The sequence below is a fragment of the Acidovorax sp. FHTAMBA genome (assembly GCF_038958875.1).
Taxonomy (GTDB): domain Bacteria; phylum Pseudomonadota; class Gammaproteobacteria; order Burkholderiales; family Burkholderiaceae_C; genus Acidovorax.
Window position 1 is genome coordinate 4,680,808 of the sequence record NZ_CP152407.1, and the last position, 55,560, is coordinate 4,736,367.

The 55,560-nt window shown below is 66.4% G+C and carries 55 protein-coding genes (2 of these 55 cut by a window edge); 28 read left to right on the plus strand and 27 right to left on the minus strand.

Translation table 11 applies throughout. The features are described from left to right. The 6 genes in view from trpC to trpE are tightly spaced (at most 25 nt apart) and all read right to left on the minus strand, a layout consistent with a single transcriptional unit that may run on beyond the window. A protein-coding gene (gene trpC, locus AAFF19_RS21895) for an indole-3-glycerol phosphate synthase TrpC (RefSeq protein ID WP_342720991.1) crosses the window boundary here: on the minus strand, window positions 1-272 show its 5' portion. Its footprint begins 529 nt before the window's first position; the window shows 272 of its 801 coding nt (coding positions 1-272); it begins with the start codon at window positions 270-272; the stop codon falls past the left edge of the window. A 25-nt stretch (window positions 273-297) separates the two neighbouring features. Next, a complete protein-coding gene (gene trpD, locus AAFF19_RS21900; protein ID WP_182120352.1) occupies window positions 298-1,338 on the minus strand; it encodes an anthranilate phosphoribosyltransferase in 1,041 nt (346 codons plus the stop codon). A gap of 23 nt (window positions 1,339-1,361) precedes the next feature. Next, window positions 1,362-2,033: a LysE family translocator gene (locus tag AAFF19_RS21905; RefSeq protein WP_182120351.1), complete on the minus strand. Its 672-nt coding sequence runs from the start codon at window positions 2,031-2,033 to the stop codon at window positions 1,362-1,364. Further along, window positions 2,030-2,620 (minus strand): aminodeoxychorismate/anthranilate synthase component II, encoded by a 591-nt coding sequence (locus AAFF19_RS21910; RefSeq protein ID WP_008906557.1) that lies wholly within the window; start codon window positions 2,618-2,620, stop codon window positions 2,030-2,032. The genes AAFF19_RS21905 and AAFF19_RS21910 overlap by 4 nt, the downstream gene beginning before the upstream one ends. Then, the gene (locus tag AAFF19_RS21915) at window positions 2,617-2,952 is read right to left on the minus strand and encodes a chorismate mutase (protein ID WP_182120350.1); all 336 of its coding nucleotides are present in this window, start codon (window positions 2,950-2,952) and stop codon (window positions 2,617-2,619) included. Before AAFF19_RS21915 ends, AAFF19_RS21910 begins: the two co-directional genes overlap by 4 nt. Next, window positions 2,949-4,448, minus strand: a complete 1,500-nt coding sequence (gene trpE / locus AAFF19_RS21920; RefSeq protein ID WP_182120349.1) for an anthranilate synthase component I — start codon at window positions 4,446-4,448, stop codon at window positions 2,949-2,951. Before trpE ends, AAFF19_RS21915 begins: the two co-directional genes overlap by 4 nt. Before the next feature lie 363 nt (window positions 4,449-4,811). Here trpE and AAFF19_RS21925 point away from each other — a divergent pair, with 363 nt between their 5' ends. Together AAFF19_RS21925 and AAFF19_RS21930 are read left to right on the plus strand one after the other, a co-directional pair. After that, the gene (locus AAFF19_RS21925; RefSeq protein ID WP_008906560.1) at window positions 4,812-5,402 is read left to right on the plus strand and encodes a chalcone isomerase family protein; all 591 of its coding nucleotides are present in this window, start codon (window positions 4,812-4,814) and stop codon (window positions 5,400-5,402) included. 226 nt (window positions 5,403-5,628) lie between these two features. Continuing rightward, on the plus strand, window positions 5,629-7,281 hold the full coding sequence (locus tag AAFF19_RS21930; RefSeq protein WP_182120348.1) for a methyl-accepting chemotaxis protein: 1,653 nt from the start codon (window positions 5,629-5,631) through the stop codon (window positions 7,279-7,281). A gap of 167 nt (window positions 7,282-7,448) precedes the next feature. On the opposite strand, the gene gph is transcribed toward AAFF19_RS21930, so the two are convergent. The 3 genes from gph to AAFF19_RS21945 are packed head-to-tail and all read right to left on the minus strand — an operon-like array spanning window position 7,449 to window position 11,068. After that, complete coding sequence (gph, locus tag AAFF19_RS21935) at window positions 7,449-8,153, minus strand: phosphoglycolate phosphatase (protein WP_182120347.1); 705 nt, start codon at window positions 8,151-8,153, stop codon at window positions 7,449-7,451. A 48-nt stretch (window positions 8,154-8,201) separates the two neighbouring features. Further along, window positions 8,202-9,722, minus strand: a complete 1,521-nt coding sequence (locus tag AAFF19_RS21940; RefSeq protein WP_342720992.1) for a hypothetical protein — start codon at window positions 9,720-9,722, stop codon at window positions 8,202-8,204. A gap of 2 nt (window positions 9,723-9,724) precedes the next feature. Next, window positions 9,725-11,068 carry an SPFH domain-containing protein gene (locus AAFF19_RS21945; RefSeq protein WP_342720994.1) on the minus strand — a complete coding sequence of 448 codons (1,344 nt, stop codon included), beginning with the start codon at window positions 11,066-11,068 and terminating at the stop codon, window positions 9,725-9,727. Window positions 11,069-11,301: 233 nt separating this feature from the next. Here AAFF19_RS21945 and AAFF19_RS21950 point away from each other — a divergent pair, with 233 nt between their 5' ends. The 3 genes from AAFF19_RS21950 to AAFF19_RS21960 all read left to right on the plus strand — a co-directional run bounded on the left by AAFF19_RS21950 (window position 11,302) and on the right by AAFF19_RS21960 (window position 14,751). Beyond that, the gene (locus AAFF19_RS21950) at window positions 11,302-12,000 is read left to right on the plus strand and encodes a response regulator (RefSeq protein WP_342720995.1); all 699 of its coding nucleotides are present in this window, start codon (window positions 11,302-11,304) and stop codon (window positions 11,998-12,000) included. After that, window positions 11,997-14,129 (plus strand): HAMP domain-containing sensor histidine kinase, encoded by a 2,133-nt coding sequence (locus AAFF19_RS21955; protein WP_342720996.1) that lies wholly within the window; start codon window positions 11,997-11,999, stop codon window positions 14,127-14,129. Before AAFF19_RS21950 ends, AAFF19_RS21955 begins: the two co-directional genes overlap by 4 nt. A gap of 232 nt (window positions 14,130-14,361) precedes the next feature. After that, on the plus strand, window positions 14,362-14,751 hold the full coding sequence (locus tag AAFF19_RS21960) for a hypothetical protein (protein ID WP_182120343.1): 390 nt from the start codon (window positions 14,362-14,364) through the stop codon (window positions 14,749-14,751). Between the two features lie 103 nt (window positions 14,752-14,854). Here the strand turns inward: AAFF19_RS21960 and rpe are convergent, their stop codons facing one another. Beyond that, complete coding sequence (gene rpe / locus AAFF19_RS21965) at window positions 14,855-15,535, minus strand: ribulose-phosphate 3-epimerase (RefSeq protein WP_342720997.1); 681 nt, start codon at window positions 15,533-15,535, stop codon at window positions 14,855-14,857. Between the two features lie 88 nt (window positions 15,536-15,623). Here rpe and apaG point away from each other — a divergent pair, with 88 nt between their 5' ends. From apaG to AAFF19_RS22000, 7 genes are all read left to right on the plus strand, one after another. Further along, on the plus strand, window positions 15,624-16,031 hold the full coding sequence (gene apaG, locus AAFF19_RS21970) for a Co2+/Mg2+ efflux protein ApaG (RefSeq protein ID WP_008906573.1): 408 nt from the start codon (window positions 15,624-15,626) through the stop codon (window positions 16,029-16,031). Continuing rightward, window positions 16,028-18,025 (plus strand): site-specific recombinase, encoded by a 1,998-nt coding sequence (locus tag AAFF19_RS21975; RefSeq protein WP_182120341.1) that lies wholly within the window; start codon window positions 16,028-16,030, stop codon window positions 18,023-18,025. The genes apaG and AAFF19_RS21975 overlap by 4 nt, the downstream gene beginning before the upstream one ends. A 173-nt stretch (window positions 18,026-18,198) precedes the next feature. Further along, the gene (locus AAFF19_RS21980; RefSeq protein ID WP_182120340.1) at window positions 18,199-19,458 is read left to right on the plus strand and encodes a cation:proton antiporter; all 1,260 of its coding nucleotides are present in this window, start codon (window positions 18,199-18,201) and stop codon (window positions 19,456-19,458) included. Then, window positions 19,448-20,569 (plus strand): YbdK family carboxylate-amine ligase, encoded by a 1,122-nt coding sequence (locus AAFF19_RS21985; protein ID WP_008906576.1) that lies wholly within the window; start codon window positions 19,448-19,450, stop codon window positions 20,567-20,569. Before AAFF19_RS21980 ends, AAFF19_RS21985 begins: the two co-directional genes overlap by 11 nt. A gap of 156 nt (window positions 20,570-20,725) precedes the next feature. Next, window positions 20,726-21,700 (plus strand): thiamine-phosphate kinase, encoded by a 975-nt coding sequence (gene thiL, locus AAFF19_RS21990; RefSeq protein ID WP_182120339.1) that lies wholly within the window; start codon window positions 20,726-20,728, stop codon window positions 21,698-21,700. A 134-nt stretch (window positions 21,701-21,834) separates the two neighbouring features. Further along, window positions 21,835-22,038, plus strand: coding sequence for a DUF2892 domain-containing protein (locus AAFF19_RS21995; RefSeq protein ID WP_182120338.1), 204 nt, complete (start codon window positions 21,835-21,837; stop codon window positions 22,036-22,038). Continuing rightward, window positions 22,035-22,598 (plus strand): RNA polymerase sigma factor, encoded by a 564-nt coding sequence (locus AAFF19_RS22000; RefSeq protein WP_182120337.1) that lies wholly within the window; start codon window positions 22,035-22,037, stop codon window positions 22,596-22,598. The genes AAFF19_RS21995 and AAFF19_RS22000 overlap by 4 nt, the downstream gene beginning before the upstream one ends. 156 nt (window positions 22,599-22,754) lie before the next feature. On the opposite strand, the gene AAFF19_RS22005 is transcribed toward AAFF19_RS22000, so the two are convergent. Together AAFF19_RS22005 and AAFF19_RS22010 are read right to left on the minus strand one after the other, a co-directional pair. Then, window positions 22,755-23,225 carry a hypothetical protein gene (locus AAFF19_RS22005; RefSeq protein ID WP_342720998.1) on the minus strand — a complete coding sequence of 157 codons (471 nt, stop codon included), beginning with the start codon at window positions 23,223-23,225 and terminating at the stop codon, window positions 22,755-22,757. 17 nt (window positions 23,226-23,242) lie between these two features. Next, window positions 23,243-23,941, minus strand: a complete 699-nt coding sequence (locus tag AAFF19_RS22010) for a hypothetical protein (RefSeq protein ID WP_008906581.1) — start codon at window positions 23,939-23,941, stop codon at window positions 23,243-23,245. Between the two features lie 225 nt (window positions 23,942-24,166). On the opposite strand from AAFF19_RS22010, the gene AAFF19_RS22015 reads away from it, so the two are divergent. The 8 genes from AAFF19_RS22015 to AAFF19_RS22050 all read left to right on the plus strand — a co-directional run bounded on the left by AAFF19_RS22015 (window position 24,167) and on the right by AAFF19_RS22050 (window position 31,658). Next, window positions 24,167-25,819, plus strand: coding sequence for a DUF4139 domain-containing protein (locus AAFF19_RS22015; RefSeq protein ID WP_342720999.1), 1,653 nt, complete (start codon window positions 24,167-24,169; stop codon window positions 25,817-25,819). Window positions 25,820-25,908: 89 nt separating this feature from the next. Further along, a complete protein-coding gene (locus AAFF19_RS22020) occupies window positions 25,909-26,385 on the plus strand; it encodes a universal stress protein (RefSeq protein ID WP_342721000.1) in 477 nt (158 codons plus the stop codon). A gap of 25 nt (window positions 26,386-26,410) precedes the next feature. Further along, window positions 26,411-26,941 carry a phosphatidylglycerophosphatase A gene (locus AAFF19_RS22025; protein WP_192810337.1) on the plus strand — a complete coding sequence of 177 codons (531 nt, stop codon included), beginning with the start codon at window positions 26,411-26,413 and terminating at the stop codon, window positions 26,939-26,941. Further along, window positions 26,941-27,468 carry a CinA family protein gene (locus tag AAFF19_RS22030; protein ID WP_342721001.1) on the plus strand — a complete coding sequence of 176 codons (528 nt, stop codon included), beginning with the start codon at window positions 26,941-26,943 and terminating at the stop codon, window positions 27,466-27,468. The genes AAFF19_RS22025 and AAFF19_RS22030 overlap by 1 nt, the downstream gene beginning before the upstream one ends. A 57-nt stretch (window positions 27,469-27,525) precedes the next feature. Continuing rightward, a complete protein-coding gene (locus AAFF19_RS22035) occupies window positions 27,526-28,014 on the plus strand; it encodes a nuclear transport factor 2 family protein (RefSeq protein WP_342721002.1) in 489 nt (162 codons plus the stop codon). Window positions 28,015-28,156: 142 nt separating this feature from the next. Next, window positions 28,157-29,176 (plus strand): alpha/beta hydrolase, encoded by a 1,020-nt coding sequence (locus tag AAFF19_RS22040; protein WP_199227828.1) that lies wholly within the window; start codon window positions 28,157-28,159, stop codon window positions 29,174-29,176. A 7-nt stretch (window positions 29,177-29,183) separates the two neighbouring features. Next, complete coding sequence (locus tag AAFF19_RS22045; protein WP_291472926.1) at window positions 29,184-30,218, plus strand: helix-turn-helix domain-containing protein; 1,035 nt, start codon at window positions 29,184-29,186, stop codon at window positions 30,216-30,218. Between the two features lie 201 nt (window positions 30,219-30,419). After that, window positions 30,420-31,658 (plus strand): serine hydrolase domain-containing protein, encoded by a 1,239-nt coding sequence (locus AAFF19_RS22050; RefSeq protein ID WP_342721003.1) that lies wholly within the window; start codon window positions 30,420-30,422, stop codon window positions 31,656-31,658. A 468-nt stretch (window positions 31,659-32,126) separates the two neighbouring features. On the opposite strand, the gene AAFF19_RS22055 is transcribed toward AAFF19_RS22050, so the two are convergent. The 3 genes from AAFF19_RS22055 to AAFF19_RS22065 all read right to left on the minus strand — a co-directional run bounded on the left by AAFF19_RS22055 (window position 32,127) and on the right by AAFF19_RS22065 (window position 35,495). Beyond that, a complete protein-coding gene (locus tag AAFF19_RS22055) occupies window positions 32,127-33,323 on the minus strand; it encodes an IS91 family transposase (RefSeq protein ID WP_008903193.1) in 1,197 nt (398 codons plus the stop codon). Between the two features lie 10 nt (window positions 33,324-33,333). Continuing rightward, window positions 33,334-34,209, minus strand: a complete 876-nt coding sequence (locus tag AAFF19_RS22060) for a site-specific integrase (RefSeq protein ID WP_008903194.1) — start codon at window positions 34,207-34,209, stop codon at window positions 33,334-33,336. Between the two features lie 428 nt (window positions 34,210-34,637). Then, complete coding sequence (locus tag AAFF19_RS22065) at window positions 34,638-35,495, minus strand: UPF0149 family protein (RefSeq protein WP_342721004.1); 858 nt, start codon at window positions 35,493-35,495, stop codon at window positions 34,638-34,640. A 222-nt stretch (window positions 35,496-35,717) separates the two neighbouring features. On the opposite strand from AAFF19_RS22065, the gene AAFF19_RS22070 reads away from it, so the two are divergent. The 6 genes from AAFF19_RS22070 to AAFF19_RS22095 all read left to right on the plus strand — a co-directional run bounded on the left by AAFF19_RS22070 (window position 35,718) and on the right by AAFF19_RS22095 (window position 40,486). Continuing rightward, window positions 35,718-37,460, plus strand: a complete 1,743-nt coding sequence (locus tag AAFF19_RS22070) for an FMN-binding glutamate synthase family protein (RefSeq protein ID WP_342721006.1) — start codon at window positions 35,718-35,720, stop codon at window positions 37,458-37,460. After that, the gene (locus tag AAFF19_RS22075) at window positions 37,457-38,269 is read left to right on the plus strand and encodes a hypothetical protein (RefSeq protein ID WP_342721007.1); all 813 of its coding nucleotides are present in this window, start codon (window positions 37,457-37,459) and stop codon (window positions 38,267-38,269) included. Before AAFF19_RS22070 ends, AAFF19_RS22075 begins: the two co-directional genes overlap by 4 nt. Window positions 38,270-38,481: 212 nt before the next feature. Then, window positions 38,482-38,913, plus strand: a complete 432-nt coding sequence (locus AAFF19_RS22080; protein WP_342721008.1) for a hypothetical protein — start codon at window positions 38,482-38,484, stop codon at window positions 38,911-38,913. Beyond that, entirely contained in the window at window positions 38,831-39,067 is a 237-nt protein-coding gene (locus tag AAFF19_RS22085; protein WP_342721010.1) for a hypothetical protein, read from the plus strand. The genes AAFF19_RS22080 and AAFF19_RS22085 overlap by 83 nt, the downstream gene beginning before the upstream one ends. 21 nt (window positions 39,068-39,088) lie before the next feature. After that, window positions 39,089-39,967 (plus strand): ATP-binding cassette domain-containing protein, encoded by an 879-nt coding sequence (locus AAFF19_RS22090; protein WP_342721011.1) that lies wholly within the window; start codon window positions 39,089-39,091, stop codon window positions 39,965-39,967. A 90-nt stretch (window positions 39,968-40,057) separates the two neighbouring features. After that, the gene (locus AAFF19_RS22095; RefSeq protein ID WP_182120327.1) at window positions 40,058-40,486 is read left to right on the plus strand and encodes a GNAT family N-acetyltransferase; all 429 of its coding nucleotides are present in this window, start codon (window positions 40,058-40,060) and stop codon (window positions 40,484-40,486) included. Between the two features lie 66 nt (window positions 40,487-40,552). On the opposite strand, the gene AAFF19_RS22100 is transcribed toward AAFF19_RS22095, so the two are convergent. The 10 genes from AAFF19_RS22100 to argS form a co-directional block, all read right to left on the minus strand. Beyond that, window positions 40,553-40,783 (minus strand): hypothetical protein, encoded by a 231-nt coding sequence (locus AAFF19_RS22100; protein WP_182120326.1) that lies wholly within the window; start codon window positions 40,781-40,783, stop codon window positions 40,553-40,555. A gap of 307 nt (window positions 40,784-41,090) precedes the next feature. Then, on the minus strand, window positions 41,091-41,576 hold the full coding sequence (locus tag AAFF19_RS22105) for a putative toxin-antitoxin system toxin component, PIN family (protein WP_182120325.1): 486 nt from the start codon (window positions 41,574-41,576) through the stop codon (window positions 41,091-41,093). Continuing rightward, window positions 41,566-42,861 (minus strand): THUMP domain-containing protein, encoded by a 1,296-nt coding sequence (locus tag AAFF19_RS22110; protein WP_182120324.1) that lies wholly within the window; start codon window positions 42,859-42,861, stop codon window positions 41,566-41,568. The genes AAFF19_RS22105 and AAFF19_RS22110 overlap by 11 nt, the downstream gene beginning before the upstream one ends. Before the next feature lie 24 nt (window positions 42,862-42,885). Next, window positions 42,886-43,317: a thioesterase family protein gene (locus AAFF19_RS22115; protein ID WP_182120323.1), complete on the minus strand. Its 432-nt coding sequence runs from the start codon at window positions 43,315-43,317 to the stop codon at window positions 42,886-42,888. Between the two features lie 66 nt (window positions 43,318-43,383). Next, window positions 43,384-44,982, minus strand: coding sequence for an RNA polymerase factor sigma-54 (locus AAFF19_RS22120; RefSeq protein WP_182120322.1), 1,599 nt, complete (start codon window positions 44,980-44,982; stop codon window positions 43,384-43,386). Window positions 44,983-45,070: 88 nt separating this feature from the next. Continuing rightward, complete coding sequence (gene lptB / locus AAFF19_RS22125) at window positions 45,071-45,868, minus strand: LPS export ABC transporter ATP-binding protein (RefSeq protein WP_246331008.1); 798 nt, start codon at window positions 45,866-45,868, stop codon at window positions 45,071-45,073. Window positions 45,869-45,879: 11 nt separating this feature from the next. Next, window positions 45,880-46,527, minus strand: coding sequence for a lipopolysaccharide transport periplasmic protein LptA (lptA, locus tag AAFF19_RS22130; protein WP_008906598.1), 648 nt, complete (start codon window positions 46,525-46,527; stop codon window positions 45,880-45,882). 109 nt (window positions 46,528-46,636) lie between these two features. Further along, a complete protein-coding gene (locus tag AAFF19_RS22135) occupies window positions 46,637-47,293 on the minus strand; it encodes a thiol:disulfide interchange protein DsbA/DsbL (RefSeq protein ID WP_182120321.1) in 657 nt (218 codons plus the stop codon). 68 nt (window positions 47,294-47,361) lie between these two features. After that, window positions 47,362-48,003: an SPOR domain-containing protein gene (locus tag AAFF19_RS22140; RefSeq protein ID WP_182120320.1), complete on the minus strand. Its 642-nt coding sequence runs from the start codon at window positions 48,001-48,003 to the stop codon at window positions 47,362-47,364. Between the two features lie 13 nt (window positions 48,004-48,016). Beyond that, on the minus strand, window positions 48,017-49,726 hold the full coding sequence (argS, locus tag AAFF19_RS22145; RefSeq protein WP_008906601.1) for an arginine--tRNA ligase: 1,710 nt from the start codon (window positions 49,724-49,726) through the stop codon (window positions 48,017-48,019). A gap of 133 nt (window positions 49,727-49,859) precedes the next feature. Here argS and AAFF19_RS22150 point away from each other — a divergent pair, with 133 nt between their 5' ends. Beyond that, window positions 49,860-50,150, plus strand: a complete 291-nt coding sequence (locus AAFF19_RS22150; RefSeq protein ID WP_008906602.1) for a PsiF family protein — start codon at window positions 49,860-49,862, stop codon at window positions 50,148-50,150. An 82-nt stretch (window positions 50,151-50,232) separates the two neighbouring features. Here AAFF19_RS22150 and AAFF19_RS22155 read toward each other — a convergent pair whose 3' ends face one another. Continuing rightward, the gene (locus tag AAFF19_RS22155; protein ID WP_008906603.1) at window positions 50,233-50,679 is read right to left on the minus strand and encodes a DUF2214 family protein; all 447 of its coding nucleotides are present in this window, start codon (window positions 50,677-50,679) and stop codon (window positions 50,233-50,235) included. A gap of 363 nt (window positions 50,680-51,042) precedes the next feature. Between AAFF19_RS22155 and AAFF19_RS22160 the strand changes: the two genes are divergently transcribed. Further along, window positions 51,043-53,694, plus strand: a complete 2,652-nt coding sequence (locus AAFF19_RS22160) for an FG-GAP repeat protein (protein WP_220459083.1) — start codon at window positions 51,043-51,045, stop codon at window positions 53,692-53,694. A 160-nt stretch (window positions 53,695-53,854) separates the two neighbouring features. Here AAFF19_RS22160 and AAFF19_RS22165 read toward each other — a convergent pair whose 3' ends face one another. Then, a protein-coding gene (locus AAFF19_RS22165) for an ATP-binding protein (RefSeq protein WP_342721012.1) crosses the window boundary here: on the minus strand, window positions 53,855-55,560 show its 3' portion. It continues 241 nt past the right edge of the window; only the last 1,706 of its 1,947 coding nucleotides appear in the window; the start codon falls outside the window, past its right edge; it ends in the stop codon at window positions 53,855-53,857.

The window sequence follows — 55,560 nt, forward strand, 5'->3', positions numbered from 1 at the left end:
CTGACCTTGCCATCGCCTTCCATGTAGCTCTGGGCAATGTCGGCGGGCTCGAAGTTGGCACGCAGCACGCCCTTGCTGGGGCTGGCCTTCTTGATCTCGGCAATCACCGCCGCCTGGCCCTTGGCGATCTTGGCGCGCAGCGCGCCTTCAAAGTCGCGCGTGAGCACACGGCTCTCGGCGTCGGCGCGCATGGCTTCAAAGGACAGGCGCTTTTTGGCGGCGGCCACTTCTTCGTGCTTGACGGCCACGATCTTGTTCAGGATGTCGCTCATGGGAAAACCTTGGTGGTGGGTGTTGTCACGCGGCAGCGCCGGCCAGTTCATGGGTGCGCGTGACCATCTGCTCCAGCTTGGCCAGCGCGGCGCCCGATGCGATGGCGGCACGCGCCTTGGCCAGCCCTGCGGGCACTGATTCGGCCACATTGGCCGCGTACAGCGCCACGCCCGCATTCAGACAGACGATGTCTTGCGCTGCGCCGGGCTCGCCCTTGAGCACGCCGATCAGCATCTCGCGCGACTGCTCGGGCGTTTCGACCTTGAGCGCACGGTTGCTGGCCATGGGCAGGCCGAAGTCCTCGGGGTGGATTTCGTACTCGGTGATCTGGCCGTTTTTCAACTCACCCACCAAAGTGGCAGCGCCCAGGCTCACTTCGTCCATGCCGTCGCGGCCGTAGACCACCATGGCATGCTCCGCGCCCAGGCGCTGCAGCGCGCGCACCTGGATGCCGACGAGGTCGGGGTGGAACACGCCCATCAGGATGTTGGGTGCCCCGGCCGGGTTGGTGAGCGGGCCCAGGATGTTGAAGATGGTGCGCACGCCCAGCTCCTTGCGCACCGGGGCCACGTTCTTCATGGCCGGGTGGTGGTTGGGCGCAAACATGAAGCCGATGCCGACTTCTGCGATGCACTGGGCGATCTGCTCGGGCTTGAGGTTGATGTGGATGCCCAGGGCTTCCATCACATCGGCGCTGCCGCTTTTGCTGGACACGCCCCGGCCGCCATGTTTGCTGACCTTGGCGCCCGCTGCGGCGGCCACGAACATCGAGCAGGTGGAGATGTTGAAGGTGTTGGCGCCGTCGCCGCCCGTGCCCACGATGTCGACCAGGTGCTTGCTATCCGGCACGTGGACCTTGGTGGAAAACTCGCGCATGACCTGGGCTGCAGCGGTGATCTCGCCGATGGTTTCCTTCTTCACGCGCAAGCCGGTGATGATGGCTGCGGTCATGAGGGGCGAGAGATCGCCGCTCATGATCATGCGCATCAGGTGCAGCATTTCGTCGTGAAAGATTTCGCGGTGCTCGATGGTGCGCTGCAGCGCTTCCTGGGGGGTGATGGACATGACGGTGTCTCCTGGGTTGGCGGTCAGGCCGCCGGTGGATCGGTAAAGGCCAGTTTGAGTCCGAAGCCGATGAACATGGCACCCGCCGCGCGGTCCAGCCAGTGCATGCCGCGCTGCAGGGCCGTGGCGCGGCGGGCCATCCACGACGCTGCCAGCGCCCAGCCCGTGTTGACGGGGATGGCGTTGACGTTGAACAGCACGCCCAGCAGCACAAAGGCCAACGCCTTGTTGTCCGCGCCCGGCGCAATGAACTGCGGCACAAAGGCCAGGAAGAAGATGGCGACCTTGGGGTTGAGCACGTTGGTCCAGAAGCCGCCGAGGAACACCTTGCGAAGCGGCGTGTGCGGCGCAGGGGCCGCCTGCGCAGCCGCCAGCGCTGCACTGTTGCCCCCATCGGCTCCGGGCTTTGCCAGCAGCATGCGCACACCCATCCACATGAGATACGCCGCACCGATCCACTTGAGCACGGTGAACGCTGTGGCCGAGGTGGCCAGCAGCGCGCCCACACCCACCGCCGCGGCAAAGATGTGCACAAAACACCCCGCCGTGATGCCCAGCCCCGCCACGATGCCCGCGCGCGTCCCGGACTTGAGTGCGTTGGTGACGATGTAGAGCACATCGGGCCCGGGCGTGAGGTTCAGCAGCCAGCCTGCGGCGATGAAGATCACCAACTGGTGGAGATCGATGAAGTTCACGCGCGCTGCTCCAGAAAGTTCTGGAGCATGGCGTGGCCGTGTTCGGTGAGGATGCTCTCGGGGTGGAACTGCACGCCTTCGATGGGCAGCGTCTTGTGGCGCACGCCCATGATTTCGCCGTCGTCGGTCCAAGCGGTCACTTCGAGCACGTCGGGGCAGGTGGCGCGCTCGATGGCCAGCGAGTGGTAACGGTTCACCGTGAACTTCTCGGGCAGACCCGCAAACACGCCCTTTTGTGTGGTGGTGATGACGCTGGTCTTGCCGTGCATCAGCTCCTGCGCACGGATGATGTTGCCGCCGAACGCTGCGCCAATGGCCTGGTGGCCCAGGCACACGCCCAGGATGGGCAGCTTGCCCGCAAAGTGCTCAATCGCTGCCACGGAGATACCGGCCTCCGCAGGTGAGCAAGGGCCGGGCGAGATGACCAGGCGGTCGAGCTGACCAGCGTTCAGGCGCGCCTCGATCTCGGCCACGGTGATCTCGTCGTTGCGGAACACCTCGACCTCGGCGCCCAGTTCACCAAAGTACTGAACGATGTTGTAGGTGAAGCTGTCGTAGTTGTCGACCATCAAGAGTTTTGTTGTCATGCGGCGCTCCCGGCAGTGGCGGGCTCGCGCAGGCGGGCGAACTCGCGGTGTTCATAGGCAATGCAGGCTTCCATGAGGCTGCGGTAGATGGCTTCGATCACGTCGGCATCGCCACCTTCGGCCTGGGCGCGTTCGCGCACGCGGGCCACGATGGCCTCAATGCGCGCTTCATCGCGCACCTGTTCCACGCCTTGCTTGATGCGCGCGGCCTGGGTCATGTAGCCCACGCGCTCGACCAGCAGGGGCACCAGCACGTCGTCCAGCGCATCCACCTCGCGGCGTACGTCCTGCATCGTGGCGCAGTGTTTGGTTCGGGAAATGGCGCGGGTCATTCCAGTCCCTCCTCGACCAGTTCGGCGGCGCGCAGCAGCGCGCGGGCCTTGTGCTCGGTTTCCTTCCATTCCAGCTCGGGCACCGAATCGGCCACCACGCCCGCAGCGGCCTGCACATAGAGCGTGCCGTTCTTGATGATGCCGGTGCGGATGGCGATGGCCACATCCATGTCGCCCGCGTAGCTGAGATACCCGCAGGCGCCGCCGTACAGGCCGCGCTTGGTGGGCTCGAGCTGGTCAATGAGTTCCATGGCGTGCACCTTGGGCGCGCCGGTCAGGGTGCCGGCCGGGAAAGTGGCCTTGAGCACGTCCATGCTGGTCATGCCATCGTTGAGGATGCCTTCCACGTTGCTCACGATGTGCATCACGTGGCTGTAGCGCTCCACCGCAAAGGCCTCGGTCACCTTCACCGTGCCGGTTTTCGCGATGCGGCCGATGTCGTTGCGCGCCAGGTCGATCAGCATCACATGCTCGGCGCGTTCCTTGGGGTCGTTGATGAGCTCGACCTCGGTGGCCTTGTCCTTCTCGGGCGTGGCGCCGCGCGGGCGGGTGCCGGCCAGGGGGCGGATGGTGACCTTGGTGCCTTCGTCGGTCTTCTCCTGGCGCACCAGAATTTCGGGGCTGGCGCCCACCACATGGAAGTCGCCAAAATCGTAGAAGTACATGTACGGCGACGGGTTCAGCGAACGCAGCGCGCGGTACAGGGAGAGCGGGCTTTCGGTATAGCGCTTGTGGATGCGCTGGCCCACCTGCACCTGCATGAAGTCACCCGCGGCGATCAGCTCCTTGGCGCGATTGACGGCGGCGAGGTAATCGGCCTTGGCAAAGTCGCGCTGGGCGGGGTGGCTTTCGGTGGCCTTGACCACCGGGGCGCTCACCGAATACTTGAGCTGCTCTTTCAGTTCGCGCAGGCGCTTCTTGGCCTTGGCATACGCCTCGGGCTGGGCCGGGTCGGCGTAGACAATGAGGTAGAGCTTGCCCGAAAGGTTGTCGATGACGGCCAGCTCCTCGCACTGCAGCAGCAGGATGTCGGGGCAGCCCAGGGTGTCGGGCGGGCAGGTGGTCTCCAGCTTCTTTTCGATGTAGCGCACTGCGTCGTAGCCGAAGTAACCCGCCAGGCCACCGCAAAAGCGCGGCAGACCGGGGCGCAGGGCCACCTTGAAGCGTTTCTGGTAGGCATCAATGAAGTCGAGCGGGTTGCCCTCGGCAGTCTCCACCACCCGGCCATCGGTTACCACTTCGGTCTTGGCCTCTGCGCCAAAACCGCTGGCGCGCAGCAGGGTGCGTGCGGGCAGGCCAATGAAGCTGTAGCGCCCGAAGCGCTCGCCGCCCACCACGGATTCGAGCAGAAAGCTGTGCTTGCCGCCGTCCTTGGTGTGCGCCAGCTTCAGGTAGAGCGAGAGGGGGGTTTCCAGGTCCGCAAAGGCCTCGGCCATGAGCGGAATACGGTTGTAGCCTTCGCTGGCCAGGCTTTTGAATTCAAGTTCTGTGATCACGGGGAGGGCTCCCAGCAGTCGCAGCGCGTGTCCCTGTGCAGGAAAAAAGGGGCGCTGCGGTCCATTCGATCGGCCTCACCGCATCGGGGTGGAGGCCACGGGTGCACGCTGGGGCGGTTGCCCAGGTGCCATCAGGCGTTCAATGCGGCAGGCTGGCGCCAGGGCCAGGCTCCCCGGTCGCTGCAACCTGTGATGAACACGTGGTGAATGAACATGGGGCAAAGTGTAGCAAAGCTTTCTTGCAACCATGGTTTGATGTCGCTCAAACGGGCGGCGCACAACCCATCGAAAACCCTGTTGTGGAGATTCGCGAGCGCTGCAACAATTTGAAACGAACGACCGGTCTTTTTTTAGGAGCCGCGCATGAAATTCCTGTCCCGATGCGCCTTGCTGGCTGCTTCCTGCACCCTCGCAGCCGCCGCCATGGCCCAGCCCATCACTGTGGCCGATGTGAAGTACGACGAAACCACCAGTGTCGGGGGCAGCACCTTGCAGCTCAACGGCGCAGGGGTTCGTTACAAAGCCGTGTTCAGGGTGTACACCGCCGGGCTCTATCTGGAGAAGAAAACAGAGACTGCGCGGGACGTTGCAGCCCTCAAAGGGCCCAAGCGCCTGAGCATCACGATGCTGCGCGAAATCGACTCGACCGAACTGGGCAAGCTGTTCTCTCGCGGGATGGAAGACAACATGGACCGCGCCGCGTTCTCCAAGCTGATCCCGGGCGTGTTGCGCATGAGCCAGATCTTCTCGGATCACAAGAAATTGCAGGCAGGAGACCAGTTCATGATCGACTGGATCCCGGGCACTGGCACGGTGATCACCGTGAAAGGCAAACCGCAGGGCGAGCCCTTCAAGGAGCCAGAATTCTTCAATGCGTTGATGGGCATCTGGCTGGGCAACGCTCCGGCAGACTGGAAGCTCAAGGATGCATTGCTGGGCAAAACCCCCGGCTGAGCACGCCGCTACGGAAAAACCCGCCCCCCGCAACCTGCAGGCTGTCACCCTTCCGACAGTCGACGCACTTCGGGGGGCGTAATCTGCACACCAAGGTTTCCGCCGCCCCGCAGGCCACTTTGCACCACCCCCGCGAGTGGCCATTGCGTCCAGCCACCCGCGTGCCATTCCCGGTGCAACCCCCTCAGCGCTCCCGCCCCCGACCCTTTTCGCGCCAGCCACCACCATGAAACTCAGCAACTTTTCCGTCGGCATGCGCCTGGGCGCATCGTTTGGCGCCATCCTGCTCATTACCGCGCTGATCGCCGCGACCGGCATGTGGCGCATCGCCAGCCTGCAGGCGGCCAGCGAAAGGGTCGCCACCCAGGAGATCGAGCAGCAGACGCTGGTGGAAGACTGGGCCTCCGACATTCGCCTGAACTGGGTGCGCACCGAAGCGTTCCTCAAGGCGATTGACCGGGACTATATGGACAAGCTCACGGCCGACACGCAGGCCACGGCCAGCGGCATCGAAGCCAAGGTCAAGCGCATCGACGCCCTGGTGCAAGGCGACAAGAACCGCGCACAGCTGGCCACCATTGCCGCAGCCAGCAAGGCCTACACCGAGAAACTTGCCGAAATCCGCGAGCTGCATCGGGGCGGTGAGCCCAACGTCCCTGCCTTGGTAGACAAGGACCTGCGCCCACTGGCCGATGCTTACCTGAAATCCCTGGACAACCTGCGCACCGCCATGGGCACCGAGCTGGCCGACAGCCAGGCCGACACCAGCACCCTGGCCAAGGCCAGCCAGGTGCTGCTGGGCGTGGGCACGCTGATTGCCGTGGCACTGGGCGCCCTGCTGGCATTCACCGTGACGCGCTCCATCGTGCAACCCGTGCAAAGGGGCAAGCAGGCGGCAGAAAACATTGCAGACGGTGACCTGACCCATCCGATTGACGCCAGTGGCAACGACGAGACCGCGCAACTGCTGCAGGCGCTGGCCACCATGCAGTCGCGGCTGTCCACCATCGTGGGCAATGTGCGCCACAACGCCGAGGGCGTGGCCACCGCCAGCGTCGAGATCGCCACGGGCAACAACGACCTGTCGGCCCGCACAGAGCAGCAAGCTTCCGCGCTGCAGCAGACGGCCGCCTCCATGGAGCAGCTGGGCTCCACCGTGCGCCAGAACGCCGACAACGCGCGCACGGCCAACCAGCTGGCCATGAGCGCATCAACCGTGGCCCAGCAGGGCGGCAATGTGGTGGCCGAAGTGGTCGAGACCATGAAGGGCATCAACGACAGCAGCAAGAAGATTGCCGACATCATCAGCGTCATCGACGGCATTGCCTTCCAGACCAACATCCTGGCACTGAACGCTGCCGTGGAGGCTGCGCGCGCCGGTGAGCAGGGCCGAGGCTTTGCCGTGGTGGCCGGAGAAGTGCGCAGCCTGGCCGGGCGCAGCGCCGAGGCCGCCAAGGAAATCAAGGGACTGATCGGCACCAGCGTGGAACGCGTGGAACGCGGCACCGCCCTGGTGGACAAGGCCGGCGCCACCATGACCGAGGTGGTGGGCGCCATCCGGCGCGTGACCGACATCATGGGCGAGATCAGCGCGGCCAGCAGCGAGCAGAGCCAGGGCGTCTCGCAGGTGGGTGAGGCCATCACGCAGATGGACCAGGCCACCCAGCAGAACGCTGCCCTGGTGGAACAAAGCGCCGCGGCGGCCGACAGCTTGAAGACGCAGGCGGGGCAGCTGGTGGATGCCGTGGCCGTTTTCCGCCTCTCAGCCGGCGCCAGCCACCCGGGGGATGCTATGGCCGCCCCCCAACGCAGCGGCGGCAGCGCCCCGGCATCCCGGCTCGACTACCGCAGCGCGGCGCCGCGCCAGTTGTCCGCCTGAAGACGCAGGATGGGGCTCGGCCCGCTTAGCCGGTGTGAATGAAGCCGGTGTGCCCACGCAGGCTGCACCTGCCGGCGCCATCCAGACGCAAAGCCCAGCCATGGCCCACGCAGGGGGCGTGCGTATTTGCGGTACGGGCGGGTTTGGGCAGACTCGTTCAGAGGTGTTCAGGCCAGCTGCAGCAGCGAATCGACAAAGCCGTCGGCATCCACCGATCGCACCGGCTGGCCATGGTTGTAGCCGTAGGTGACCAGAACCACCGGGCAGCCTGCGGCGCGCGCCGCCTGTGCATCGTTGCTGGAATCGCCCAGCATCAGCGTGCGCGCGGGTGCGGTGCCCAGCGCTTCGCAGGTCTTGATGAGGGGCAACGGGTCGGGCTTCTTGCGTTCAAAGGCGTCACCACCAAACACGTGCTCGAAGTATCCGTCCAGGCCCTTGGCCTGCAGCAGCGGCACCGCAAAATCCGTGGGCTTGTTGGTCAGGCAGGCCAGGCGCAGCCCCCGGGCGCGCAGTGCCTTCATGCCCTCCTGCACACCACCATAGACCCCGGCGAACTGGCCATTGATGGCCAGATAGTGGCGCTGGTAGCTGGCCCAGGCCGCCGGGTAGCGTGCTTCAATTTTTATAGCATCTTGCGCACTACCATCAAGCGCTAGAACATGTTTTAGCACTGAACGCAGCAAATGTTCCGAGCCCTTGCCCACCATGTGCTCGATGTGCCTGGCCTCGATGGCGGGCAGAGCCAGCTCCTGCAGCATGCGGTTGATGGCCTCGCTGAAATCCCCCAGGGTGTCCACCATGGTGCCATCCAGGTCCACGATGACGGCGTCCACACGGGACAGGAGCGGGGCTAGCGAGGCGAAGTCGGTCATGGGGAGAATCGCGGTCAGGGAGTCAGGGGGCACCAGTGTAAGGACGCCTTATCGCAGGCTGAGCGTCTGCCGCTTCCATGCCGGGTCCTGCCAGCGCTGGAAGAGCGGCAGTGCGGCCACGTCGCCCGTCACGCGCTCGGTGGTCAGGCCGTCCAGGCGCACCACTTCAAAGCTCTTGCGGTAGCGGCCCTGGCCCCGGGCTTCGCGGGCCACCAGCATCTGCTGGCCGCCGGGCACCCAGCCGGCGAATTCGGCGACGCCGGTTTCGGGCGTGGCGGCGGCTGGCGGCAGCACGTCGGCCAGCCAGCCGCCTTCCGCCCGGCGCAGCACCCACAGCTCGCGCCAGCCTTCCATGGGCTGCACGGCCAGGGCCACGGCCGTGCCCTCGCGGTTGGTGGTGGCGGATGCCGTCCACACCACGCCGTAGGTGCAGCGGCGCAGCAGCGGGGCCTTGGCACTGTGCTGCGCGTCCACCAGCAGCACGCAGGTTTCGCCGGGGGCGCCGGGCTCGGTCAGCAGCGTGGGGCGATTGCCGGGAGCAGCCACAGGTGCGGCAACGGGCACCAGGGCCCAGCGCACGGCGCTCACGCGCATGGCGGCGTCGTTGTAGGCACTCTGGTCTTCGTCGGGCAGCTCGGTGCGGCTGACGCCGGTGAACTCGGTCAGGGCGCGTGCGGCGGCAGCCGCCACGGCAGGGTCGGCGATGTTCTTGCGCGCCTGCTGGAAGGCGGTGGCGCCCCATACGCTGGCGCGGCGCATCTGCACGCGGTTGCGCAGGTAGCCGGGCAGACCCGCCACGTCCACGCGCTCCAGTACCTCCGCCTGCCAGGTGGTGACCTTGGCGCGCTCGTGTGCGGGCAGATCGGGGTTGATGCATTCGGTGCGGGTCAGCGCCAGGGCGGCGCGGGCGCGTTGCGCAGCATCTGCCTCCGGCATGGCCAGCAGGCGGCGAAAGGCCTCGCCCTCGTAGCAGACCTGCATGCGGCCTTCGACCTCGTAGGTGGCAAATCGCACGCCATAGCCATTGGCCACGTCCAGATGCGCAGACAGCGTGGCGCCCGACGCCTTGCCCGGCACGGCCGCCGACGCACGGCGGGCCAGCCGGTCGGCAAAGGTGCCCAGCGCATCGAAGGCCTGGGCGCCATCCGCACCCGACAGCGCCTGGGCGGGCGCGGCCTGCAGGTAGGCGGCGGTGAGGCCAATGCCCAGTGCTTCGGCGCCCGGCGTGTCCTGCACAAAGCGCATCACGGCCAGCAGCGCGGGGCCTTCGGCCTGCGTCAGCGTCACGCGGCGCACATCGCTGGCGCGGATGAAGCCACCGCGCTCACGCTTGTGGTCCCACACCTGCAGATAGTCGAGGCGCTCACCACGCACCTCCAGCACTTCGCCCTGCCACAGGCTGGCCTGCTGCTGGGCACCATCGCGCGGCGCGGCGCGCAGGCTGGCCTGGTCTTGCACCACGATGGCGGCGCCCTGGGCGGCGGATGCAGGCAAAGGGGCGGCCTCGGCCGCGATGGTGACGGCGGCGCTGGCCACGGCCGCCGCCAGGGTTGCAAGGGTGGCTTTCATGCTCATTGCTCCGTGGTGGTGGCGGTGTTCATTCCGTCGTCCACCGCAGCCGTGGCCTGCGCGTTGCGCTGGCCGCCCAGCAGTGCGGCGCCGATGAAGTCGCCATTGGTGGGCGGCGGCGCGATGATGACCTGGATCTTGTCCGAGAGCTTGTCGGCCAGCGTTTTCTGGATGAGCAGCGGGTGTTTCGTCACCAGCGCGCCTTCGCGGGCCATCTGCTCGGCGTTCACCTTGCCGATGCGGTCCATGCGGTAGGCCTCGGCCTCGGCCAGCTTCTGGCGGGCGTCGGCCTCGCCGTTGGCTTCGATGCGGCGGGCCTGTGCCGCACCTTCGGCGGCCTTCACGCGTGCCACGCGCTCGGCCTCGGCCTCCAGCTGGCGTTGCTCGATCTGGCGCTGCTTGAAGGGCAGCACATGCTTCATGGCTTCTTCCTGGGCCTTGGCGGCGATCACCTGCTCGCGCGCGGCGGCCTCGGCGGCCACTTCACGGCGCACCTTGTCGGCGCTGGCATCCAGCTCGGTCTCCTTCACGCGCTTGTCTTTCAGCTCCAGCGTGTAGCGCATCTTTTCGGACGCCAGCTCTTCGGCCAGCAGGCTGTCCATGCCGCGGCGGTACTCGGCGGGAAGGTCCACCTTGCCGATCTGCACACTGCGCAGCGTGACACCGTCGGCCGCCAGGCGGGCGCGCAGTTCGGTCTCGATGATCTGCGCAATCTCGGCGCGCTTGGACGAGAAGATTTCGCGCACCGTGTAGCGGGCAAACACCTTGTAGACCAGGCCCTGGACGGCCGGCTCCACGATGTCGGCGCCCACGTTGTCAGGCAGGTTACCGGCCTTGACGGCGGGGGCGTTGGGGTCCAGGGCGTAGCGCACGCTCAAATCCAGGCCCAGCGAAAGGCCTTCTACCGACTGCAGCGGTGCGCTGCCCGTGGCCTGGCGCATGGCTTCGGGGCGGTAGCTCTGATCGCGCAGCGAGAACACGCGCACCGTGTGCAGGCCAGGCACCACCCACACGCTGCCATCACGCCACAGGCTCACGGCGCCGGTGAACTGGTTCAGGCGCACGCCCAGGTCGCCCTGCGCCAGGTGTTGCACCGGCGGGTTGCGCGCCACCATCAGGACGGCTGCGGCGGCCAGGGTGCCCACGGCCAGCCAGCGCACCGTGCGGGCGGTGGGCAGCAGGTAGGCCCAGTTCACCGGGGCGGTGGGCGCCACGGGAGCGGCGCCGGCTGCGGCCGCGCTTCCGAACAGGTCTGTCTCCAGGCCGGACTCCATGCCGGCCTCGGGCAAGGCGGTGGACGAACGGCCCTTCAGGGTCTGCACGATGCGGTTCCAGGTGGCTTTCATGGTGTGGTTCTCTCTCTCGGTTAGGTTCGGTGTTGTTGTCGGTTCTGAGCCGCGCCGTGGCAGGCTCATTGAGGACCGATTGTTCGAATTCACCCCGGAAGCAACAACGCTGCGCCACACCCAATGCGCTCACGCCGCCTGCGTGAACCTTCCGGCCCCGGAAGAAAAACTCACACCGCCCTGTGCGCGGCGCCGGGATAATCCGCCCACCCCTTGACTGCCCCGCCCTGCCCATGACCCGCATTGCCGTGATCGAAGACGACCTGCCCACCAGCAACCAGCTGGCCGGGTGGATACGCAGTGCCAAGAGCGGCATCGTCATCGACCAGTGGTTCACCCGCGACGAGGCCGAGGCGGCGCTGGCCCGCGAGCACTACGACGCGGTGGTGCTGGACATCGAACTGGGCCGCGAGCGCCATGCGGGCGTGGCCCTCATCAACGCCATCAACAAGCTGCGCCAGGGCACGCCGGTGCTGGTGGTGTCCGCCATGCCGGCGGCCATTTATCGCAGCATCATGAAGGCGCTCGATGCATGGGACTACCTGCAGAAAACCACGTTCGAAGAGGCCGACTTCATCGAGACCTTTCTCGACATCCTGCGCACCACGCAATCACAGGCCCCCACCAGCGCGGCCCCAGTGCCGGTGGGCGACGCGCTGGTGCTGGACCCGCTGTGGCAGCGCACCCCCACCTGGCGCGGCGAGCGCATCAACCTGCCGCTGACCGCCCAGCGCATCCTGGCCACGCTGCACCAGCGCAGCGGCGAGGTGGTGTCGTACGACGAACTGTTCGAGGTGGTGAAAAGCGGCCGCAACCGCGATAACGTGCGCAAGCATGTGAGCACCATCCGCGAGGCGCTGCGCGAAGTGGATCCGAGCTTCGAAGGCATTGAAAACGTCCCTATGCGCGGCTTCCGGTGGACTGGCAGATGAAGCGCCTGCTGCGCCGCCCTGCGCTGGAGATGCCCCGCCTGGGCCTGCCCGCGTTCCGCCTGCGCATCCTGGTCCGCAGCGTGTTTTTGCTGCTGGCCCTGGCCACCGTGGCGCTCAGCGTGGTGCTGTTGCAGGAGGAAAAGGAGCGTGCCTGGAAGAGCTACCAGCACGGCTTTGAGCGCAGCCAGTCGGAGGTGATGGCGCGCCTGCGCCACCCCTCGGGTCAGCTGGCGCTGCTCAACGCCGACCACCAGCCTCAGCGCGCCGGCAGCGGCCTGGCGCCCTTGCTGCTGCCGTACTCGGCCCTTGATTTCGACGACCAGAACAAGGCCCAGCAGGCGGTAGAGATGGCGGGCTGCGCGGTGCAGTACCCCGACGGTTCGTCGCTGTGCGCTGCAATTGGCAACAACCCGTACGCGGGCGGCTTCATCTACCTGGTGGGCAGCTTCTACGCAGGCGAACTGGTGCCGCGCGAGCGCGGGGTGCTGGCGCTGGTCGGCGTGCACCGCGCGCTCATTGCGCTCGATATGCGGGGCGAACAGTTCCGCTGGGTGGCGCCGTTTGAAGCCCTGGCCCCGCAGGGCACGGTCAGCACGCGGGGGCGGCTCACGGGTTTTGTGGACACGGGCGACGCGGCGCTCGACATCCGCGCCCGGCCCGTGCGGGACTTTCGCGGCTGGCTGTGGCAAAGCGGCACCTGCCGCGACCTGGCGGGCGCCCTGCCCGGTTGCGCGCGTCGCACGTTTTATTCCGTCCGCCTGCCGGTGGAGCTGTTCCGCGAGGCGCTGTTCCAGAAGCGGCCCCTGGTGTGGCCCCCGGACGACTTGGGCGCCATGCGGCTGCGGGTGCAGATGCTGGCTCCGGGCACCAGCACCGCGCTGTTTGACAGCAACACCCCGGGCGCCCAGCCAGCGGCGTCCCTGGCCGAGGTGGCACGCACCCTGCTGCCCGGCGAGCGGGTGCAGATCCGCAAGCTGGGCAACAGCGACAGCGAGGCCATCGCCCTCAAGGGCACCGAGGTACAGGCCGAGCATTCGGCCCCGTGGCTGATCCGCTTCATCAGCTGGCTGCCGCTGGACCTGCGAAGCGGCGCCCAGGCCCGCCCGCCCGAGATTCCTTCGGGCCTCGATATCCTCGACACCCCCACGGGCAACTACGCCGTAACGTTTACCGGCAACCTGCGCGGGGTGGAGCTGGGCCTGGCGGCCGTGGCCACCCGCCTGTCGTGGTACCTGCCCGCCATGCTGGGGGCGATAGCGCTGGCCTGGCTGGTGGTGGAGGTGGGCCTGCTGCGCCGCGTGACGGCCCTCACCCGCCGCGCGGCCGCCGTGTCGTACAACGTGCAGCCAGGCCACACCGGGCCCCGGCTGGGCGACCTGGATGTGTCGGACCTGCGCGGATCGGACGAACTGGGCATTCTGGCCGGTGGGCTGGCCGACCTGCTGCAGCGCGTGAAGGACGACCTGGCCCGCGAGCAGCTGCGTGCCCAGCAGGAGCGCGACATGTGGCACGCCGTGGGGCACGAGATCATGTCGCCGCTGCAGTCGCTGATGGTGCTGCACGGGGCGCCTGGCGACCCCGGACACCGCTACATCCAGCGCATGCAGCAGGCCGTGCATGTGCTGTACGGCACGGCATCGCCTGCCGAAGCCCTGGAGGCCGCCGACGTGACCGCGGGGCGTCTGGACCTGGACGCCTATTTGCGCCATGTGGCGGACAACGCCCATTTCGCGGGCATCGACCAGGTGGTGTATGCGGGTGATGGCGAACCCGTCATCGTGCGGGCAGACGAGTTTGCACTGGAGGACGTGGTGACACACATCCTGCGCAATGCCGACCGCTACCGGCCTGCGGGCACGGCCATCACGTTGGCGCTGAAGGCGTCGGAATCCACGGCCAGCGCCACGATCACCAACCAGGGCGCCACCATTGCCGAGGAATTGCTGGAGCGGATCTTCGAGCTGGGTGTGTCAGACCCCGGCCTGCCGCCACTGGCCAGCGAGGGCGGGCACCGCGGCCAGGGCCTGTTTGTGGCCAAGACCTACATGGCCAAGATGGGCGGCACTATCAGCGCGCGCAACACGGCGGACGGCGTGGCTTTCACGCTCACCTTCCAGCGGCTGGGGTAAGAAGGTGTGAACGGTGGGCCGTCTGCAAGCGCCCATGGCGGGCATGCAGGGGGCGGCAGAACGGACGGCTGCGTTCGGCGCTGTCCGACAGGGCGACAAAAACGCGTTGGCTACGCTGTAGCCATACCGTTCGCACCGCTGGCGGCCCACGCAAAAGGCCCGGCGGATGCGTGATCTACCACCCTGTTTCCAGTGCGCCAGTCGCCAGTCGCCAGTCGCCAGGAGTTTTGTCATGAAACGATTCACCATTGCCACCCCCGTCGTCGCCGCAGCCCTGCTGATGGCCTCTGCAGCCGCATCGGCCCAGTCTGCCACTGCCGGCAACGATGCCCGCGCCCGCTATGAGCAGGAGCGCCAGGCCTGCATGACCAACAACAAGCAGGACACCCTGGCCACCTGCCTGCGCGACGCCACCAACGCCTACGACGCCGCCCGCAAGGGCCAGCTGAGCGACCCTGGCCCCATTGCCATGGCCAACGCCACGCAGCGCTGCGAGGCCTTCCAGAACGCGCAGGACCGCGCTGAATGTGTGCGCCGTGTGGAGAGCGACCCCGCCAGCGGGTCTGTGTCCGGTGGCGGCGTGCTGCGGGAATCTGTCACCACCACTGTGGTCCCGCAGTAACCGCCCAAGAAATTTGAATAAAACTGGCTGCTAGCGCTTACCCCATAAGCGTTAGCAGCTATCAATAAAATAGCATATAGCCAGTCGTTGGCAAATGGCTGGTTCAAGCCAGCGATTGGCGCATGGCGTCGATCACACCGCGATAGTCCGGCTTGCCAAAAATGGCGCTGCCCGCCACAAAGGTGTCGGCGCCCGCGTCGGCCACGCGGCGGATGTTGTCGGTCTTGATGCCGCCGTCCACTTCCAAGCGGATGTCCTTGCCCGACGCGTCGATGCGCTTGCGCACGGCCTCGATCTTGCGCAGGGCCGAGTCGATGAAGCTCTGGCCGCCAAAGCCGGGGTTGACGCTCATGATCAGAATGAGGTCGATGTCGTCGATCAGCCAGTCGAGCACGTCCAGCGGCTCGGCGGGGTTGAACACCAGGCCGGGCTTGACGCCCTTGGAGCGGATGGCCTGGATGCTGCGGTGCACGTGGCCCGAGGCATCGGGATGGAAGCTGATGTAGTCGGCGCCCGCATCCGCAAAGGCTGCGGCCAGGGCATCCACGGGCTGGATCATCAGGTGCACGTCAATCGGCACGGCCGTGCCATCCACGGTCTTGGCATGGGGCTTGAGCGCCTGGCACACCATGGGGCCAAAGGTGAGGTTGGGCACGTAATGGTTGTCCATCACGTCAAAGTGGATCCAGTCGGCGCCAGCGGCAATGACATTGCGTACTTCCTCGCCCAGGCGGGCGAAGTCGGCGGAGAGGATGGAGGGGGCGATTCGGAATGTGCGGCTCATCCCCCGATTGTCTCAAAGCGCAGCCGGTCTGGGGTTTTAGCCCCCTGGCACGCCCTGGGCGCAAATCTCCACGGTTACCATTCGCCCCATGCCAAAGTACCAGTTCGACGTGAAAGTACTGCCTGAATACCTGCCCGAGCAGTCTGCGCCGGACACGGGGGTGTACAGCTTCGCCTACACCATCACCATCACCAACACCGGCGAATCGCCCGCGCAGCTGATTTCACGCCACTGGATCATCAGCGACTCCAGGGGCCACACCGAAGAAGTGAAGGGCCTGGGCGTGGTGGGCCACCAGCCGCTGCTCAAACCCGGTGAATCCTTTCAATACACCAGTGGATGCCGGTTGCGCACTGCCAGCGGCACCATGCATGGCACCTTCCATTGCGTGACGGAAGACGGCGAGCCCTTTCACACCGCCGTCCCTCTTTTTGTGCTGGAGGCGACGAACCACGGCCCCTCGGGAGAGCCACTGAGCGGTCGGGTGCTGCATTGAGGCGCGTAGCCGCGGGCACCGACCTGGAAACCCTGCTGTCCTCGCTGGACCCGCAGGCACACCTTGCCCACCGCCATCTGTGGCTGATCCATCTGCTGGAATGGGTGCGGGGGCGCCGAGATTCCGTGCCGGCCGCCGTGGGACGCGTGCAGCTGTTTCTCGACGCGGTGCAATCCCGCCCTGACATCCAGGTGCGCCTTCAGGCGTGGTGGACGACACTGGTGGACCACGTGGACATCACCACCTTGCTGGCGGATTTCGGGTTTGCGCCCCGCACCGCCCTCGTGAGCGAGCTGGCCGAGCGGGTACGCAACAAACTGCTGCCCGGCAGCCCGGAAACCATCGACGCATCCGAACTCTTCATGCTGGCATTGCCCAGCGAGTTCGATGCGCAGTGGCTGGCCGCGCTGGAGGAAACCCAGCTCAATCGCCTGGTCGGCCTTCTGTCAGGGACGGCTGGCGAAGCCTCCCCCGGCCCCTCGCGCTGGCACAAGGCCCTGCTGGACGCCATCACCTACTGCGCCGGCCAGATCCTTTCCACCGGTTTTGCGCCCGAGCTGCGGCTGCGCATGAGCGAGTCGGCCCGCGACGCCCAGCCTTTTCATGCACTGATCCGCGACGTGGAGAGCCTGCGCGTGGAGGTGCTGCACGCGCTGCGCACGCCCGACCGGCTCAACGAGGCTGCCCAGCGCCTGCGCGAACGGCTGGAGGCCTGCCGTGCCGCCGCCACCACGGTTTACACCCATTTTGAAGAGAACGGGATCTCGGTCGGCCTGGTGTTTCGCCTGCGGCAGCTGCGCGAGCGCATCCTGCGCGTGCGCGAACTGCTGGAGTGCCTGCTGTCACCCAAGCCCGCCGTCACGGCCGCGCGGCTCATGGCACATCTGGTGATGGTGGGGCAGGAGCGGCGCAGCCTGCGCGCCCTGGTGGCATCCAACTCCTCCCTGCTGGCGGCCAAGGTGGCCGAGCGCAGCGCCGAAACCGGCGAGCACTACATCACCCGTACGGGCGCCGAATACCGCGCCATGGTCCGCAAGGCAGCGGGCGGCGGCGCGGTGATGGCGTTCACGACGATGATCAAGTTCGGCCTGTATGCCCTTGCGCTTTCCGCGTTCTGGGGGGGCTTCTGGGCCGGTGTGAACTACGCCACCACCTTTGTGCTGATACAGCTGCTGCACCTCACGGTGGCCACCAAGCAGCCGGCCATGACGGCACCGGCCATGGCGGCCAAGCTCAAGGAGCTTGGCGCCAGCGGCGCGATCGACTCCTTCGTTGACGAGATCACGCACCTGGTGCGCTCCCAGGTGGCCGCCGTGCTGGGCAATGTGCTGGTGGTGTTCCCGGCCGTCATCGGGCTGGCCATGCTGTTTGCGCTGGTGGTGGGCAGCCCTGCGCTCAGCGAACCCCAGGCCCTGCAGGTGTTTGAATCCCAGCACCTGCTGGGGCCTTCGCTCATTTTTGCGGGGTTCACGGGGGTGCTGCTGTTCGTGTCCAGCATCATCGCGGGCTGGACCGAAAACTGGTTCGTGCTCTACCGCCTGGATTCGGCCATGCACTACAACCCGCGCATCACCGGCCTGCTGGGCCAGGAGCGTGCGGCGCGCTGGGCGCGGTTCTTGCGCGAGAACCTCTCGGGCTTTGCAGCCAACATCTCGCTGGGCTTCATGCTGGGCCTGGTACCAGCGTTTGCAGGGTTTTTCGGGTTGGGCCTGGATGTACGCCATGTCACACTGTCCACGGGCCAGGTGGGCGCGGCAAGCGCGGCACTGGGCCTGGAGGTGTTGCACCTGCCTGCCTTCTGGTGGGCGGCGGCCGCGCTGCCCTTGATGGGTGCGCTGAATGTTTCGGTGAGTTTTTACCTGGCATTCCGGCTGGCCCTGCGCGCACAGAACGTCAGCGGCGTAGACCGCTCCCGGATCTACGCAGCCATCCGTGCGCGCATGCGTTCGTCACCCCTGAGTTTCTTCACGCCAGAGCGCCGTACCGCCGCCTGACACAAGGCGCTCAGGCCCCAGCAAGCAAGCGCCGCCCATGTCCTACAGTGAACGTTTGTTTCCGCCTGTAAATTCAGGCACCGCCAGGTACAACGCCCTCCCCGCGGGGGCGGCCCGCGCCTGGCTTCTTCACCCCGACGGGCCTGGCCCGTCTGACGCAGAGGTCCCAAGACATGAATGAAATCCTGACCTTCTGGGCGCAATGGCTGCGCCCCTCGGCCGGGTTGCCCACGGTGCAATGGTCACTGCTGCTCGCAGTAGCCGCCATGGTGGGTTATCTCACGCAACGCCACACCGGGCTGCCCAAGGTGCTGGGCTACTCGCTGGTGGGCACCGCCGCCGGGCTGGCCGGTTTCAGCGGTGCCGTGTGGCCCTTGCAAGGCATCGGCCTGTTCCTTCTGGAGCTGGGCATCGCCCTGGTGCTTTTTGAGTGCGGCGGCCGCATCCCGCTGCGCTGGTTCCGCCACAACCCCATGGTGCTGGTGCAGAGCATTGCCGAATCGGCGCTGACCTACTTTGCGGTGTACTGGGTGCTGGTGTGGCTGGACCTGCCCACGCAGGTGGCAGGCCCGCTGGCGCTGGTGGCGCTGGCCGCTTCGCCCGCCGTGCTCACCCGCGTGGTCGCCGACACCCGCGCGGCCGGCCCGGTCACAGAGCGCGCCATCGTGCTCACCACGCTTTCCACGCTGTATGCGCTCACGCTGGGCAGCGCCAAGGCCGAGCTGATCAATCGCCAGAGCCTGACGGTGGTGGAGACGGTGTACCCCGTGATGGTGGTGCTGGGCGTATCGATTGTGGTGGCGGCCGTTTTGGCCCTGGTGCTGCGCATGGCACTGCGCTTCATGAGCCCCACGAGCGAAAACACCTCCATGCTCTTTCTGGCGCTGGTGGCTGCGGGCACGGCGGTGGCTGCGCACATGGGTGGCTCTGCGCCGCTGGCGGCGCTGCTGGGCGGCATGCTGCTCAAGCAGCTCAACCCGCGCCCCTGGGCCTGGCCGCGCCAGTTGGGCAATGCATCGTCGCTGCTCACCATGCTGATGTTCGTGCTGGTCTCCACCGTGGCCGCGCAAGCCGACTGGAGCGCCCCCGTGGCCGGCGTGGTGCTGGCCCTGATTGCCGTGCGCCTGGTGGCCAAGGCCACGGGCGTGGCCCTGGGCAACGTGGGCAGTGGCGCCAGCTGGAAGCAGGCCCTGTGGGTGGGCTGTGCGATGACACCCATGTCGTCCATCGCGCTGCTGATTGCCTCGCAGTTCGTGCTGGCGTCGCCCTCCACGGGCCACGTGATTGCCGGGGTGGCGCTGCCCGCCATCTTGCTGATGGAAGTGCTGGGGGCCGTGATTGCCACCGTGGCCATTTACCGTGCGGGCGAAAGCTCCAAACCCTGGGCGCCCCTGACGCGCAGCAACAACGGAGAGAACAGCCGTGAGTCTTGAAGCCTTCAACCATTCCGAACCCCTGACGCTGGGCGTCGAGCTGGAGCTGCAGCTCGTCAACACTAACGACTACGACCTGGCACCCTACGCCGAGGACATGCTGCGCCTCATGAAGAAAACCCCGCTGCCCGGCAGCGTGGTACCCGAGATGACGAACAGCATGATCGAGATCTCCACCGGCATCTGCCATTCGGCCAGCGAGGTGCTGGGCCAGCTCACGCCCATCCGCGATGCGCTGGTGAAAAATGCCGACAAGCTCAACATCGCCGTGGTGGGCGGCGGCACGCACCCCTTCCAGCAGTGGCATGAGCGGCGCATCTACGACAAGCCGCGCTTTCGCGAGCTGTCCGAGCTGTACGGCTACCTGTCCAAGCAGTTCACCATCTTTGGCCAGCATGTCCACATCGGCTGCCCCGACGCCGACGCCGCGCTACTCATGCTGCACCGCATGAGCCGGTACATCCCGCATTTCATTGCAATGTCGGCATCCAGCCCCTACGTGCAGGGGCAAGACACGGCCTTCGACTCGGCGCGGCTCAACTCCGTGTTTGCCTTCCCGCTCTCCGGCCGTGCGCCCATGGCCCTCACCTGGCAGGACTTCGAGGCGTACTTCAACAAGATGACGCGCACCGGCGTGGTCAAAAGCATGAAGGACTTCTACTGGGACATCCGCCCCAAGCCCGAGTTCGGCACCATCGAGATCCGTGTGTTCGACACGCCGCTCACCATCGAACGCGCCGCAGCCCTTGCGGGCTACGTGCAGTCGCTGGGCGCTTGGTTTCTGGCCGACCAGCCCTTCATGCCCGAGGAGGACGACTACCTCGTCTATACCTACAACCGCTTCCAGGCCTGCCGCTTTGGCATGGACGCCGTGTATGTGGACCCGGCCACCGGCGACCACATGCCGCTGCGGGAACACATCCTCAAGACCATGGACAAGATCGCCGGGCACGCCGCCGTGCAGGGCGCATCCAGCGCCATGCACATGCTGCGCACCGAGGTCGAAGCGGGCCAGAACGACGCGCGCTGGCTGCGCCAGCGCCAGAGCGAAGAGCAGCTGCTGGCCGAGGTGAGCCGCCAGGCGGCGCAGCGCTTTCGCGGCATGAGTTGACCCCCCCTGAGCCGCTTCGCGGCTTCCCCCCAGGGGGACGCCGCCCGTGCGGCGGGGCGGCCCTTGCACGGCGGCCGCTGGCCTGAAGCACGCCAGTATCCAGCCGCGCAGGCCATCATGACGCGCAGCCATTGAACCACCGGACAATCCAGCCCCATGGGTGAATTCGACCTCATCGCACGCCACTTCACGCGCCCCGTGCGCCGCGCCGTCCTCGGCGTGGGGGACGACTGCGCGCTGCTGGCGCCCACGCCCGGCATGCAGCTGGCGATCTCCAGCGACATGCTGGTGGAAGGCCGCCACTTCTTTGCCGACGTGGACCCCGAAGCCCTGGGCCACAAGGCGCTGGCCGTGAACCTGTCGGACCTGGCCGCCTGCGGTGCGCGGCCGCTGGCGTTCACGCTGGCCTTGTCGCTGCCGCGCGTGGATGACCCGTGGTTGGCCGGGTTTGCGCGCGGCATGTGGGCGCTGGCCGATGCCCATGGCTGCGAACTCATAGGGGGTGACACCACGCAGGGCCCGCTCAACATCTGCATCACCGTGCTGGGCGAGGTGCCCACCGGCCAGGCCCTGCTGCGCAGCGGCGCCCGGCCAGGCGATGACATCTATGTGAGCAGCACGCTGGGCGATGCGCGGCTGGCGCTGGAAGCCCTGCTGGGCCACATCACCCTGCCTCCCGATCTGCTGGCCCGCGCACGCCAGCGGCTGGAGCGCCCCACCCCGCGCGTGGCCCTGGGCCTGGCCCTGCGCGGCGTGGCCAGCAGCGCGATGGATCTGAGCGACGGCCTGCTGGGCGACCTGTCGCACATCCTCAAGGCGTCCGGGGTGGGCGCGCAGATCGACACCCACAGCACTTCAAATTTAATAGCTGTCAGCGCTTATCCAGAAAGCGCTAGAGCCCAGTTTGATCCTGAATTCATCCGCCAATGCACCCTGGCGGGTGGCGACGACTACGAGTTGGCCTTTACCGCACCGCCCGCGCAACGTGACGCGGTGGCGGCGGCATCCCGCACCAGCGGCACGCCAGTCACCCGCATCGGCACCGTGCTGGCCGAACGCGGCCTGCAGCTGGTGGACGCGCAGGGCCAGCCGGTGGACAACCGCTACGCATCGTTTGACCATTTTCGATAGCGGGCAGCCGGGACTGGCGGGCTTCGCAGCGACTTTTTTTGCAAAGCATGAATCCTTTTGCGAAACCCGCCGCTCTTGATGGATGAGGCGCCTGTGTTGGCGCCTCATCCATCCACCTCAGGAGCTTTTTCACCATGCTGTACCGCAAAAACATCACCCGCCCCGAAAGCCTGGTCCGCATCGTCGCCGGGCTGGCCCTCATCGCCGTCAGCCAGGCATGGCTGGGCGTCACACCGATCGGCCTCGTTCTGGCGGCATCAGGTGCGGTGGGCATCGTGACTGGCGTCTTTGGTTACTGCCCCGCCTGCGCCATGGTGGGCCGAAAGCCCCTGAAATGACCCATGCCCCGGCCACCGTGGCCCAGCTGCTGCCCGCCGCGCGCAGCGGCGATGCCATGGCGATGGAACAGCTGCTGCGCCTGACCCGTCCCGACATCCGCCGTTATGCGCTGCGCCACTGCGCGGCCACCGCAGCCACCGACGACGTGGTGCAGGAAGCCCTCATCATCGTCTACCGCCGCGTGGGTGCGCTGCGCGAGGTGGCTGCCTTTGGCGGCTGGGTGGTGCGCATCGTGCAGCGGCTGTGCATGCGCCCGGCACTGGCCTGGCTCAAGAGCGAGCCACTGGCGCAGGTGGAAGATGCCCTGGCCTGGTCACACCGGCCCGACCACGAACTGCGCCACGACCTGGCCCTGGCCATTGATTCGTTGCCGCCGCTGTACAGGGAGGCGCTCCTGCTGCGCGACTTTGAGGAGCTGACGATTGAGGAGATGAGCGAACGCCTGGGCACCACGCGCGAGGCGGCCAAGAGCCGGTTGCACCGGGCGCGTTGCCTGGTGCGGGAGTATCTTGTGCAGCCCACCTATCCCGATGCCGAACAACCTGATCAAAAACGATAGCTGCCAGCGCTTATCAGGCAAGCGTTAGACGCCTTTTTGGCTTGAATTGACCATGGCGCATGGCAGCCAGTGCACCGCGAAAGCCGCACCCGCCGCAGGATTCAGGCGGTGTACGGCTTTCTGGCGGCGGGGCGCCCCCGGTGCTGTCGGCACGCGCTAAGCACGCTCGGGCTGCGGCTGGCCACGCACAACGAAGTGGCGCGAGAACCCCAGGGGCCGGCTCACCCCGGTGGGTTCTGAAAGCAGCGGCACGCGAAAGCCCGGCTCGGGCAGCACCTGCACGCTCCAGTCGGTACCGCCAATAAAGCGAAACCGCACGGTGTCCGGCTCGGCGGCATCGAGCAACGAAAAAGACCCGGTCGAATACATGCCGCCCACCGTTGCGGAGTCCAGCAGGTTCAGCTGGGCGTCCAGCAGGTGGATGTGAAGGAGCTCCTCAAACGGCGTGTCGTCGGTGGTGAACAGCAGCATGAACGACTGCCACTGCGCCGCGGCTTCCAGCACCGCGCCAGCCACCTGGCGGCCCGTGGCCTGGCCATTGCGCAGAATTTCACTGACAGGTTCTGCACCGTCCGGGCGATTGGGGATGCGTGCCAGAGACACATCTGTGGATGAGAGGATTTGCATGACGGAGCCTCTCCCGGTCACCAGAAAAAGTCCACGCCGAACGCGGCCAGCGCCCCGCCCACAAACGCCCCCACGGTGACGCACACGGGCGCACCGGGGCCACAGGCCAGGCCCGCCAGCGCGCCACCCGCGATGCCGCCGCCAATGCCCGCGCCCGTCACCGCCAGTTCGCGGCGTGCAGCGCCGGCCTTGTCTTCTGCGCTGGCCACGGAGTACACCGACAAGGCGATGGACACCACCAGCAGCCCCCGCCCCGCGCGCGAGAGGTTGCGCATGGTGGCGGTGACCCGCGGGTTGGACGTGCCGGCGGACCGCACGATCTCGGCATACACCGCGTTCTGCTGGGTGGGCGACAGGCGGTTGAAGTCCGCGGAGACACCGTACAACTGCTGCGTCTTGCGCGCGATCAGCTCGTTGAGCGACTTGCCTTCGCGCTTGAGCCGCTCGGCCATCGCGCGGCCCACCGGGGTGCTGCGGCCGCGAATGACTTCCATGATGACGTTGCGCGTCTCCTGTGCCTGCTGTGCGGCTTGCGCCCAGGTCATGCGGCCGCTGGTGACCTGGCCGCGCAACTCGTTCGCCATCGCCTGAATCTGCCGGGAATAGGCCTGCCGCGCGGTGGCGTCGATCGTCAGGTGGGTGCCGGCATTGGCAATCTCGAACTCCAGCGCCCGGATGGCGGAATCAAAGGCACTTTTGTCATCGGTGTCCTGCACGCGTTGTCTCCCAAATATTGGTGGGCCTAGGGGGTGAGCGGGATCGCTGCCCGCGGCGGCTTTTTTAAACGCTGTGGCCCGCGCCACCGCGCATTTACCGCCAGGAAATGGTTACAAGACGTTGGGCGGCGGGGCCCGCCTCCGAAGGCTGCGGCGCTGCACGCAGCGCCAGCGCGTTGATCGGCTGCTAGCATCCATGCCTCTCTGCGCACCCAGGAGCCGCTCTTGACCGCCACCCCTGCCCCCTCTGCCGCGCCGCCCTGCCCGGCGCTTGCCTGCCTCGCGCTGCTTCTTCTGGCCGCATGGCCCGCCCACGCCCAGGACACCTCGCGCATTGCCCGCGTTACCGTCTACCCCGGCAGTGCCACGGTGGAGCGCGTGGCCCGGGTGCCTGCGGGCGCACGCAGCCTCACGCTGGCCTGCCTGCCCGCGTCGCTGGATGCGCAAAACCTGCAGATCAACGCCGACCCTGCCGTGCGCGTGGGCGAGTTCAACGTGCTGACCGAAGACCGCGATGTGGTGAGCGCCTGCGCCAGCCCGCTGGACGGTCGCATCCGCGAGCTGGAAGACCAGATTGCCGGCGTGAAGGCCGAGGCCTCGGCGCTGCAGCTGGTGCAGGGCTACCTGCGCAGCGTGGCCCAGGCGGGCCCGGGCGAAGAAACCGCCACCACCCCCCGCACGGCCAGCCCCGCACCCGCACAGATCACGGCCACCGCCGACGTGCTGCGCAAGTCGGGCCACGAGAGCTTTGCGCGTGCGCACCAGCTGGCGCGCAAGCAGGAGGCGCTGGAGCTGGCCTTGAAGCCCCTGGTGGCCGAGCGTGACCGCGTGGCCAGCCAGCGCGCACGGGTGGTGTCGGTCACCATTAACCTGGCTGCCGAGCGTGAGGCCGAGCTGCGCGTGTCCTACCAGGTGCGCGGCCCCGGCTGGCAGCCCAGCTACCGCGCCACGCTGGACGCAGAAAAGTCCACCCTGCTGATCGAGCGGCAGGCACTGGTGGCGCAAAACAGCGGCGAGGACTGGTCGAGCGTGCAGCTCACGCTTTCCACCGGCCAGCCCGGGCGCACCACTGCAGGCCGCCTGCCGCGCGCCTGGACGCTGGATGTGGCCCCGCCCCCGCAGCCCGTGGCCGCGCCCGCACCTGCGATGGCCATGGCCCCCGCGCCATCCACCCTGGCGCGCACACGCGGCGCGGCGGAGCAGGAGTCAATGCCCACCTTCGACGTGGGCACGCTCGACAAGGGCTTTGCCACCGAGTTTTCCGTGCCGCAGCGCATCTCTGTGCCGTCCAGCGGCCAGCGCGTGACGCTGGCGCTGGGCAACCACACGGCCCCCGCCACGCTGATCACCCGCACCGCTCCGGCGGTGGAAGAGGCCGCCTACCTGGTGGCCCAGATTGCGCAGCCGCCTGGCGTGTGGCCCGCCGGGCCGGCGGGGCTGTACCGCGACGGCGCATTCGTCGGCAATGGCCGCATCGACTTCGGCACGCCCAGCGCGGGCGCCCCGGCGGGCAGCAGCAGCCTCTCGTTTGGCCGCGATGAACTGGTGACCGTGCGCGCAGAGCCGGTGCAGGACCTGACGGGCAGCGCGGGGTTCACCGGCGCCCGCACCGAACGCACCACACGCCGCGCCTACAGCGTGGACAACCGCCACAAAACCGGGATCACGCTGCAGGTGCTGCACGCCGCGCCGGTGTCGCGCAACGAGAAGATCGAGGTTGAATCCCGCTACCAGCCCCAGCCCACCGACACAGCCTGGAACCGCAGCCCCGGCACCGTAGCCTGGCAGCAGAGCCTGGCGGCGGGGGCCACGGCCCAGTTCAGTGCCGAGCACACCATCCGCTACCCCAAAGACATCGAACTGCTGGAGCGCCAGTGAAGCCGAAGGCCCGCGGCGCCGCGCCAGGGCCCCCGCCGCTCGGTCACAATCCCCCTGCCCCGGCTCCTGGGGCAGGAGCCCCACCCGCCATGAGCTACCAGCACATTCTTGTTGCCGTTGACGGCAGCCCTACATCCGGCCACGCCATCTCCCAGGCCACGGCCCTGGCGCATGCCACAGGCGGCCGCATCCGCCTGCTGAACGTGATGGACCCCGTCGCCCACATCAGCGGCTTCGAGCGACCCGAGGTGTACCGCCAGGAAGTACTGCCGCGCCTGCAGCAAGCGGGCGAGGCACTGTTGCAGCAGGCCCGGGCACAGGTGGCAGAGTGCGGCGTGCCCGTGGACACGGCGCTCATCGAGAACCTCGACGCCCGCGTCGCACAGATCGTGGTGGACCACGCACGGGCCTGGGGCGCTGACCTCATCGTGCTGGGCACCCATGGGCGCCGGGGCCTCGCGCGCGTGCTGATGGGCAGCGATGCCGAGCAGATCGCCCGCACCGCGTCCGTGCCGGTGCTGCTGGTGCGCACGCCCGAGCCCGCCGCCCCGCGCGCCGGCACCTGACCCACGCCGTGCCCTCAATCCCATGATGCCCCTGCCCCAACCACCCGAACCCGCGGCACTGCCCCCCCTGCGCCCCAACGTGCGCTTTTTGCTGGCGCACCCGGCCCATTTCATTGCCCTGGGCTTTGGCGCGGGCATGTCGCGCATTGCGCCGGGCACCGTGGGCACGCTGTGGGCCTGGCTGAGCTACCTCGCGCTGCAGCAGTGGCTGTCGCCCCTGCAGATGGGCCTGCTGATTGCGGCAAGCACAGTGGTGGGCTGGTGGGCCTGCACCACCACCGCCCGCCACATGCGGGTGGCCGACCCCGGCAGCATCGTGTGGGACGAGGTGGTGGCCTTCTGGCTGGTGCTGTGGCTGGCCATGCCCATGGGTTTCTCGGGCCAGCTCGCGGTGTTCGCCCTGTTCCGCATCTTCGATGCCGCCAAGCCCGGCCCGGTGGGCTGGGCCGACGGCCTGTTCAAGGGCTTTGGCTGGCGCGGCGGCTGGGGTATCTTGTGGGACGACTTTGTGGCAGCCTTCTGCACGCTGCTGGTCGTGGCACTGTGGAGGTTTTGATGACGGTCACTTCACTATCAAAAAGTGAGCTAGTCGCGCTTGATGCACAAGCGCTAGAGGCCAATTTGACTCAAATTTCCCTGCGGCTGATCCAGCAAGGCCACATGCTGGCCACCGCCGAAAGCTGCACGGGCGGCATGATCGCCGCGGCTTGCACCGACCTGCCCGGCGCCAGCACCTGGTTTGAGCGCGGCTTTGTCACCTACTCCAACGCCGCCAAGGCCGACATGCTGGGCGTGCCCGCAGCGCTCATTGAACAGGAAGGCGCCGTGAGCGAGGCCGTGGCCCGCGCCATGGCCGATGGCGCACTCCTGCATTCGCAAGCCCAGGTCAGCCTGGCCGTGACCGGCGTCGCGGGCCCACTGGGCGGCAGCGACGCCAAGCCCGTGGGCATGGTGTGGTTCGCCTGGTGCGTGAATGGCGAAACCCACAGCGAAATGCAGCACTTCCCGGGCGACCGCGCCACCATCCGGGCCGCCACCGTGCGGTATGCGTTGCAGCGGCTGCTGGCATTTTTGCTGGGCTGAGCCGCCCCGCCCCGCAGCGGGCCCCGGTGTAGCATGGCGCCCTTGCCAAGGACCCTCATGCACCCCAACGCCCAGACCCTGCACCGCTTCTACACCGCCTTCGCGCAGCTGGACCACGCCACCATGGTCGCCTGCTATGCGCCCGACGCCAGGTTTGACGACGAGGCCTTTTCCCTGAATGGCCGCGACCAGATCGGCGGCATGTGGCGCATGCTGTGCACCGTCACCAAAAAGCCCGGCGCGGCCGAGCACTGGAAGCTCACGTTCAGCGGTATCGAAGCCGACGCGGCCGGCGGGAAGGCGCACTGGGAGGCGCACTACCTCTTCAGCGCCACGGGGCGCAAGGTGCACAACATCATCGACGGCACCTTCACCTTCACGCCCGACGGGCTGATCGCCACCCACCGCGACCGGTTCAGCTTCTGGCGCTGGGCACGGCAGGCGCTGGGGGCGCCGGGGCTGCTGCTGGGCTGGTCGCCCTCGCTCAAGCGCAAGGTGCGGAGTACGGCGGCGGGGAATTTAAAGAAGTTTCTGGCGCAGGGGTGAGAGGGCGCCGAGCGTCAGTAGTCGGCCACAACCGGTCCTTCGGGAAGTGCCGGAGAATCCTCTCTCCTAAACAGGTAATTTAGGTTTTCAGTCAAAGAGGCGCGCTCAATCTTCAGCGTGACTTAGCCACAAGCAGACGTTCGTGAAGGAACTCGAGATGAAGGAGCTCACACAGGGGGTGGTCGAGGGGGTGGGCCGACAAGCGCGGCTCGACCGACCGACCTTTGATCCTGAACTGCGCGCAGGCTTGGCGATCGTGGGCGGAATGTTCCCGCCGACTGTGACCAGCGACCTGATCGACTTCATGCGGGTGTCCTACGCAGGGCCGCCTCTCGAAACGCTGATCGGCGGGCGAAACATCCGCTGCGAGGAACGCGTCTTCGAGGGTTACGAGGGTCACCCTCTCAAGGCGTCCGTCTTCCGTCACGAGCGTGCCTCCGGGCAGCGCCCCGGTGTGCTTTTCGTGCATTCCGGGGGTCTGATGTTCGGCGATCGGTTCAGTGGGTTGGACCGGATGATCGATTTCGTCGAACAGCTGGGCGTCGTGCTCGTGTCGATCGAGTACCGCCTGGCGCCAGAGTATCGCGATCCTTATCCGCGGGAAGATGTGTACGCGGCGCTGGAATGGATGGCATTGCATGCGGAGTCGCTCGGCGTGCGCCTCGATCGCCTGCTGATTGCGGGCGCCAGCGCAGGGGGAGGTTTGGCGGCCGGTGCAGCCCTCGCGGCGCGCGATAGGGGCGGTCCCCGCCTGTGCGGGCAGCTGCTCGACTACCCCATGCTGGACGACCGCGGCATCACGAAGTCCACGCTTCAGTTCGATGGCATCGGCGTCTGGGATCGCGTGAGCAACGAGACCGGCTGGGGCGCGCTGCTTGGCGAAGCGCGCGGTGGTCCGGATGTGTCGCCGTATGCCGCGCCAGCTCGTGCAACTGAGCTTTGCGACCTGCCGCCCGCGTTTCTCGACGTCGGTAGCGCCGAGATATTTCGCGACGAAACCGTGGCCTATGCGGACGCCTTGTGGAATGCCGGCGGGCAGGCCGAGCTTCACGTGTGGCCGGGTGGGTTCCATGCGTTCGACATCTTCGCGCCGCATACCGCACTGTCACGTGGAATGATCGCCACGCGCAGTGCATGGATGTCGCGCGTGTTGGGCGATTGAGGACTGTATGCAGGAACTGCTGGCTCGACTGAAGGCCCTTGACCCCAACGCCAGCCTGGCGTTGAGGGTCATCGCGTGCTTCGACGAATTGGTTCGAGGTGGCGTCAACATCCAGGGGCTGCTCGGGGCAGCAGCCTCGCTCTCGGGCTGTGTAGCGGGGTTCGCCGGGCATCAATCAGAGCGCACGCTTCGCGTCGCGCCGGATGGGCAGACCCTGAAGGGCAGCGCCTCAGCGCCGCGAGAAGGCTCCCTGGCAGCAAACGGCATGACTGTGTGGCTGGAGCGGCAGGGGCCAGCCCATGTGAACGATGCGATGATCCTCGAGCGCCTCGCACTTGCGCTGGCCGTCCGCAGCGGGCACCAGGCGGACGATCCATTGCGTCGGCTCGGCGATCTGCTCGACGCCAACGTTGACGTGGAGCATCGCCACGCGACGGCTGCCAAACTCGGATTGGCGCCGCACTTGAAGTACCGCGTTGCCACCTTGCCGCTCTTCGCGACATGGAAGCAACACCGCGACCTGCCGGAAGACGTCGTTCACACCCGCTACGGTCCGCTGCACGTGTGCGTACTGCGCGCCGAGGTGAAACACATCGACGCCAGCCCCTGCGGGATCGGGGTGGCGGCGGGGATCGAGGACCTCCACCGATCGCTCGCGACAGCACTCGTGAGCTTGCGCCTGTGCGCTGTGCCCGATGTGCCAGTCGTAGTCGCAGACGACTATGGCGGTCTGATCGATTTGCTCGCCCAGTGCTCGGTCGATCGACCGTTGCTCGATGTCGAGGAACTCGAAGGCGTCATGCAGCATCCGTGGGCCGTGCGAACTCTGGATGCGCTGCTTCGCTCCGCGTCTATCCGTGACGCATCTCGCATTGCCGGTGTCCACCACAGCACGATGCAGGCGAGACTGGAGACCATTCGCGACGTGCTGTCGTTCGACCCACTCGACGGCATCGGCCGAACCCGTATCGGCCTCGCCTTCCTCGCCTGGCGCGTTCGGCATTCGTCGGCGCTGGACCTGCCACCGCCCTCCAGTCGCTAGTCTCAACCGCCAAATGGCGGAATTCGGCCCCTCCAGGCGCGCCGGTCGGCGGTTACTGGCCACCCGGTGTGTTGCTATCTTCCAGTTGCCACAGGTCGCCGCCGGAGACGCGTTGGGCGAGGTCATCGTTCCGACCTCACGCCGACGTTCCGCGCTCCGGCACTTGGCCTGTGGCGGTGGTTCAACAACACGGAGACAACAATGACCGAACTGACGAAGGCAATCGACGCCGTTCTCGATGGCGTGACGACAGGCACACCTCGCGTGCCCGGGGTATCGGCGGCGGTGACCGACCGCCGCGGCACGATCTACGAAGGCGCGCGCGGTGTCCGCAACACCGGAACCGGCGAGTCGTTTGAACCCGACACCGTGTGCGCGATATTTTCGACCACTAAGGCCATCGCAGGAACGGCTTGCTTGCAACTGGTGGAAGAGGGGCTTCTCGACCTCGACGCGCCTGCGAAGGAGTACGCGCCCCAACTTGCCGACATCATGGTCATCGAGGGCTTCGGCAAGGACGGGCAACCCAGGCTGCGCCCACCGAAGCGCGACATCACGACACGTCACCTGCTCACGCACACAGCCGGCTTCAGCTACGACTTCTTCAACGAGACGTACACCCGCCTCGCCAACGAGCAGGGCCAGCCCTGGGTGGTCGACGCGTCGTGGAAGTCGATCAAGACGCCACTTCTGTTTGATCCGGGCGAGCAGTGGTCATATGGGAGCAACATCGATTGGGCCGGCATGGTGCTCGAGGGAATTACGGGCAAGCGGCTCGGCGAGGTCATGCAGTCGAGAGTTCTCGGTCCGCTCGGGATGGCCGACACCGCCTTCACGATGACCCCCTCCATGCAATCCCGGCAAGCAACGATTCACGCGCGCGAGGATCGCGATGGCTCGCTCGTTCCGCTCAACGGGGTGACCTTGCCGCAGGATCCGGAGGTCCACATGGGAGGGCACGGCCTCTACGGGACCGCGTCGGACTATGTGAAGTTCATCCGCATGTGGCTCAACGACGGGCGCAGCGACGGCGGCGAACAGATCCTTCGACCGGAGACCGTCGAAATGGCATCTCGCAATCATTTGCCCAAGGGCATGCACGTGAAGATGCTGCCCGGCGTCGATGCGACCAAGACGGCGGCGTCCATCCTGCCCGTATCGAGGCCACGGCTGTCCAATGACGCCGAGTTCTTCCCCGGCATGCCCAAGACCTGGGCACTCACGTTCATGATCAACGAGGAAGAAGCACCCACGGGTCGGCCGGCTGGTGCGCTCGCATGGGCCGGCCTCGCTAACCTGTACTACTGGATCGATCGCGCGAACGGCATCGGCGGGTATTGGGCGACCCAGATCTTCCCGTTCGTCGATCCGACCTCGGTAGCGGGCTTCCTTGAGATGGAAAAGGCAACCTATCAGCACGCAAAGCCTCGCGCCCGATAAGAGGCACAAGGCCGCACCGCTCGAGGAGGCAACCGGGATCATCGCGGTCTCGCCGCTGATCGGCTGTGAAGTCGGGCCGTTCGACATCCGGCGCGCGGGTGAGTGTCGGCTTTTGTTTAGGGTTGTGGGATACCTGCCCGGAACACCCCCCGAGCGACAAGCGCCCCCGACCTGAGGGCAGGTGTCGCACAAGCCTCGGGGGAGGAAACCGCGGAGAACGCCAACGCAGGTGTTCAGGGCGCAAACGCTATGGGGATTTGGGCAGCGGCTTGACGACCAAGACCTGCAGGCAAGCGGCGCCAGTGTGCCATTGTGTGTGGGTGGGGCCTGGCGCAACTGCGGTGTTGCACCCTTCACAGGGGGCGGCATGCGTTCTGGACCGCCATTTCCAGCGCCGGGCATGCACCAACCCCGCCGACGGACCCAATCGCATCGACATCCAAGACAAGTGGTGGTTCAGGGGACTGTTCATGATGGAGGTGGCGCCCGAATGGCCTGCCCGTTCATCCAACTTTGCACGATGACCATCGCGTGGCCGCAGTGCCTGCAGACAAAGACTGGTGGCGCTGCGCTGGACGACCCATCGTCTTGCCCGTCGTTGCCCGATGGGACTGCGGCTTGCCCGGGAGCGGCGCCCAACAACTGGCGCGCCAGCGCAAGGCATTCCCTGCGGTTGCCATTGGCCAGCAAGCCATAGTGGCGGATGCGATGGAAACCGCTGGGCAGCACATGCAGCAGGAATCTGCGCATGAACTCCTGGGGCGCCAGCGTCATGGTCTTGTGGCGCGTGCTCCCCTTGGCACGGTAGTCCTTCCATTTAAAAATTACCCCGCGCTCATCCATCGCAACAAGCCGGCTGCTCGTGATAGCCACCCGGTGCGTGTAGCGAGACAGGTAGGCCAGCACCGCCTGGGGGCCGGCAAACGGCCTCTTGGCATAGACCACCCACTCGCATTGGCGCATCGGAGCCAGCCACTGGCTGAAGCAGGCACCATCAGCCAGCGCCGCCAGTTCGCCGAAGAACCTCAGCCGCCCCGCCTGGTGCAGGCGCAACAGCTCTTCGATGAAGCGCCGTCGCATCAACCTGGACAGCACGCGCACCGGCAGAAAGAAGCCCGATCGGCAAGCCACCCAGGACTTGCCGTCAGGAGCCAGTCCACCGCCTGGCACGATGCCATGTACATGCGGGTGATGCGTCAGTGCAGAACCCCAGGTATGCAGCACCAGCGTGGCACCGATGCGTGCACCCAAATGCTTGCGGTCAGCAGCGATGGTCTGTAGCACCTCGGCGGCGACATCAAACAACAACCCATAGAGTCCTACCTTGTTCTGGTACGCCAGATCTGCAATGGGCGCGGGAAGCGTGAAGACCACGTGGTAATACTCCACGGGCAGCAGATCAGCCTGGCGGGCATCGAGCCAGCGCTTGGCTGCAGCGCTTTGGCACTTGGGGCAGTGTCGGTTGCGGCAGGAGTTGTAGGAGACCAGCTCGGTGGCGCAGCTATCGCAGCGCAACACATGTCCCCCCAGTGCCGCTGTGCGGCACTGCTCAATCGCCGACATGACCTTGAGCTGAGACAGGCTCAAGTGACCGCGCTGGCTGTCACGCCAGGCGGCACCATGCTTGTGGAAGATGTCGGCGACCTCCAGAGTGGGCCGCTGCACGCGCGCACCTTCAGGCGGCAGGCATGGGCTCCAAGGGGCCGATCACCTCGCGCAGCAGGTCAGTCGCCACGTGGGCGTAGATCGATGTGGTCTCCAGTTTCTTGTGCCCCAGCAGCACCTGGATCACGCGGATATCGACCTTGCGCTCCAGCAGATGCGTGGCAAAGCTGTGGCGCAGGGTGTGGGTAGTGACCCGCTTGTTGATACCAGCGGCATCGGCTGCCGCATGAACGGCGCGGTTGAGCTGGCGAATCGAGAGAGGCTCCAAGGGCGTCATGCCTGGGAACAGCCAGCCGCCAGGCAGCATCTTGCCCTGGGCATGGGCCAGGTGCCACCAGGTGCGCAGGCGCCGCAGCAGGACAGGGCTGAGCATGGCGTAGCGGTCCTTGGCACCCTTGCCTTGCTCCACGCGCAGCGTCATGCGCTGGCTGTCGACATCGGTGACCCTCAGGCTGACGACCTCGCTGGCGCGAAGACCTGCGCCATAGGCAACCGATAGAGCCACCTGGTGCTTGATGTTGTGGGCCGCAGCCAGAAGGCGTGAGACTTCTTCGCAGCTCAGGACCACAGGCAAGGTGCGAGGTAGCTTCACGGGCTGCATCTTGGCCATCAGCTCGATGCGTCCCAGCGTGATGTCGAAGAAGAACTTCAGGCCCGTGAGCGTGGCGTTGAGCGTCATGGGCGATGAGCCCGTGTCCACCAGATGGAGCTGGAAATTGCGCAGATCCTCCACCGTGGCCACGTCGGGCGAGCGCTTGAGGTAAGCGGCCAGCTTGCGCACGGCACGGATGTAGGCTTCTTGCGTGCGAGGCTCCAGCTTGCGCATTCGCATGTCCTCAAGCATGCGTTGGCGCAGCGGCGAGATGGAGGGGGTCGAAGGGATCATGATCGCGCTCCTGTCGAAGAACGAGGCCGATTGCCTCACTCGCCAACATAGACAGGGGCGCGATGTTTACTCTGTGTCAGGGCCTTCGCGGCGGGCTACCGCGCGAGCGGTTTAGTCCTCTGATCGGAAGCCGTCCGCGCGTTGGGTCCATCGACCGGCGAGGGTCTTCTTCGGGCCCATAGCCGCTGTCCGTGCCGCCCGAAAGCGGTCACTCAGAGCGCGCGCAGCGAGCGTCCATTCTCGGGATGAGACCCGGGGCGGCTATGGGCCCAAAACGCACACCACCGCACCCAACAACCCGCGGACAGCCAACGGTGCTGAACATCGCCCACAACCGCAGCTTGCACCAGCAGAATTACCAAGCCAAATTACCCTCCAGCGCTTACCAGACAAGCGCTATCAGCTATCAAAGCAGAAGCAGCCATCACTCAAGCCCCGTGGCACTTCTTGTACTTCTTGCCACTGCCGCAGTGGCACCGGTCATTGCGCCCCGGCTCGGGCGCCTTGCGCACCGTCTCCACGCGCGGGCCCATGCTCTTCCACAGCTGGCGCAGGTCGTACACGGCCCAGATGGCCTCGCCGAAGGCCTCGACGCGCGCCTGGCTGGTGCTGGGTGGGCCGTCTTCGTCGTACATGCAGACTTCGGGCTTGCCGGTGTCGTCTTCGGTCAGGGCGACGATGCTGTCCAGCGCATCGTCCAGCCACTTGGCGGCTTCCTTGTCGCGCGGGGCGGCCCAGTCTTCGGGCCAGTTTTCCACAGCAAACATGAAGCCCAGAGCCCACACCTGGCCGAAGGACGGGATCTCCTGGTCGTCGCCCATTTCGGCGCGCTGCTCGTCCGTGAGGCTGGCCACCGCGCCGCGCATGTCCATGGCTTCGGGCTGAAAGGTGCGGTCGTCGTCCAGCGTCTTCACGTCGGTGTCGAGCTGGGCCACGATCTCGTTCCAGCGGCGCATCCACAGCTCCAAGAAGCGGGCTTGCTGCGCGGCGTCGGCAAACGCGGGCAGCAGGGGCAAGGGCTCACCGTCGGCCACTTCCAATTCGGCGCCGTCGCCCAGCAGCATGGGCAGGTACTCGGCCGGGGCGATGGGGCGGCGGCTGCAGATCAGCGCGGTCATGAAGCCGTCGCAGAACTCCCACTGCGGGATTTCCTCGCCGCGCGCGCGCAGGTCGTCGAGGATGTTGTCGATCTCTTCCAGCTCCTCCGGACCCAGCGCGGCAGCAGGGGCGGCCGTGAGGTCATCAAGATCGTCGGTGGCGGGGGTGGGCGATGTAGGTTCGGTCATGGAGGCTCCGGTCGTCAAGGGAGAAAGCGGGGGGTTGGGAGGCAAGGTTTTACTTTTATGATGCGCAGGCCTTGTGCCACGGTCCTGTCACGGTGTCGGTGTAGCGACGGCTTGGCCGCCCTGGACCGGCGCTGCGCAAAGTACGCTGCTCGCCACCTGGCGACCCGATAAAAAGGCGGTCAGTGTAGCCCTCTCGCACCGCAGACCCCAACCAGGACCCCCATGCTCCACCAACTGAACTCCCTGTACCCGGTGCGCTACACGGCCTTTGCGCTGTGCGTGTTCGGGCTGCTGCTGTCGCTGTTTGCGCTGGTGGCGTTTGGCGTGGGCCTGCCCGTGGTGCTGGTGTTTGCGGCGCTGGTGGCCCTGGGTGTGTACGACCTGCAGCAGTCGCGCCATGCCATTTTGCGCAACTACCCGGTCATCGGGCACATCCGCTTCATGCTTGAGTATGTGCGGCCCGAGGTGCGCCAGTATTTCATCGAGAGCGATAGCGAGGCCGCGCCGTTTTCGCGCGCACAGCGTTCGCTGGTCTACCAGCGCGCCAAGGGCGACCCGGACAACCGCCCCTTCGGCACGCACCTAGACGTGGGCGCGCAGGGTTATGAATGGGTGAACCACTCGCTCGCACCCACACAGCTGCCGTCGCACGACTTTCGGGTGTGGATCGGCGGCAACCCCGATGCGCCGTCGCAGTCTGTGGCGCCCTGCACCCAGCCCTACCACGCGAGCGTGTTCAACATCTCGGCCATGAGCTTTGGTGCGCTGTCTGCCAATGCGATCCTTGCTTTGAACCAGGGTGCAAAAAAAGGCGGCTTCGCGCACGACACGGGCGAGGGCAGTATCAGCCAGCACCACCGCGTGCACGGCGGCGATTTGATCTGGGAGATCGGCTCGGGCTACTTTGGCTGCCGCAACCCCGACGGCACCTTCAGCGAAGAGCGTTTTGCGGCCAGCGCCACCGACCCACAGGTGAAGATGATCGAGCTGAAACTCAGCCAGGGCGCCAAGCCCGGCCATGGCGGCGTGCTGCCGGGCGCCAAGGTGACGGCCGAGATCGCCGCTGCGCGCGGGGTGAAGGAGGGCGAGGCCTGCATCTCGCCCGCCAGCCACAGTGCGTTCAGCAACCCGGTGGAGATGATGCAGTTCATCGCCAGGCTGCGCACGCTGTCGGGCGGCAAGCCCACGGGATTCAAGTTCTGCCTGGGTCACCCGTGGGAGTGGTTTGCCATCGTCAAGGCCATGCTGGTCACGGGCATCACGCCGGATTTCATCGTGGTCGATGGCGCCGAAGGTGGCACGGGCGCTGCACCGGTGGAATTCACCGACCACGTGGGTGCACCGCTGCAAGAGGGCCTGCTGCTGGTGCACAACACCCTGGTGGGCGTGAACCTGCGCGACCGCGTGCGCATTGGCTGCGCGGGCAAGGTGATCAGCGCCTTCGACATCGCTCGCATGATGGCGCTGGGCGCCGACTGGTGCAACGCGGGGCGCGGCTTCATGATGGCGCTGGGCTGCATCCAGGCGCAAAACTGCCACACCGGCCACTGCCCCACGGGCGTGACCACCCAAGACCCGCTGCGCCAGCAGGCCCTGGTGGTGCCCGACAAGGCCACGCGCGTGGCGCAGTTTCACCGCAGCACGCTGCACGCGCTGCAGGAACTGGTGCAGGCCGCCGGGCTGCGCCACCCCAAGGACATCACTGCCCACCACATCGTGCGCCGCATCAGCGACACCGAGGTGCGCCTGCTGTCCAACCTGATCACGCGCATGCAACCGGGCGCGCTGCTCGGCCCGCTCGACGCGCAGCACAACGTGTTCCGCCTGTACTGGCCCTTGGCCAGCGCGCACAGCTTTCAGGCCAGCGAGCCTGCACTGGAACCTTCCATTCCCCACCATGTGGAGCTGGTGCACGCTGCGGCGGCGGGCACCGCGGCCGTGGCAGCAGGGGAAGCCGCCGTATGACCGTGGCGACATCAGACGCAGTCGACTACGGGGCCTTTTTGCGGCATCAGCTGGCCACACAGCCGCACAACGTGATGAGCCATGTGCTGGGCAACGAAAAGATCTGGGTCAAGCGCGCAGGCACGCCCCACAGCATGGGCCGCTACCACGCCATGGGCGTGCTGGCCTGGCTGCTGCGCCTTCCCGTGCTACGGCCGGTACCCAACCCCGGTGGCCCCGTCGCCATTTCCACCGAGGTGCGGCGCCTGCACGACCTGGCAGCGCGCGGCATTCGTGTGCCCCAGGTGCTGGCCGTGCAACCCGACGGTTTTGCCATGCGCCATCTGGGCCGTGTAGGGGTGGAGACCCATTCCCTCGGCGACGAGATCGACCACGCCGTACAGGCCGGCGACCGCAGCGCCGCGCTGGCCCTGTGGCAGCAAGGGCTGGACGCGCTCGCCCAGGTGCACCGCCAGGGCACCTGCCTGAGCCAGGCGTTTGCGCGCAACCTGGTGCGCTGCCCCGACGGCGAAGTGGCCTGCATCGACTTTGAGGACGACCCCGCCGCCGTGCTGCCCCTGGCGGTGTGCCATGTGCGCGATGCGCTGTGCTATGCGCACTCCACCGCGCTGTACCTGCACACCAGCGGCACCCTGGACGAAGGGCGCGCGCGCTGGGCGGCGTGGGTGGCGCAGGGCAGCGCGGAGATGCGGGAGGTGCTGGCGGCCAGCGTTGGGCGGATGGGTTGGATGCGGCATCTGCCCCCGAATCGCAAGCTGGGGCGGGATTTGCAGCGGGTGCGCGCGGCGTACGAGTTGCTCGGCAGATGAAACGCGGTCGTTCTGTTCAAGCTGTGGTTATCCGCTGACAGCGCCAAGCGCGCTCATCGCCTATCGTTCAGGAGGAGCTTCCTCCAGCCCACCCCCTCTTTTCATGCCACTGCCCGCCGCTGCCAGCCCAGCCGCCCCTGAGCCCACGCCCTTGCCCCCCGCTACTGCGCAGCCGCCCGCCCACCCTGTCGCGGGCTGCCTGGAAGCAGTTCATGGGCGTGGCCCGGCCCTACTGGGCAGGCGACAAGAAGCGCACCGCCTGGGGCCTGATGGCACTGCTGATCGCCCTGATGGTGTGCGAGACCCAGCTGGCCGTCATGCTGATCGACAAGACGGGGGAGATGACATCGGCCCTGGCGGCCAGGCAGGCCGAACGCTTCTGGATCGCGGTGCGCACCAGCCTGGTGGTACTGGCATTCGCGGTGCCGGTGTACGCCTTTTATTACTACATGCGCGATGCGTTCTCCAACCACTGGCGGCGCTGGCTCACCCACCGATTCCTGGATGGCTATCTGAGCGAACGCAAGTACTACGAGATCGGCGCGGGCGGCGACATCGACAATGCGGCTGCGCGAAAACGCCGAATCCATCGCCTTCTACCGGGGCGAACCCCAGGAGCGCGTGCAGATCGACCACCGGTTTGAGGCAGCGTTTACCAACTTCGCCCGGCTCATCAAAAAGCAGCTCTCGCTCAACCTGTACCAGCGCTCTTTCAGCCAGCTCACCTTGATCCTGCCCAGCATCCTCCTGGCCAATGCGGTGCTGTCGGGCGAGCTGGAGGTGGGCCGGGCCATCTAGGCGGCAGGCGCATTTGCCGCCGTGCTGGGCGCCATCTCGCTGATCGTGGACAACTTCGAGAGCCTGAGCCGGTTTGTGGCGGGCATCGACCGGCTCCATACCCTGTCGCAGGTCGTGCTCAAAACCCCTGCCGCGCCCACCCCCTGGGCCGAGCCCGCCCCGGCAGGCCAGCCTGCGGACGATGCGAAGCCCGCGATCAACGCCCACGACCCCTGCGAGCCCCCACCGCACATCACCACCCGCATCGGCGACACGCTGGCCATCGAAGGGCTCTCGCTTTACACCCCCCACTTCGGCCGCCTGCTCGTGGCCGACCTCTCGCTACAGTTGCAGCCCGGCGATGCGCTGCTCATCACCGGCCCGAGCGGCTGCGGCAAAAGCTCGCTCTTGCGTGCCATTGCGGGCCTGTGGCACACGGGTAGCGGCACCGTGCAGCACCCGCCCCTGGAAGACATGTTCTTCCTGCCCCAGCGCCCCTACATGCAGATTGACACGCTGCGCAGCCAGATCATCTACCCGAGCAAGCAAACGGCGCTGAGCGACGAACGCCTGCAGGAGCTGCTGCAGGAGGTGCGCCTCGAATCACTGTCCGAGCGTGTGGGGGGGCTCAACGCGTCCTACGACTGGGAGAAACTGCTGTCAGTGGGCGAGCAACAGCGCCTGGCCTTTGCCCGCGTGCTGGCGCGCCAGCCCAGCATCGTCATCCTGGACGAAGCCACCAGCGCGCTGGACAGCGCCAACGAAACCGCCCTCTACGAACGCCTGCGCGCCAGCGGCACCACTCTCATCAGCATCGCCCACCGCCCCGCCGTGCTCAAACACCACACGCACGTGCTGGAGTTCAAGGGCGAAGGGGCTTGGGAGCTGCACGCGGCAGTGGACTTCAGGTTTGATAACTGAGCGCGGCGGCTCAAGCGACGGCGGAGCAGGTTCGCCCGATGAGAGCAGGTCGGGTTACGCTTCGCCAACCCGGCCTACATGACTTCCGCAATGACCGACTTTGAGATCTACACACCCACAGCAGAAGAAGTTCACTCCGGCGTCTTAGGCCGTCGGATGCGGCAGTTCAACTACGGGTTCGTCGGTGAGTACGGCCAGTCCCAGCCGGTGTGGGTGAGCGCGCGTGACGCCCAGGGCGAATTGGTGGGCGGGCTGCGCGGATTCGTGTTTTTGGAATGGCTGAACGTGGAACTGCTGTTTGTGGACGAAGCCGCCCGGCACCATGGAGTGGGCCGCAACCTGCTGGCAACAGCGGAACAGAAAGCCCGCGACCTGGGCGCACACAGCGTGACGCTGAACACTTTCGAATGGCAGGCTCGGGGGTTTTACCTGAAACAGGGCTATGAGGAGTTTGGGCACATCGACAACTACATCCAGGGATTTCAGCTGGTGTATTTGAAGAAGGCTTTGATGTCCTGATTTCCAGGGCTTGGATTGCCAACGTGGCAGGTCCGACTGCGCCCATCCACCCCACCAAACTTACGATCAACTTCCCAGCAGCATTTCGTACCTTGGCGTGTCTGACAACGGATCTGCAGACAGCACCAGCCCCTCAAAAAAATGGCGATCCTGGTCAGCCAGCAGGTGCGCTGCCTCCTGGTGCAAAAGGAAAAGCACCTCTGCATAGGTTGGGTTGTGGTCCCTGCGAATCTGAACCGTAGCGCTCAATTCGGTCCAAACGCCACCGTTATCCAGAACCCAGTACGCATAGGTCACGTCCAACGTCCTGCCCGGAAACTGCCTCTGGAGCTCCTGCTCATCCAGGCTGTGTCCAATGCTCCTGCTGCACTCACGCAAGGCTGAGAGCAAAGTCTCCACATCCTGGCAAGACGGCTCAGAAAAAGACCAGGGGAGCTCACGAAGGATTGACGACGGAAGACTTTGAGCCAAAGACGGCCTCGCAAAAAATGAGACAGCGCCAGCGGTATGCCAGAGGAAGTGCCGCCTTGAACTCATGGGCGGTGATACACGATCATCGGAGGGTAACAGTCCCCACGATCTTGTCGAAGACTTGGCAGGCCTATCAAACCGCAAGTGCTGCTACCCCCGCCTCCAGCACCAGCGCAGTCGCCACATCCGCCCCGAAATTCATCAACCGCTTGCGCATGCAAATCACCGCCTTGTCCTTGCTCAGCAAAATCGCCCGGTGTGCCGCCGCCAGGTCGATGAACTTCTGGTCGTCCGCGTCCTTGCACACATAGGCCACCTTGGGCGCGATCTCCACCAGCCGCGCCTGCGCATCAAATGCAGCGAGTACCCGCGCTGCATCCACGCGGTAGTAGTCCATGCGCCCAACGATGTGCGGATAGGCCAGCACGCGCTCCAGTTCGTCGCGCATGACCTGGGTCGCTATCCAGGCCAGGCGCCCCTGGGCCAGCAGTGCGCGCAGAGGGGCGGTGCGCGGGTCGCTGAAGATCAGCAGATCGAGCGCCACATTGGTGTCCACCACCACGGGGCGTGCGGGCTCGCCCGCTACGGCCTCAGCCGGCAGGCGCAATTCAACCCGCATCGCGTGGGTCGTTAGCGTCTGGAGCAGCCTTCGGGGCGCGGTCGCGCACGGCGCCCTTGATCATGTCGAAGCGGAACATGCGGCACTCGATGGGGCCGTTCCACATCGGCACGCGGCGCGATTCTTTCAGGCGCATCTTGCCGGGCAGCTTGAGGTCGGGTGTGAGCATCCAGGCCTGCCAACCAGCGTAGTTCTTCTTCCAGTGCGAGGCCAGCTGGCTGAAGAACTCGCCGCCATCCTCGGTCTGCGCCTCTTCGCGGCCCACGGCCATGCCCTGGGCGCGGTCGGCGGCGCGCTCGCTGGCGTTGCGGCCCGCGCTCCCGGCGGCAGCAATGCGCTCGCCGTAGGGCGGGTTCAGCAGCATCACGCCAGGCTGGTCGCACGGTGGCATGCGCTGCAGGGCGTCGCCGCCGCGCAGTTGCACGGCATCGGCCACACCGGCGCGCTCGGCATTGCGCTGGGCAAAGTCGACCATGCGGAAGGCCACATCACTGCCAAAAATGGGTACAGCGCTTGCCTGTATTGCGCCTTCAGCTTCGTTTTTGATAGCAGACCACACGTGCGCCTGGAACGGCAGCAGCTTCTCGAACGCAAAGCGCCGCAGCATGCCGGCCGGGATGCGGCAGGCGATCTGCGCGGCCTCGATCACGATGGTGCCGCTGCCGCAGCAGGGGTCGTACAGCGGCTGGGGGTTGTCGCCGTGGGGGTCCCAGCCGCTGGCAGCAATCATGGCGGCGGCCAGGGTTTCTTTTAGTGGCGCATCGCCCTTGTCTTCGCGCCAGCCGCGCTTGAACAGCGGCTCGCCGGAGGTGTCGATGTAAATCGTGGCCTCGTCGGTGGTCAGGTGCAGGTGGATGCGCACATCGGGCCACTGGGTGTTCACGTCAGGCCGCACGCCGCTTTTGGCGCGAAAGCGGTCGGCCACGGCGTCCTTGACCTTGAGGCCCGCAAAGTTGAGGCTCTGCAGCGGGCTGTGCTGGGCGGTCACTTCCACCTTGAAGGTCTGGCGCGTGGTGAACCAGATCTCCCAGGCCACGTCGCTGGCCATGGCATAGAGGTCGTTTTCAGAGCGGTAAGGGCGGTGCGCCAACTGCACCAGCACGCGCTGGGCCAGTCGGCTGTGCAGGTTGAGCAGCAGCGCCTGGCGCCACGAGGCGCGCAGCAGCACGCCGCCGCGGCCGACCAGCAGGTCTTGCCCCGTGAGGCCGGTGATGCCATGCACTTCATCGGCCAGAAAGCCCTCCACGCCCGCAGCGCAAGGGAGGAAAAGTTGGAGTTGGTTCATAGGACTGGCCGAAAGGATACGCGCTCAAGCCTTGCGCAGGAGCAACTGGCGGATGGACTCCGGGATCGGCGCCACCTTGCGGTCGGCCTTGCCGATGAAAACGATGCCGATCTTGCCGCGCGCCACCTCGCGGTCGGAGGTTTTTTCGGTCATGCAGAACACCAGGTCAAAGCCGTAGCGGTTGAAATCGGCTGGCGCCATCTCCACCCGCATGGTCTCGCCATGGAAACCTTCGGACTTGTACTGCGCCACGATGTCACCCACCACGATGGACAGGCCGCCCACATCGGCCTCGGGGTAGCCCAGCGACTGGAAGAACCGCACACGCGCCTCGGACACCAGCGTGAGCAGCTGCGCGTTGTCCAGGTGCCCGCCCTGGTTGACGTGGCTGATGTAGATCTGCAGCTCGGTGGCAAAGCCGAAGTGCGGGGGGAGGTCAAAGACGATGCGGGCCATGGTGGGGCAGCGGGTAGATAAACAAAAAATCAAACAGGGCGAGCCAGGCGCACCCTGGCGGTGACCCTACAGCGCCTTGCGCAGATTGGCCGGCGCGATCTTGAGCGCCTCGCGGTACTTGGCCACGGTGCGGCGTGCGCACTCGATGCCCTGCTCCTTGAGCATCTCGGCGATCTGGCTGTCGGACAGCGGCTTGGCGGGGTTCTCGGCGGCGACAAACTGCTTGATGAGGGCGCGCACCGCCGTGCTGGATGCATTGCCACCGGTTTCGGTGCCCAGGCCCGAGCCAAAGAAGTACTTGAGCTCGTAGGTGCCGATCGGCGTGGCCATGTATTTGGCCGTGGTCACGCGGCTGATGGTGGACTCGTGCAGGCCCAGTTCGTCGGCGATGTCGCGCAGCACCAGCGGGCGCATGGCCAGCTCGCCATGGGTGAAGAAGTTTTTTTGCCGCTCCACGATGGCGCGCGAGACGCGCAATATGGTGTCAAAACGCTGCTGGATGTTCTTGATGAACCAGCGCGCCTCTTGCAGGCGCTGCTGCATGCCCTGGTGGCCCTCGCCGCCCTTGTGGCCGCGCAACGCACCGGCATAGATGTCGTGCACGCGCAGGCGGGGCATCACGTCGGGGTTGAGGCTGACGATGAAGTTGTGCTGGCCATCGCGGCCCCGCTGCGAGCCTTCGCGCCCGGCTTTGCGCACGATCACATCGGGAATGATGATGTTGCGCTCCACATCCGCAAAGCGGCGCCCGGGGCGGGGCTCCAGGCGGGCGATGAGGGCCATGGCGGCGCGGGTGCGCTCTTCGCCATCGCCACACAGCTGCGTCAGGCGGCGGATGTCGCGGCGGGCCAGCATCTCCAGCGGCTGCTGGCAGATGCGCAGCGCGGTCTGCACGGTGTCGGGGTCGGCGTCGCTGTCTTCGTCGGCCGCCAGGGCGGTGAGCTGCAGGGTGAGGCACTCGGCCAGGTTGCGCGCACCCACGCCCACGGGTTCCAGGCTTTGCAGCAGGCGCTGGGCCACCGTGAAGCGGTGCACCAGTTCCTCGATCTGCTCCAGGTCTTCGGGCCCTGCCAGGCTGATGGCCAGCTCTTCGAGCGACTCTTCAAGGTAGCCATCGTCGTTCAGCGATTCGATGAGAAAACGCAGCGCGGCCGTGTCCACTTCGGACAGCCGCAGCGACAGCGCCTGGCGGTGCAAAAAGGCGGTGAGCGACTCGTGCGTTCGGGCCAGCTCGGTGGCGTCGGCCTCGTCCCCTTCCGCATCGTTGCGGGTGCGCGCCGGGGCGTCGCCACCCCACTCGGCGTCGTTGGGCGCCATCTCTACCGTGCCGTCGCCGCTCCAGTCGGGCTCGTCGGCACCTGCACTGGGGATTTCAGCCTCGTTTTGGCTCTCAGCGCTAGTACCGCTTGCACTGACAGCTCCTGAAAACATAGCATCGTCGACGCTGTAGTCGTCGGCCTGTGCGGGCGTGTCGGCGGCTTCCAGGCCAAACTCCTCGCGCGGTGCTTCGTCGGCATTGCGCTCAAGGAACGGGTTTTCGTCGAGCATCTGCTCGACTTCCTGCGAGAGTTCGAGCGTGGACAACTGCAGCAGCCGGATGGACTGCTGGAGCTGGGGAGTCAATGCAAGGTGCTGCGAGACGCGCAGCGACAGTCCAGGCTTCATTGATTGAGCGCCGCCGGGCCGCCCCAAGGCGCGAAGGCCCCCTCGGGGGGCAGCGCATTACACGAAGTGACAAGCGTGGGGGCCATGTCTACATCCTGAAGTGTTCGCCGAGGTACACGCGGCGTACTTCGGCGTTGTCCACGATCTCGGACGGCGTGCCCTGCGCCAGCACGCGGCCATCGCTGATGATGAAAGCGTGGTCGCAGATGCCCAGTGTTTCGCGCACGTTGTGGTCGGTGATGAGCACGCCGATGCCGCGCGCCTTCAAGAAGCCGATGATGCGCTGGATCTCGATCACGGCAATGGGGTCGATACCGGCGAAGGGCTCGTCCAGCAGGATGAAACGCGGCTGGGTGGCCAGGGCGCGGGCAATCTCGACCCGGCGGCGTTCCCCGCCCGACAAGGCCATGGCCGGGGACTCGCGCAGGTGGTCCACGCGCAGCTCCTGCAGCAGGGCGGTAAGGCGCTCTTCGATGGCGGTTCGGCTCAGGCGCTGGCCGTCGTCACCGCGCTGCAGCTCCAGCACGGCGCGCACGTTTTCTTCGACCGTGAGCTTGCGGAAGATCGAGGCTTCCTGCGGCAGATACGACAGCCCCAGGCGCGAACGGCGGTGGATGGGCATGTGGGCCACCGAATGGCCGTCAATGCGAATGTCGCCCGCATCGCTGCGCACCAGCCCCACGATCATGTAGAACGAGGTGGTCTTGCCCGCGCCGTTGGGGCCCAGCAGCCCCACGACCTCGCCTTTTTGCACCACCAGCGACACATCCTTGACGACCTTGCGGGTGCCGTAGGACTTGGCCAGGTGCTGCACCTCCAGGCGGCTGCCCGTCTGCGAATCAGGCCCCAGGCGGCTGCCCGCCTGGGCGTCAGGCGCGGTACTCACGGTATTGCCGCTCACTTGGCGCCGCCGCCCAGGCTGTTGCTGGGGCGCAGCGCCGGAGCCGGAGTGGATGGTTCAGGTGCCGCCACAGGGGGCGACGGATCTTTGGGGGACAGCACGGCGCGCACGCGGCCGCCTGGCGCGGGGGCGTCCCCAGCGGCATTGGTGGCTGGCCGCTTGCCGTCCACGCTGAAGACATCGGTCAGGTTGTTGTAGACGATCACGGCGCCGGTGATCTCGTCACTGAGCACCGATCCCCGATAACGGCGCAGTTCGGCGCGGGTGATAAAGCGCACGTTGTCGGCCTTGCCGTCGTACTCGATTACTTCGCTTTCACCCTCGATGAACTCATCGGGCGCACCCGGCAGGGTGTCGCGCTTTTGCCGAAAGAATGCGCGCTTGCCGGGCTCGGCGGTGACGACACCGTACTGGTAGCCATCGGCATCCTGGCGCACATCCAGCCGCGCTCCGCGCAGCACGATGGAGCCCTTGGTCATCACCACACGGCCGGAGAACACGCTGGTCTGCTTGAGTTCATCGTGCCGCAGGGCGTCGGCCTCGATGTTCATGGGCTTGCTACGGTCTGCCCTCTCGGCATGGGCCACACCCAGGGTGCAGGCCAGGGCGGTGAGCATGAGGATGGGAAGGAGGCGATGGTTCATAGGGCACGAATCTTGCAATCATTGTATCCATCCGTTCGCCCTCCTCCATGAAAAAAGCCCGCGCATGCGGGCTTCGAAGGCAATACGCCAAACAGACGGCCGTAAACCGTCAGCCTTTGCGGGCCACAGCCGTCAGGTGATCGACCACCTGCAACACGTTCTGCATGCTGCCGGCCATCGTGCCGTCGGTATAGAACTTGCCAGCGACCCCCATGGAAGGCACACCCTCCACGCCATAGGCATCCTGCAGCTGCGAAGCACGGCGGACCTGGTTGGACACCGTGAAGGAGTTGTAGACCTCCTTGAACTTGGCCGCATCCACGCCCTGCTGCCCGACCCAGGCAAAAATGTCATCGTCCTTGGCGAGCTTGAGCTTGTCCACATGGATGGCCCGGAATACCTTGGCGTGCAGTGCTTCGAGCTTGCCCATGCCTTCCAGCGTGTAGTACAGCTTCTGCTGGGGGATGAAGCTCGCATTGAAGGCCACCGGCACGCGGCGAATACTCAGATCCTTGGGCGCGGCCTTGGCCCAGGCGTCGAACGCGGGCTCAAACACGTTGCAGTGGGGGCAGCTGTACCAGAAGAACTCGATCACATCGACCTTGCCGGCTGCAGCGTCGGGCGCCACGGGCTTGTCCAGCCGCTTGTAGTCCTTGCCCTCCTTGAACTGGCGGGCCTGGGCCAGCGCGGGGGTGGCCACGGGCAGCGTCAGGGCGGAAGCGGCAACCACCGAAGCGGCAGACAGAGAAAAATCACGGCGTTTCATGTCAAAGACTCTCCTGTTACAGGTCTGGGGGATGTGAGCCATGCCCCCGCAAAAAGTTCAGATCGGCATCAGCGCTGCACGCGCACCAGCGCAGATTCGACGCCAGCGCCGCCGAGCTTCTCCTTGAGCTGCTCGGCGTCGTCGCGCTTGGCAAACGGCCCCACGCGCACCCGGAACACCGGGCGGCCGTTCTGTTCGCGCTCGCTCACCCGCGCCTCCCAGCCCAGCATCGCCAGCTTGGCGCGCTGGGCGTCGGCATCGGCCTGCGTGCGGAAGGCACCCGCCTGTACAAAGTAGTCAAACGGGTCCACCTCGCTCTTGGCCGCCGCTTTGGCCGCCGCCAGATCGCCCAGTGGGTCGGCGCTGGGCTTGCTCTCGGCCTTGGCCTCGGGCTTGCTGGCTGCGGGCTTGGGAGCCGACGCAGCAGCGCGCGCATCCGGCGGCGCCACTGCGGCGGGCGCCGAAGCGACCGGAGCAGGCGGCGCAGCGGGCCGCGCCGGGTTCTTGCCATACAGCGGAGAGTTGGGGTCCCAGTTCTTGTTCTTCTGCGATTCGGCGGCGTCCATGTCGGCACCACGGCCGCCACCCTTGTTGAGGAAGGGCACCGGCACCTTGGTCACATAGACCGCCACCGCCAGCGCGGCACCCAAGCCCACGATCACGCCCACGATGAAACCGATGATGGTCCCGCCCGTCTGTTGCTTCTTCATAGTTTGTAACTGCTTACATTCTGGCCGGAGCCGACACGCCCAGCACAGCCAGGCCATTGTGCAATACCTGCGCGGTGGCGGCGACGAGCGCGAGGCGCGCCTTTTTCACCGCCTCGTCGTCCACCAGGATGCGCTCGGCATCGTAGTAGCTGTGGTAGCTGGCGGCCAGGTCGCGCAGGTAGAAGGTCACGTCGTGCGGGGCCTCGCCGTCGGCGGCGGCCGTGAGCATCTCGGGGTACTTGGCCAGCTGCAGCATCAGGGCCTGGGCCTGCGGGCCTTCCAGGGCCGAGAGATCCACTTCCTTGAGCGAAGCGACATCGCCGCCACCCGCCTCTGCCCAAGCGCGCAACACCGACTGGATGCGCGCATGCGCGTACTGCACGTAGTACACCGGGTTGTCGTTGTTCTGCGCCACGGCAAGGTCCACGTCGAAGGTGTATTCGGTGTCGGGCTTGCGGCTGAGCAGGAAGAAGCGCACGGCGTCCTTGCTGGTCCACTCGATCAGGTCGCGCAACGTGACGTAGCTGCCCGCGCGCTTGCTGATCTTGACCTCTTCACCACCCTTGACCACGCGCACCATCGTGTGCAGCACGTAGTCGGGGTAGCCTTGGGGAATGCCCACATCGGCCGCCTGCAGGCCAGCGCGCACGCGGGCGATAGTGCCGTGGTGGTCGGTGCCCTGGATGTTGACGACCTTGGTGAACCCGCGCTCCCACTTGGCAATGTGGTAGGCCACGTCGGGCACGAAGTAGGTGTACGTGCCGTCCTGCTTGCGCATGACGCGGTCCTTGTCGTCGCCGTAGTCGGTGCTCTTGAGCCACAGCGCGCCGTCCTGCTCGTACGTCTTGCCGTTGGCCACCAGCTTGTTCACCGTGGCCTCGACGCGGCCGCTGGTGTACAGGCTCGATTCGAGGTAGTACTCGTCGAACTGGAGGTTGAACGCCTGCAGGTCCTTGTCCTGCTCGTTGCGCAGGTAGGCCACCGCAAACTGGCGGATGTTGTCGTAGTCCTCCACATCGCCGTTGGCGGTGAACTCGCGGTCGTCGGCCTTCACCGTGGCTTTGGCCTTGAAAGCCTCGGCGATGTCGGCGATGTAGTCGCCGTTGTAGAAGTTCTTGGCCAGCGGGTTATCGCTGTCGGTGGGCCAGCACTCGTCGCCGGGCTTGAAGCCCTTGGCGCGCAGCTGCGTGCTCTTGGTCAGCGTGTCGATCTGTACGCCCGCGTCGTTGTAATAGAACTCGCGGTGTACCTTCCAGCCCTGGGTGGCAAACAGGTTGCAGATCGCATCGCCCAGCGCCGCCTGGCGGCCGTGGCCCACATGCAGCGGGCCGGTGGGGTTGGCCGACACGAACTCGACCAGCACCTGCTGGCCGTGCGCGCTTTGGTAGCCGAAGCGGTCGCCCGCGGCCAGCACCTCGCGCACCACTTGCTGCTTGGCAGCGGGTTTCAGGCGGATGTTCAGGAACCCAGGGCCCGCGATTTCAATGGCCGATACCCAGCGCTGGAACGCGGGAGTGGCTTCCAGCGCCGTCTTGAGCTGCTCGCCCAGCGCGCGCGGGTTGAGCTTAAGGGGCTTGGCCAGCTGCATGGCCGCGGTGCAGGCAAAGTCGCCGTGCGCAGCCACCTTGGGGGATTCAAACGCCGCTTTGGCACCGGCGCCGGGGGACAGGGTTTCGAGCTCGCCCGCAAGCGCGGCGAGCAATTCATTTTTGGCTGTGAGCATCGGCGGATTTTACGGGGGCATCCGGGGCCAGCGCCGGACGCCCGTTCTTGCGCCGTCCGCGTTGTGGCCGCTAGGGTTCTATGGTGCAATGACTCCGGGAGCCCCCTATAACCCAATCACTCCAGGAGATTCCATGCAAAAGCTTCTTTCCCTCACCGCTCTGAGCCTGGCCCTGTCGCTGGGTCTTTCGGCCCAGGCAGCCGAAGACAAGGCCCCGACCAAGCAGCAATCCAAGATGGCGACCTGCAACAAGGAAGCGGGCGATATGAAGGGTGACGAGCGCAAGGCGTTCATGAAAACCTGCCTGAGCAACAAGCCCGCCTCCCAGCAAGACCGGATGAAGGCCTGCAACGCCGACGAAAAAGCCAAGACGCTCAAGGGCGACGAGCGCAAGGCCTTCATGAGCGAGTGCCTCAAGAAGTGACGTAACCGGCACCGACACACGGCAAAAAGCCGCTGCCCCGTGGGGCCAGCGGCTTTTTTTACGGGCGCAGGGCCTGAAAGGCCTACCAGCCCCGCGCCCAGAACACCGCAATCACCGCCACCACCGGCAACACGTGCGACTGGATCATCACCAGCCGGCGCACCTTCTTCACCTCCAGTTCGTCAGGCAGGGCGCCCGAGGCCTGCAGATTGCGCCGCCAGCGGCGGAACATGATGGAAGGCCAGATCGACAGGATGGCCATGACCACCACGATGGTGATCTTGATGTGAAACAGCGGCTGCGAGACATACCACGACACCCCCTTGATGCCCCAAAAGAGCCGTGCCAGGCCGCTGCCAATCATCACCAGAGCGGCCGCGCCATAGATCACATCCAGCCGCACCAGGCGCTCGACGACGGCGGCATTCATCCATTCGGTGCGGCACAGCGCCGCCTGGCTCGACAGAAAGACCACAAAGGTCAGGATGGCCACCAGGTGCAGGGCGGCAAGAATGGCTTCGAGGGTCATGGAGGGTTCCTTTTCAACACCCGGCGGCTCGATAAATGCGTCAACTCCACCCGGGGATGGTTGCCATTTTGCTTGAGGAAAAGCTCGCCAGCACCGCCCAGCGCCACCTGCGTGCACGCCCGCTGCTGCGCTGCGCCAGACGCCGCCGCCCTGCGCATCTACTTCTAAATTGATAGCTATAAGCGCTTTACCATCAAGCGCTGGAGGCCACTTTTATCTTAAAAATGACCCTGATACAGACACGTTCCTGCCCTTCAGCCGCGGACTCCCTGTCCTCAGTTCTGAGGACATACAAGCCTCGACGAATCCGGTAGCTTCGGCCGCGCCTGCCCTACAAGTGCCCCCCGGAGAAGCAACTGCATCATGGCCAAGACAACAGCAGCAGCGGCGCCCACGCCAAACATCAGAACTCTGACCCGCACCTGGCTGCTGGGATTCGCTGTCGTGCTTGCGGCCTGCGGCGGCGGTGGGGGCGATGACCCACCGGTGAACACCCCCAGTTTCCGCGTGGGTGGCCAGCTGGCCGGTCTGGGCGCGGGCAAGACCGTGGTCATTACCGATGCCAGCGGGCCCAGCGCCGCCGTGTCAGCCAACGGCAGCTACAGCCTGCAGCTACCCGCAGGCACCGCCTACAGCCGGCGCATTGCCGCCCAGCCGGTGGGCCAGACCTGCACCATCGCCAATGGCAGCGGCACCGTGAGCGCCGATGTGAACAACGTGAGCGTGGCGTGCCGCGACAACGATGTGCCCCCCAACGCCCGCACGCTGGGCGGCAGCGTCGCGGGCCTCGCCACAGGCAAGGCGCTGGTGCTGCAACTCGCGGCCGGGGGAGCCACGCAAGAGGCCCGCGTGACCGCTGACGGGCCCTTCACGTTCGCCCAGCCCGTCACAGGGCCCTACAGCATCTCTGTGCTGACCCAGCCGCAGAATCAGACCTGCACCGTCACCGGGGGCCAAGGCACCGTCGATGCCAGTGCCGCCCTGCCCCCCATCACCGTAGCCTGTGCAACCACGGGCTACCGGCTCTCGGGCACCGTCAGCGGCAACATCGGCGTGGTAGCGTTGCGCAACAACGCCAACGGGGACACCGTGACCGTGGTGGACAACGGCGCCTTCCGCTTTGCCCAGCCTGTGCTGGCGGGCATGGGCTACGCCGTCAGCGTGTTCGACAGCAGTGCGGGGCAAAGCTGCAGCGTCAGCGGCGGCACGGGGGTCGCCACGGCCGACGTCACGCAGATGGCCGTCGTCTGCGTGGTGGATGCACCGCCACCACCGCCACCGGTGGTGGTGGTTCCGGGCATCCCTGCGCTGATGCTGGCCTATGACGTCAAGACCTTCAAGCTCAGCTGGGGCGCCATTGCGCCCCCCGCTGGCGGCGGCGCCATCACCTACCGCGTGACGGAAGACCCCGACGGTGCAGGCCCGGCCGCAGCCACGCAGATTGCCACGGGCCTCACCGGTACCAGCTACGACCGGGTGGTGACAGGCCTGCTGCACACGCGGCTGAACGCCACCTACCGCGTGCAGGCGTGCAACAGTGCGGGGTGCAGCGCGTTGTCGGCGGCGCAGACGGTGAACTTGACACAAGCCATTGGGTACTTCAAGGCGAGCAATACAGAGCCGAACGACTACTTTGGCTACCGCGTGGCCCTGTCGGGGGACGGCAATACCCTGGCCGTGGGGGCGTACCAGGAGGACAGTAATGCCACCGGCATCGATGGCAACCAAGCGGACAACTCTGTGGGAAGTGCAGGCGCGGTGTATGTGTTCACCCGCAGCGGCAGCACCTGGAGCCAGCAGGCCTATGTGAAGGCCAGCAACACCGGGGTGAATGACTACTTTGGCTACAGCGTGGCCCTGTCGAGCAACGGCAACACTCTGGCGGTGGGGGCGTACGTGGAGCGCAGCAATGCCACCGGCATTGATGGCAACCAGGCGGACAACTCGGCTCCCGGAGCTGGCGCTGCCTATGTGTTCACCCGCAGCGGCAGCACCTGGAGCCAGCAGGCCTATGTGAAGGCCAGCAATACCGAGGCAGGTGATGCCTTTGGCATCAGCGTGGCCCTGTCGGGCGACGGCAATACCCTGGCCGTGGGGGCGGTCGGGGAGGGCAGCATTGCCACCGGCATCGATGGCGACCAAGCGGACAACTCCGCCGGCTCAGCAGGCGCCGTCTATGTGTTCGCCCGTAGTGGCAGCACGTGGAGCCAGCAGGCCTACGTAAAGGCCAGCAATACAGGAGCAGTTGACGCTTTTGGCGTCAGCGTGGCCCTGTCGGGCGACGGCAATACCCTGGCCGTCGGGGCAATGAGGGAGGCCAGCAACGCCACTGGCATCGACGGCAACCAGGCAGACAACTCGGCTTTCAATGCAGGCGCCGTCTATGTGTTCGCCCGTAGTGGCAGCACCTGGAGCCAGCAGGCCTATGTAAAGGCCAGCAATGCCTGGGCGAATGACTACTTTGGCGCCAGCCTGGCCCTTTCGGGCGACGGCAATACCCTGGCCGCAGGGGCACATACGGAGGCCAGCAATGCCACCGGCACCAATGGCAACCAAGCAGACAACTCGACAATCGCTGCGGGCGCCGTCTATATGTTCACCCGCAGCGGCAGCACCTGGAGCCAGCAGGCCTATGTGAAGGCCAGCAATACTGGGGAAGGTGACCAGTTTGGCTGGAGCGTGGCCCTGTCGGGCGACGGCAATACCCTGGCCGTGGGGGCGTACGGGGAGCGCGGCAATGCCACGGGCATCAATGGCAACCAGGTGGACAACTCGGCCTCCCTTGCTGGCGCCGTCTATGTGTTTACCCGCAGCGGCAGTGCCTGGAGCCAGCAGGCCTATGTGAAGGCGGGCAATACCGGGGCGTATGACTCCTTTGGCACCAGCGTGGCCCTGTCGGGAGACGGCAATATTCTGGCCGTGGGGGCGAATTTGGAGGCCAGCAATGCCACGGGTACCAATGGCAACCCGGCGGACAACTCTGCCGGCGCTTCTGGCGCCGTGTATGTGTACTGACACCGTTTCGCTTGGGTGGGTGCAGTACCTACAAGTGCCGAACACCCGCCAGGCGGGGAAGCAAGCCGACGCGGGCGGTGCAGCGGTGCCGGGCGTGCGCGGGGCCTCTGCCCAGTGGCGGGGAGAAAAATTCCAAGCCAGATCAGGACCTACCGCTTGATCACAATGCGCCAACAGCTACCAAATCAGTAGCAAAACAATTCACCCACGCTCCTGCGGCAGCCACAGACAGAACTCCCCCCCCGCCCCCCCATGTGGCCCAGCGGCAGTGCCCGCCCAGGGCCTGTGCGCGGTGGCGCACATTGGCCAGACCCAGGCCGGTGGTTGCGGCGGGCGCCGGGTGGGGTGGTGGCACAAAGCCGCAGCCATCGTCGCGGATGCGCACCACCACGCCGCCCTCGTCCGTCTGCGTTGCCAAATCGATGACAGTTGCCTGGCTGTGCTTGAGGATATTGGTCAGCACCTCTTGCAGGATGCGCAGCACATGCAGGGCGGCCTGCGGGTCCAGCCAGGGCAGCGGGGGAAGGTCTCGCACGCTCCAGGTGAGGGTGATGCCCGCCGCCTTGAGCCGGGGCGCCAAGCGAAACCTCAGGGCGGCCAGCAGCGCCAGCAGGTCGGCGTCGGCAGGTGTCAGCGAGTCGATAGCGAGCTTGAGGTCGTCGATGCAGTCCTTGAGCACAAGGGCGGTGTCGGCCGTGCTGGCCTGGCCGCGTTCGACCATGCGCAGCGCGCTCATGAGCGATGAGCCGATGCCGTCGTGCATGTCCTGCATCAGGCGCTGGCGCTCGGTGGCCAGGGTTTGCTGGCGCTCCAGCGCGCGCAGTTGCTCGTGGCTGCCGGTCAGTTCGCGCTCGCGCGCAGCGAGCTGGCTCTCCAGCCCGGCATTGACCGCTTCCACCGCATGGATGGCGCCCACGTAGCGGCGGTAGACGATGGCCAGGAAGATGGCGAAGAGGCCGATAGACAGGTACGGCGCCAGGTACACCCTCTCGATGTCGATGCGGTAGTTCTGCAGCAGCAGGTCGTGCACCCCTGCGGGGATGTTCAGCGAGATCCAGGCAAACAGCACCATGCCTTCGCCCGAGCGCGCCTGCCAGGAGGCCCACAGGCCCGAGATGGCGACCACCGTCGTGAGGAACGCGATGGCGATGTACACCAGCGGGAGGATGGCGGGCAGGTGCGGCAGCAGGTGCGGCACGGGCAGGGTGAGCACGGTGCACAGCCCTACCAGCGTGACGATGCCCCGCGCCAGCCGGGGCATGCGCTTGCGGTGTACGCGCAGGGCAAACGCAAAGGCGGCGACCATGGCCCAGCCCAGCGCGTTGACGGTGAGCCAGCCAAACCAGTCGTCCGGCATGGGCAAGGGTCGGTCGTCCACCACGTAGTGCAGGTTGCGCAGCCCGCAGGTGACGGCGACAGCGAAGAACAGCAGGTAGATGGGCTCGCGGCGGCGCACCAGCCCCACGGCCAGCGCAAACAGGCCGATGACCAGAAAGGCGGCTCCTGCATGGCTGACGAGGTCGTTCTGCACAAACCGGCGCAGGTTGTAGCGCCACAGCAGTGCGTCTTCGGTGCCTACCCAGGCGGTGGAAAGGGCGCCGCCCACACCCTGCTGGCTGGCCATGCGCAACCAGACGGTGTGGGGATGTGTGCCACCACCGCCCTTTGCAGCGCTGCCGCTGGAAGAGCGGCCACTGCCGCCCAGGGCCACCCACAACGGCCGGTTGAAGCTGTTCCACACGCGGCTGCCCCGGGTACGGTAGGCGAGGTGGCCATCCACGTACACGGCAACGATGCCAATGGTCTGCCAGCGGGGCAGGTACAGAAAAAGCTCCTGCTCCGGCAACCCGGGCGGCACGGTGAGCC

What these genes read in the sequence shown, in the direction of transcription:
- trpD (WP_182120352.1), bottom strand. Translation starts at nt 1,338, where the DNA reads ATGTCCATCACCCCCCAGGAAGCGCTGCAGCGCACCATCGAGCACCGC.
- AAFF19_RS21910 (WP_008906557.1), bottom strand. Translation starts at nt 2,620, where the DNA reads ATGACAACAAAACTCTTGATGGTCGACAACTACGACAGCTTCACCTAC.
- AAFF19_RS21915 (WP_182120350.1), bottom strand. Translation starts at nt 2,952, where the DNA reads ATGACCCGCGCCATTTCCCGAACCAAACACTGCGCCACGATGCAGGAC.
- AAFF19_RS21925 (WP_008906560.1), top strand. Translation starts at nt 4,812, where the DNA reads ATGAAATTCCTGTCCCGATGCGCCTTGCTGGCTGCTTCCTGCACCCTC.
- AAFF19_RS21930 (WP_182120348.1), top strand. Translation starts at nt 5,629, where the DNA reads ATGAAACTCAGCAACTTTTCCGTCGGCATGCGCCTGGGCGCATCGTTT.
- gph (WP_182120347.1), bottom strand. Translation starts at nt 8,153, where the DNA reads ATGACCGACTTCGCCTCGCTAGCCCCGCTCCTGTCCCGTGTGGACGCC.
- AAFF19_RS21940 (WP_342720992.1), bottom strand. Translation starts at nt 9,722, where the DNA reads ATGAAAGCCACCCTTGCAACCCTGGCGGCGGCCGTGGCCAGCGCCGCC.
- AAFF19_RS21945 (WP_342720994.1), bottom strand. Translation starts at nt 11,068, where the DNA reads ATGAAAGCCACCTGGAACCGCATCGTGCAGACCCTGAAGGGCCGTTCG.
- AAFF19_RS21950 (WP_342720995.1), top strand. Translation starts at nt 11,302, where the DNA reads ATGACCCGCATTGCCGTGATCGAAGACGACCTGCCCACCAGCAACCAG.
- AAFF19_RS21955 (WP_342720996.1), top strand. Translation starts at nt 11,997, where the DNA reads ATGAAGCGCCTGCTGCGCCGCCCTGCGCTGGAGATGCCCCGCCTGGGC.
- AAFF19_RS21960 (WP_182120343.1), top strand. Translation starts at nt 14,362, where the DNA reads ATGAAACGATTCACCATTGCCACCCCCGTCGTCGCCGCAGCCCTGCTG.
- rpe (WP_342720997.1), bottom strand. Translation starts at nt 15,535, where the DNA reads ATGAGCCGCACATTCCGAATCGCCCCCTCCATCCTCTCCGCCGACTTC.
- apaG (WP_008906573.1), top strand. Translation starts at nt 15,624, where the DNA reads ATGCCAAAGTACCAGTTCGACGTGAAAGTACTGCCTGAATACCTGCCC.
- AAFF19_RS21980 (WP_182120340.1), top strand. Translation starts at nt 18,199, where the DNA reads ATGAATGAAATCCTGACCTTCTGGGCGCAATGGCTGCGCCCCTCGGCC.
- thiL (WP_182120339.1), top strand. Translation starts at nt 20,726, where the DNA reads ATGGGTGAATTCGACCTCATCGCACGCCACTTCACGCGCCCCGTGCGC.
- AAFF19_RS21995 (WP_182120338.1), top strand. Translation starts at nt 21,835, where the DNA reads ATGCTGTACCGCAAAAACATCACCCGCCCCGAAAGCCTGGTCCGCATC.
- AAFF19_RS22000 (WP_182120337.1), top strand. Translation starts at nt 22,035, where the DNA reads ATGACCCATGCCCCGGCCACCGTGGCCCAGCTGCTGCCCGCCGCGCGC.
- AAFF19_RS22005 (WP_342720998.1), bottom strand. Translation starts at nt 23,225, where the DNA reads ATGCAAATCCTCTCATCCACAGATGTGTCTCTGGCACGCATCCCCAAT.
- AAFF19_RS22020 (WP_342721000.1), top strand. Translation starts at nt 25,909, where the DNA reads ATGAGCTACCAGCACATTCTTGTTGCCGTTGACGGCAGCCCTACATCC.
- AAFF19_RS22025 (WP_192810337.1), top strand. Translation starts at nt 26,411, where the DNA reads ATGCCCCTGCCCCAACCACCCGAACCCGCGGCACTGCCCCCCCTGCGC.
- AAFF19_RS22030 (WP_342721001.1), top strand. Translation starts at nt 26,941, where the DNA reads ATGACGGTCACTTCACTATCAAAAAGTGAGCTAGTCGCGCTTGATGCA.
- AAFF19_RS22035 (WP_342721002.1), top strand. Translation starts at nt 27,526, where the DNA reads ATGCACCCCAACGCCCAGACCCTGCACCGCTTCTACACCGCCTTCGCG.
- AAFF19_RS22045 (WP_291472926.1), top strand. Translation starts at nt 29,184, where the DNA reads ATGCAGGAACTGCTGGCTCGACTGAAGGCCCTTGACCCCAACGCCAGC.
- AAFF19_RS22050 (WP_342721003.1), top strand. Translation starts at nt 30,420, where the DNA reads ATGACCGAACTGACGAAGGCAATCGACGCCGTTCTCGATGGCGTGACG.
- AAFF19_RS22060 (WP_008903194.1), bottom strand. Translation starts at nt 34,209, where the DNA reads ATGATCCCTTCGACCCCCTCCATCTCGCCGCTGCGCCAACGCATGCTT.
- AAFF19_RS22065 (WP_342721004.1), bottom strand. Translation starts at nt 35,495, where the DNA reads ATGACCGAACCTACATCGCCCACCCCCGCCACCGACGATCTTGATGAC.
- AAFF19_RS22070 (WP_342721006.1), top strand. Translation starts at nt 35,718, where the DNA reads ATGCTCCACCAACTGAACTCCCTGTACCCGGTGCGCTACACGGCCTTT.
- AAFF19_RS22075 (WP_342721007.1), top strand. Translation starts at nt 37,457, where the DNA reads ATGACCGTGGCGACATCAGACGCAGTCGACTACGGGGCCTTTTTGCGG.
- AAFF19_RS22080 (WP_342721008.1), top strand. Translation starts at nt 38,482, where the DNA reads ATGGGCGTGGCCCGGCCCTACTGGGCAGGCGACAAGAAGCGCACCGCC.
- AAFF19_RS22085 (WP_342721010.1), top strand. Translation starts at nt 38,831, where the DNA reads ATGCGGCTGCGCGAAAACGCCGAATCCATCGCCTTCTACCGGGGCGAA.
- AAFF19_RS22095 (WP_182120327.1), top strand. Translation starts at nt 40,058, where the DNA reads ATGACCGACTTTGAGATCTACACACCCACAGCAGAAGAAGTTCACTCC.
- AAFF19_RS22105 (WP_182120325.1), bottom strand. Translation starts at nt 41,576, where the DNA reads ATGCGGGTTGAATTGCGCCTGCCGGCTGAGGCCGTAGCGGGCGAGCCC.
- AAFF19_RS22110 (WP_182120324.1), bottom strand. Translation starts at nt 42,861, where the DNA reads ATGAACCAACTCCAACTTTTCCTCCCTTGCGCTGCGGGCGTGGAGGGC.
- AAFF19_RS22115 (WP_182120323.1), bottom strand. Translation starts at nt 43,317, where the DNA reads ATGGCCCGCATCGTCTTTGACCTCCCCCCGCACTTCGGCTTTGCCACC.
- AAFF19_RS22120 (WP_182120322.1), bottom strand. Translation starts at nt 44,982, where the DNA reads ATGAAGCCTGGACTGTCGCTGCGCGTCTCGCAGCACCTTGCATTGACT.
- lptA (WP_008906598.1), bottom strand. Translation starts at nt 46,527, where the DNA reads ATGAACCATCGCCTCCTTCCCATCCTCATGCTCACCGCCCTGGCCTGC.
- AAFF19_RS22135 (WP_182120321.1), bottom strand. Translation starts at nt 47,293, where the DNA reads ATGAAACGCCGTGATTTTTCTCTGTCTGCCGCTTCGGTGGTTGCCGCT.
- AAFF19_RS22140 (WP_182120320.1), bottom strand. Translation starts at nt 48,003, where the DNA reads ATGAAGAAGCAACAGACGGGCGGGACCATCATCGGTTTCATCGTGGGC.
- argS (WP_008906601.1), bottom strand. Translation starts at nt 49,726, where the DNA reads ATGCTCACAGCCAAAAATGAATTGCTCGCCGCGCTTGCGGGCGAGCTC.
- AAFF19_RS22150 (WP_008906602.1), top strand. Translation starts at nt 49,860, where the DNA reads ATGCAAAAGCTTCTTTCCCTCACCGCTCTGAGCCTGGCCCTGTCGCTG.
- AAFF19_RS22155 (WP_008906603.1), bottom strand. Translation starts at nt 50,679, where the DNA reads ATGACCCTCGAAGCCATTCTTGCCGCCCTGCACCTGGTGGCCATCCTG.
- AAFF19_RS22160 (WP_220459083.1), top strand. Translation starts at nt 51,043, where the DNA reads ATGGCCAAGACAACAGCAGCAGCGGCGCCCACGCCAAACATCAGAACT.